General features: G+C 59.8%; 56 protein-coding genes and 1 pseudogene. 24 read left to right on the top strand and 33 right to left on the bottom strand.

The features are described from left to right. Positions 1 to 219 precede the first annotated feature (219 nt). Positions 220 to 660, top strand: coding sequence for a thiol-disulfide oxidoreductase DCC family protein (locus tag PseAD21_RS21045; RefSeq protein WP_102357564.1), 441 nt, complete (start codon positions 220 to 222; stop codon positions 658 to 660). A gap of 20 nt (positions 661 to 680) precedes the next feature. Here PseAD21_RS21045 and PseAD21_RS21040 read toward each other — a convergent pair whose 3' ends face one another. Both PseAD21_RS21040 and PseAD21_RS21035 read right to left on the bottom strand, forming a co-directional pair. Further along, positions 681 to 1172 (bottom strand): DUF2269 domain-containing protein, encoded by a 492-nt coding sequence (locus tag PseAD21_RS21040; RefSeq protein ID WP_102357562.1) that lies wholly within the window; start codon positions 1170 to 1172, stop codon positions 681 to 683. 2 nt (positions 1173 to 1174) lie between these two features. Further along, complete coding sequence (locus PseAD21_RS21035; protein WP_102357561.1) at positions 1175 to 2290, bottom strand: saccharopine dehydrogenase family protein; 1116 nt, start codon at positions 2288 to 2290, stop codon at positions 1175 to 1177. A 419-nt stretch (positions 2291 to 2709) separates the two neighbouring features. Between PseAD21_RS21035 and PseAD21_RS21030 the strand changes: the two genes are divergently transcribed. Further along, positions 2710 to 3222 carry a signal peptidase II gene (locus PseAD21_RS21030; RefSeq protein WP_256588206.1) on the top strand — a complete coding sequence of 171 codons (513 nt, stop codon included), beginning with the start codon at positions 2710 to 2712 and terminating at the stop codon, positions 3220 to 3222. A gap of 109 nt (positions 3223 to 3331) precedes the next feature. Here PseAD21_RS21030 and PseAD21_RS21025 read toward each other — a convergent pair whose 3' ends face one another. Beyond that, the gene (locus PseAD21_RS21025; RefSeq protein ID WP_102357559.1) at positions 3332 to 3877 is read right to left on the bottom strand and encodes a DinB family protein; all 546 of its coding nucleotides are present in this window, start codon (positions 3875 to 3877) and stop codon (positions 3332 to 3334) included. Positions 3878 to 4254: 377 nt separating this feature from the next. Here PseAD21_RS21025 and PseAD21_RS21015 point away from each other — a divergent pair, with 377 nt between their 5' ends. Further along, positions 4255 to 4710, top strand: coding sequence for a PaaI family thioesterase (locus tag PseAD21_RS21015; RefSeq protein ID WP_102357557.1), 456 nt, complete (start codon positions 4255 to 4257; stop codon positions 4708 to 4710). Between the two features lie 125 nt (positions 4711 to 4835). Here PseAD21_RS21015 and PseAD21_RS21010 read toward each other — a convergent pair whose 3' ends face one another. The 6 genes from PseAD21_RS21010 to PseAD21_RS20985 form a co-directional block, all read right to left on the bottom strand. Then, positions 4836 to 6158, bottom strand: coding sequence for a cytosine permease (locus tag PseAD21_RS21010; RefSeq protein ID WP_102357556.1), 1323 nt, complete (start codon positions 6156 to 6158; stop codon positions 4836 to 4838). Positions 6159 to 6269: 111 nt separating this feature from the next. Next, the gene (locus PseAD21_RS21005; protein WP_102357554.1) at positions 6270 to 7244 is read right to left on the bottom strand and encodes a biotin-dependent carboxyltransferase family protein; all 975 of its coding nucleotides are present in this window, start codon (positions 7242 to 7244) and stop codon (positions 6270 to 6272) included. Continuing rightward, entirely contained in the window at positions 7241 to 8113 is an 873-nt protein-coding gene (locus tag PseAD21_RS21000) for an allophanate hydrolase subunit 1 (protein ID WP_102357552.1), read from the bottom strand. Before PseAD21_RS21000 ends, PseAD21_RS21005 begins: the two co-directional genes overlap by 4 nt. Beyond that, positions 8110 to 9483 carry an acetyl-CoA carboxylase biotin carboxylase subunit gene (locus tag PseAD21_RS20995; RefSeq protein WP_102357551.1) on the bottom strand — a complete coding sequence of 458 codons (1374 nt, stop codon included), beginning with the start codon at positions 9481 to 9483 and terminating at the stop codon, positions 8110 to 8112. Before PseAD21_RS20995 ends, PseAD21_RS21000 begins: the two co-directional genes overlap by 4 nt. A 10-nt stretch (positions 9484 to 9493) precedes the next feature. Continuing rightward, positions 9494 to 9739 (bottom strand): acetyl-CoA carboxylase, encoded by a 246-nt coding sequence (locus tag PseAD21_RS20990; RefSeq protein WP_102357550.1) that lies wholly within the window; start codon positions 9737 to 9739, stop codon positions 9494 to 9496. Between the two features lie 93 nt (positions 9740 to 9832). After that, positions 9833 to 10591, bottom strand: a complete 759-nt coding sequence (locus PseAD21_RS20985) for a 5-oxoprolinase subunit PxpA (RefSeq protein WP_102357549.1) — start codon at positions 10589 to 10591, stop codon at positions 9833 to 9835. 143 nt (positions 10592 to 10734) lie between these two features. Here PseAD21_RS20985 and PseAD21_RS20980 point away from each other — a divergent pair, with 143 nt between their 5' ends. Further along, the gene (locus PseAD21_RS20980) at positions 10735 to 11652 is read left to right on the top strand and encodes a LysR family transcriptional regulator (RefSeq protein WP_102357548.1); all 918 of its coding nucleotides are present in this window, start codon (positions 10735 to 10737) and stop codon (positions 11650 to 11652) included. Positions 11653 to 11736: 84 nt separating this feature from the next. Next, a complete protein-coding gene (locus PseAD21_RS20975) occupies positions 11737 to 12255 on the top strand; it encodes a DUF1993 family protein (protein ID WP_102357546.1) in 519 nt (172 codons plus the stop codon). 20 nt (positions 12256 to 12275) lie between these two features. On the opposite strand, the gene PseAD21_RS20970 is transcribed toward PseAD21_RS20975, so the two are convergent. Continuing rightward, complete coding sequence (locus PseAD21_RS20970) at positions 12276 to 12710, bottom strand: GFA family protein (protein WP_102357545.1); 435 nt, start codon at positions 12708 to 12710, stop codon at positions 12276 to 12278. A gap of 89 nt (positions 12711 to 12799) precedes the next feature. On the opposite strand from PseAD21_RS20970, the gene PseAD21_RS20965 reads away from it, so the two are divergent. Beyond that, on the top strand, positions 12800 to 13222 hold the full coding sequence (locus PseAD21_RS20965; protein WP_102357568.1) for an SgcJ/EcaC family oxidoreductase: 423 nt from the start codon (positions 12800 to 12802) through the stop codon (positions 13220 to 13222). 60 nt (positions 13223 to 13282) lie between these two features. Here PseAD21_RS20965 and PseAD21_RS20960 read toward each other — a convergent pair whose 3' ends face one another. Both PseAD21_RS20960 and PseAD21_RS20955 read right to left on the bottom strand, forming a co-directional pair. Next, entirely contained in the window at positions 13283 to 14515 is a 1233-nt protein-coding gene (locus tag PseAD21_RS20960; RefSeq protein WP_102357543.1) for an NADH:flavin oxidoreductase/NADH oxidase family protein, read from the bottom strand. Between the two features lie 84 nt (positions 14516 to 14599). Next, positions 14600 to 15043 carry a MerR family transcriptional regulator gene (locus PseAD21_RS20955; RefSeq protein WP_102357542.1) on the bottom strand — a complete coding sequence of 148 codons (444 nt, stop codon included), beginning with the start codon at positions 15041 to 15043 and terminating at the stop codon, positions 14600 to 14602. A gap of 180 nt (positions 15044 to 15223) precedes the next feature. Between PseAD21_RS20955 and PseAD21_RS20950 the strand changes: the two genes are divergently transcribed. Continuing rightward, entirely contained in the window at positions 15224 to 15760 is a 537-nt protein-coding gene (locus PseAD21_RS20950) for an AAA family ATPase (protein WP_102357540.1), read from the top strand. A gap of 81 nt (positions 15761 to 15841) precedes the next feature. Continuing rightward, positions 15842 to 16843, top strand: coding sequence for an alpha/beta hydrolase (locus PseAD21_RS20945; RefSeq protein WP_256588205.1), 1002 nt, complete (start codon positions 15842 to 15844; stop codon positions 16841 to 16843). Here the strand turns inward: PseAD21_RS20945 and PseAD21_RS20940 are convergent. Continuing rightward, positions 16824 to 17519: a tRNA (adenine(22)-N(1))-methyltransferase TrmK gene (locus PseAD21_RS20940; protein WP_102357539.1), complete on the bottom strand. Its 696-nt coding sequence runs from the start codon at positions 17517 to 17519 to the stop codon at positions 16824 to 16826. The two genes, PseAD21_RS20945 and PseAD21_RS20940, sit on opposite strands and share 20 nt — an antisense overlap. Before the next feature lie 247 nt (positions 17520 to 17766). Here PseAD21_RS20940 and PseAD21_RS20935 point away from each other — a divergent pair, with 247 nt between their 5' ends. The 3 genes from PseAD21_RS20935 (at position 17767) to PseAD21_RS20925 (ending at position 19847) form a co-directional block, all read left to right on the top strand. After that, positions 17767 to 18339 carry a hypothetical protein gene (locus PseAD21_RS20935; protein WP_102357537.1) on the top strand — a complete coding sequence of 191 codons (573 nt, stop codon included), beginning with the start codon at positions 17767 to 17769 and terminating at the stop codon, positions 18337 to 18339. Between the two features lie 72 nt (positions 18340 to 18411). Further along, a complete protein-coding gene (locus PseAD21_RS20930; protein WP_102357535.1) occupies positions 18412 to 19443 on the top strand; it encodes an alpha/beta fold hydrolase in 1032 nt (343 codons plus the stop codon). Further along, on the top strand, positions 19440 to 19847 hold the full coding sequence (locus PseAD21_RS20925) for a phytanoyl-CoA dioxygenase family protein (RefSeq protein WP_102357534.1): 408 nt from the start codon (positions 19440 to 19442) through the stop codon (positions 19845 to 19847). Before PseAD21_RS20930 ends, PseAD21_RS20925 begins: the two co-directional genes overlap by 4 nt. A 72-nt stretch (positions 19848 to 19919) precedes the next feature. On the opposite strand, the gene PseAD21_RS20920 is transcribed toward PseAD21_RS20925, so the two are convergent. The 5 genes from PseAD21_RS20920 to PseAD21_RS20900 all read right to left on the bottom strand — a co-directional run bounded on the left by PseAD21_RS20920 (position 19920) and on the right by PseAD21_RS20900 (position 26362). Next, on the bottom strand, positions 19920 to 20270 hold the full coding sequence (locus PseAD21_RS20920) for a copper-binding protein (RefSeq protein WP_102357532.1): 351 nt from the start codon (positions 20268 to 20270) through the stop codon (positions 19920 to 19922). Then, positions 20267 to 23425 (bottom strand): efflux RND transporter permease subunit, encoded by a 3159-nt coding sequence (locus PseAD21_RS20915; RefSeq protein ID WP_102357531.1) that lies wholly within the window; start codon positions 23423 to 23425, stop codon positions 20267 to 20269. The genes PseAD21_RS20920 and PseAD21_RS20915 overlap by 4 nt, the downstream gene beginning before the upstream one ends. Beyond that, a complete protein-coding gene (locus PseAD21_RS20910) occupies positions 23422 to 24669 on the bottom strand; it encodes an efflux RND transporter periplasmic adaptor subunit (RefSeq protein ID WP_102357529.1) in 1248 nt (415 codons plus the stop codon). Before PseAD21_RS20910 ends, PseAD21_RS20915 begins: the two co-directional genes overlap by 4 nt. Further along, positions 24666 to 25922 (bottom strand): TolC family protein, encoded by a 1257-nt coding sequence (locus PseAD21_RS20905; protein ID WP_102357527.1) that lies wholly within the window; start codon positions 25920 to 25922, stop codon positions 24666 to 24668. The genes PseAD21_RS20910 and PseAD21_RS20905 overlap by 4 nt, the downstream gene beginning before the upstream one ends. A gap of 98 nt (positions 25923 to 26020) precedes the next feature. Continuing rightward, on the bottom strand, positions 26021 to 26362 hold the full coding sequence (locus tag PseAD21_RS20900) for a hypothetical protein (protein WP_102357526.1): 342 nt from the start codon (positions 26360 to 26362) through the stop codon (positions 26021 to 26023). 288 nt (positions 26363 to 26650) lie between these two features. On the opposite strand from PseAD21_RS20900, the gene PseAD21_RS20895 reads away from it, so the two are divergent. Next, complete coding sequence (locus tag PseAD21_RS20895) at positions 26651 to 26809, top strand: DUF2986 domain-containing protein (RefSeq protein WP_081794930.1); 159 nt, start codon at positions 26651 to 26653, stop codon at positions 26807 to 26809. A 15-nt stretch (positions 26810 to 26824) separates the two neighbouring features. Here the strand turns inward: PseAD21_RS20895 and PseAD21_RS20890 are convergent, their stop codons facing one another. Further along, a complete protein-coding gene (locus PseAD21_RS20890; protein WP_102357524.1) occupies positions 26825 to 27421 on the bottom strand; it encodes a DJ-1/PfpI family protein in 597 nt (198 codons plus the stop codon). Between the two features lie 172 nt (positions 27422 to 27593). Between PseAD21_RS20890 and PseAD21_RS20885 the strand changes: the two genes are divergently transcribed. The 3 genes from PseAD21_RS20885 (at position 27594) to PseAD21_RS20875 (ending at position 29880) form a co-directional block, all read left to right on the top strand. Next, positions 27594 to 28517 carry a LysR family transcriptional regulator gene (locus PseAD21_RS20885; RefSeq protein ID WP_102357523.1) on the top strand — a complete coding sequence of 308 codons (924 nt, stop codon included), beginning with the start codon at positions 27594 to 27596 and terminating at the stop codon, positions 28515 to 28517. Between the two features lie 104 nt (positions 28518 to 28621). Further along, entirely contained in the window at positions 28622 to 29347 is a 726-nt protein-coding gene (locus PseAD21_RS20880; protein WP_102357521.1) for an alpha/beta fold hydrolase, read from the top strand. Positions 29348 to 29610: 263 nt separating this feature from the next. Then, on the top strand, positions 29611 to 29880 hold the full coding sequence (locus tag PseAD21_RS20875) for a hypothetical protein (protein ID WP_102357519.1): 270 nt from the start codon (positions 29611 to 29613) through the stop codon (positions 29878 to 29880). A gap of 194 nt (positions 29881 to 30074) precedes the next feature. On the opposite strand, the gene PseAD21_RS20870 is transcribed toward PseAD21_RS20875, so the two are convergent. Together PseAD21_RS20870 and PseAD21_RS20865 are read right to left on the bottom strand one after the other, a co-directional pair. After that, positions 30075 to 31289 carry an aldose 1-epimerase family protein gene (locus tag PseAD21_RS20870; RefSeq protein ID WP_102357518.1) on the bottom strand — a complete coding sequence of 405 codons (1215 nt, stop codon included), beginning with the start codon at positions 31287 to 31289 and terminating at the stop codon, positions 30075 to 30077. Positions 31290 to 31630: 341 nt separating this feature from the next. After that, positions 31631 to 31882: pseudogene (locus PseAD21_RS20865) on the bottom strand (integrase); the annotation flags it as partial. A gap of 126 nt (positions 31883 to 32008) precedes the next feature. Here PseAD21_RS20865 and PseAD21_RS20860 point away from each other — a divergent pair. Next, positions 32009 to 32578 (top strand): DJ-1/PfpI family protein, encoded by a 570-nt coding sequence (locus PseAD21_RS20860; protein WP_102357516.1) that lies wholly within the window; start codon positions 32009 to 32011, stop codon positions 32576 to 32578. A gap of 73 nt (positions 32579 to 32651) precedes the next feature. Here the strand turns inward: PseAD21_RS20860 and PseAD21_RS20855 are convergent, their stop codons facing one another. Next, complete coding sequence (locus tag PseAD21_RS20855; protein ID WP_102357514.1) at positions 32652 to 33062, bottom strand: hypothetical protein; 411 nt, start codon at positions 33060 to 33062, stop codon at positions 32652 to 32654. A gap of 229 nt (positions 33063 to 33291) precedes the next feature. Between PseAD21_RS20855 and PseAD21_RS20850 the strand changes: the two genes are divergently transcribed. Both PseAD21_RS20850 and PseAD21_RS20845 read left to right on the top strand, forming a co-directional pair. Further along, complete coding sequence (locus PseAD21_RS20850) at positions 33292 to 33612, top strand: isochorismate lyase (protein WP_102357513.1); 321 nt, start codon at positions 33292 to 33294, stop codon at positions 33610 to 33612. 248 nt (positions 33613 to 33860) lie between these two features. Continuing rightward, positions 33861 to 34298: a GNAT family N-acetyltransferase gene (locus PseAD21_RS20845; RefSeq protein ID WP_218244982.1), complete on the top strand. Its 438-nt coding sequence runs from the start codon at positions 33861 to 33863 to the stop codon at positions 34296 to 34298. A 164-nt stretch (positions 34299 to 34462) separates the two neighbouring features. Here PseAD21_RS20845 and PseAD21_RS20840 read toward each other — a convergent pair whose 3' ends face one another. Further along, positions 34463 to 34930 (bottom strand): hypothetical protein, encoded by a 468-nt coding sequence (locus PseAD21_RS20840; RefSeq protein WP_102357511.1) that lies wholly within the window; start codon positions 34928 to 34930, stop codon positions 34463 to 34465. A 198-nt stretch (positions 34931 to 35128) separates the two neighbouring features. After that, positions 35129 to 35494 (bottom strand): hypothetical protein, encoded by a 366-nt coding sequence (locus PseAD21_RS29575; RefSeq protein WP_146011304.1) that lies wholly within the window; start codon positions 35492 to 35494, stop codon positions 35129 to 35131. A gap of 425 nt (positions 35495 to 35919) precedes the next feature. Here PseAD21_RS29575 and PseAD21_RS20835 point away from each other — a divergent pair, with 425 nt between their 5' ends. The 3 genes from PseAD21_RS20835 to PseAD21_RS20825 all read left to right on the top strand — a co-directional run bounded on the left by PseAD21_RS20835 (position 35920) and on the right by PseAD21_RS20825 (position 38332). Beyond that, positions 35920 to 36138, top strand: a complete 219-nt coding sequence (locus PseAD21_RS20835; RefSeq protein WP_047227998.1) for a hypothetical protein — start codon at positions 35920 to 35922, stop codon at positions 36136 to 36138. Positions 36139 to 36280: 142 nt separating this feature from the next. After that, entirely contained in the window at positions 36281 to 37711 is a 1431-nt protein-coding gene (locus PseAD21_RS20830) for an IS1182 family transposase (RefSeq protein ID WP_102357510.1), read from the top strand. A gap of 276 nt (positions 37712 to 37987) precedes the next feature. After that, positions 37988 to 38332 carry a cupin domain-containing protein gene (locus PseAD21_RS20825; RefSeq protein ID WP_102357508.1) on the top strand — a complete coding sequence of 115 codons (345 nt, stop codon included), beginning with the start codon at positions 37988 to 37990 and terminating at the stop codon, positions 38330 to 38332. 30 nt (positions 38333 to 38362) lie between these two features. Here the strand turns inward: PseAD21_RS20825 and PseAD21_RS20820 are convergent, their stop codons facing one another. The 4 genes from PseAD21_RS20820 to PseAD21_RS20805 form a co-directional block, all read right to left on the bottom strand. After that, the gene (locus PseAD21_RS20820; RefSeq protein ID WP_102357507.1) at positions 38363 to 39715 is read right to left on the bottom strand and encodes an ATP-binding protein; all 1353 of its coding nucleotides are present in this window, start codon (positions 39713 to 39715) and stop codon (positions 38363 to 38365) included. After that, the gene (locus PseAD21_RS20815; protein WP_102357505.1) at positions 39691 to 40356 is read right to left on the bottom strand and encodes a response regulator; all 666 of its coding nucleotides are present in this window, start codon (positions 40354 to 40356) and stop codon (positions 39691 to 39693) included. The genes PseAD21_RS20820 and PseAD21_RS20815 overlap by 25 nt, the downstream gene beginning before the upstream one ends. 97 nt (positions 40357 to 40453) lie before the next feature. Next, positions 40454 to 40891, bottom strand: a complete 438-nt coding sequence (locus PseAD21_RS20810; protein WP_102357503.1) for a hypothetical protein — start codon at positions 40889 to 40891, stop codon at positions 40454 to 40456. A 27-nt stretch (positions 40892 to 40918) separates the two neighbouring features. Next, complete coding sequence (locus tag PseAD21_RS20805) at positions 40919 to 41683, bottom strand: hypothetical protein (protein ID WP_102357502.1); 765 nt, start codon at positions 41681 to 41683, stop codon at positions 40919 to 40921. A 273-nt stretch (positions 41684 to 41956) separates the two neighbouring features. Between PseAD21_RS20805 and PseAD21_RS20800 the strand changes: the two genes are divergently transcribed. Beyond that, complete coding sequence (locus PseAD21_RS20800; protein ID WP_102357500.1) at positions 41957 to 44338, top strand: DUF3772 domain-containing protein; 2382 nt, start codon at positions 41957 to 41959, stop codon at positions 44336 to 44338. A 245-nt stretch (positions 44339 to 44583) separates the two neighbouring features. On the opposite strand, the gene PseAD21_RS20790 is transcribed toward PseAD21_RS20800, so the two are convergent. The 5 genes from PseAD21_RS20790 to PseAD21_RS20770 all read right to left on the bottom strand — a co-directional run bounded on the left by PseAD21_RS20790 (position 44584) and on the right by PseAD21_RS20770 (position 49032). Next, positions 44584 to 45348, bottom strand: a complete 765-nt coding sequence (locus tag PseAD21_RS20790; protein WP_102357497.1) for an ABC transporter permease — start codon at positions 45346 to 45348, stop codon at positions 44584 to 44586. Further along, a complete protein-coding gene (locus PseAD21_RS20785; protein WP_102357496.1) occupies positions 45348 to 46547 on the bottom strand; it encodes an ABC transporter substrate-binding protein in 1200 nt (399 codons plus the stop codon). Before PseAD21_RS20785 ends, PseAD21_RS20790 begins: the two co-directional genes overlap by 1 nt. Beyond that, entirely contained in the window at positions 46513 to 47355 is an 843-nt protein-coding gene (locus tag PseAD21_RS20780) for an ABC transporter ATP-binding protein (RefSeq protein ID WP_102357494.1), read from the bottom strand. The genes PseAD21_RS20785 and PseAD21_RS20780 overlap by 35 nt, the downstream gene beginning before the upstream one ends. Then, positions 47352 to 48422 (bottom strand): acyl-CoA dehydrogenase family protein, encoded by a 1071-nt coding sequence (locus PseAD21_RS20775; protein ID WP_102357493.1) that lies wholly within the window; start codon positions 48420 to 48422, stop codon positions 47352 to 47354. The genes PseAD21_RS20780 and PseAD21_RS20775 overlap by 4 nt, the downstream gene beginning before the upstream one ends. A 64-nt stretch (positions 48423 to 48486) precedes the next feature. Continuing rightward, positions 48487 to 49032 carry a carboxymuconolactone decarboxylase family protein gene (locus tag PseAD21_RS20770; RefSeq protein WP_102357491.1) on the bottom strand — a complete coding sequence of 182 codons (546 nt, stop codon included), beginning with the start codon at positions 49030 to 49032 and terminating at the stop codon, positions 48487 to 48489. A 103-nt stretch (positions 49033 to 49135) separates the two neighbouring features. Here PseAD21_RS20770 and PseAD21_RS20765 point away from each other — a divergent pair, with 103 nt between their 5' ends. Together PseAD21_RS20765 and PseAD21_RS20760 are read left to right on the top strand one after the other, a co-directional pair. Further along, positions 49136 to 50047: an AraC family transcriptional regulator gene (locus PseAD21_RS20765; protein WP_102357490.1), complete on the top strand. Its 912-nt coding sequence runs from the start codon at positions 49136 to 49138 to the stop codon at positions 50045 to 50047. Positions 50048 to 50098: 51 nt separating this feature from the next. Continuing rightward, positions 50099 to 51580: a hypothetical protein gene (locus PseAD21_RS20760; protein ID WP_102357488.1), complete on the top strand. Its 1482-nt coding sequence runs from the start codon at positions 50099 to 50101 to the stop codon at positions 51578 to 51580. The last annotated feature ends 124 nt before the right edge of the window (positions 51581 to 51704 follow it).

The following is a 51704-nucleotide window of genomic DNA, read 5'->3' as shown; positions in this document are numbered from 1 at the left end:
AAGGAGTTTTCCGTTTCGACTGCGCCGGAAGTGGGGCGAATTATAGACACCTGAAATCTGCCGTCAACCGTTAATTTCAGTTTTCTATCGATACACCGAAAAAGCCTGCTTATATATAGACGCAACGACAGCGAATACGCAGTCTATTGCCCAACACCTGAAACAATAACCTTCGGATGATGCCTCGCAATGACTGACCAACCTCCTGGACCAGCCCCCATGCCCGACGCCCGAACTCGCCCAACCACTGCGCCCTTGCTCAATCCAGGCGAAACCGTGGTCCTGTTCGACGGTGTCTGCAAGTTGTGCAACGGCTGGGCGAGGTTCGTGATTCGCCACGACCGCCAGCACCGAGTACGTCTGGCGGCGGTGCAGTCGCCCGAAGGCCAGGCATTGCTGGCGTGGGCTGGTCTGCCGGTGGACCAGTTCGACACCATGGCGGTGATTCGCGCCCCGCATTACTGGGTGCGTTCGGATGCGTTCTTCGAAGTCATCGCGCAATTACCTGCCCGTTGGTGGCCGGTCAGGCTTCTGCGCATTTTCCCAAGGGCACTTCGGGACTGGGCCTATGACCGCGTGGCGCTGAATCGCTACTGGATCTTCGGCAAGTACGACTCTTGCCTGCTGCCCGACTCCGATCACGAACGACGCTTTCTATAGTCGCCAGTGTGACCGCGCGGCTACACCACCAGTGCGAACCATTGTCCCGGCGTCATCTTCGTCACCATCATCAAGACAATCACGAACATCCCCAGAAAGCCGCCAACCCCCATCCAGAACCACTGGCGATAAACGGCTCGGTAATCGTCATCAAGCCTCGCACCACGTTCGAACGCGCTCACCGCCATTCCCTGCAAACGCTTCTGCAACACCAACACCGGCAGCCAGAGCGAACCGACCATAAAGAAGATGATCAGCGACGTCAGCACCCACTCCGTGGTCAGCGGCAGTCCGCTGAGCCTCGTCAACAGATAGCCCGTCACGATCTGGATGAGGCCCGCCGGTGTAGTGATCCAGGCGTCGAAGCGCACGACCATTCTCGCCACATGGGCGATCACCTGCGAATTGGCCGTGCGACTGGCGGCGATCAAATAGAGATAGGAGCCCATGCCGAAACCGAACAGGAAAATCGCGGCGATGACATGCACGTACTTAAGGCCCAGGTACAGCATGCTCAACGCATCCCGTCACTGAAGTGCACGGACAGGCCCAGATTCTGTGCGTCATTGATTGCGGCCATGTACTCATCGACGCTGATCTCGCCGACGCAAGGACGGGCGCCGGACCCGGGCACGTAGCCCCGGGCAATTTTCACGGCCAGCGCGACAGCGGCACAACTCGGGATCTCCGGCCCCTTGTCATTCAGCGCAGTCAATTGCGCCGTCATCGACAGTGGCTGGTCATTCAGGCCAACGCCTCGCACATCGATGTACATCGCACTTTTGCCATCACCGAAACGCTCGAACCAGGTGCCCCACCGATGCAACCTGGCGGCCCATGGCGCATGGTCGCGTACCAGCCCCGTCCTCATCGCCAGAGCAAACAGATAATTAGCCACACCGCCAAGCTTGAGGCCGGCGCCGGCCTTGAAGCTCAGCGTGTGTGCGCCATAGCGACTGGCGAAGATGTCCATGTCCGGCACATCCACATTGGCCAACGCCCGAGTGCCGAGATCCTGCAGCTTGCGCAGACTCAGATCCTCCCACCCCATCACCTCATGCACCTGACCGTTGCGTAACTGACGGATCGGCTTGCCGGCATAAGCGAGCACGCCCTCGACCGTCGACAACCCCGGCATCTTGGCCGACGAGGAAATGCCGTGCTCGATCGAATCGATGCGCTTGAAGCGATGACGCTGCTCATCGATGATCGCTGACGAGAGCGTCGGCACCGAACTGCAACCACTGAGGATAGCGACCCCGGCCAGCCTGGCTCGGGCATCGAGCACGCCAATGCCATTGACGAACGTCCGGCAGTCCGCCAGGTCACAATAGTTGACGCCCGCCGCGATGCAGTTCTCGGCCACCGCATAGGACTGCCCCTGAAACGGGCCGCCGGTGTGAATCACCAGTTGAATGTTCATCGCGCGTAAAGCGGCGCAGAACCCGGCGCCCATAGCATCGCCGCACCAGCTCTCGCAGGTTGCGCCCAGTTCAGCGACCTTGCGCGCCAGCTTCTGCGGATCACGCCCCGAGATCGCCAGTTCGACGCCCGGCATGTCGATCAGGTGCCGACAAACGATACTGCCAAAGTTTCCATACCCGCCAACCACCAACACCCTGAGTGCCATCAACGCTTCCCTGAAGGATTCCAAAAAAGGCCCAAAACCGGGCTCGGCGCAGCTTCCCTGATATCACCGGGCCAGGCAAGTCTGCCGCCACAGGCCGGGATGGAGTACTGTCAGCGCATCGCCAATGGAGGTTGATGTGAGCAAACGAATCATCGTCATCGGCGCGGGAATCGTCGGCGCGTCACTGGCGTATCACCTCGCCGCGATAGCGCAACGTTGACCAGCAGCAGCTCGCCGCCCTCCACGCTCATCCCCAGTACGCCAACTGGCAATGCTGGTTAAGCGCTTCATCATTAGCCGATAGCGGAGATTGGCGAAGTCCGATTCTGAGCCGGCGATCAGTAGACCCGAAGTCAAGGTCGCGCTATCTTCGCGCCGCAGCCAAAAGCGAGCCATGCCTGCGTGCCCGGCATAAATGAATGAAAGGATTGATTGTGGAGCTCATGATGAGAAGTCGGTTGTTTGCGGTACTGATTGGCCTTGGATTTATCGCCCTGGATCAGTGGGTCAAGATGCAGGCGTTAGTGGTGCTGCAATCGAAAAGTTTCAAACTGGGCGTTGGTTCCGCTTGGCTGGATATCGCGCTGAGCCTGAACGCTGGAGCGTTCCTCAGCCTGGGCGCAGGGTTAGCAGCTGGCTTGAAACAACTGATTTTCATAGTGGGCGTAGCGGCGGTGGTGTGCTGGGCCACTTGGTGGTCCCTCGCACGCTGGACAAGCTCTCCACGGAGATCGGCAGCGGTATACCTCCTCGCGTTGGGTGGCGCCTCCAACTTGATTGATCGGGTGTTTCGTGAGGGGCACGTGGTCGACTATATGGTTCTCAACCTGGGGTCTGTTCACACTGGCGTGTTCAATATTGCAGATGTTGCAATCATGGTGGGTGCCGGCATGCTGCTCTATGTTGAATGGCGGAAAAAATCTGAAGCGTAAACGAGCTTATGGCCGACTGCTGTCACCTTGACTCCGCGCCTCCTGCAGGGCGGCACTGTTTAGCCGACCCGATCCAAGGTGACAAAACCCGACCCTGCACCAGGGTTTTCTAATGAGTGCCGGGCTCGGATGGAATGAGGTAAACCAGGTCCGTATTGCCCATATCGACACCTGCTTGTGAAAGCAAAGTAGTCACTTGCCCGCGGTGATGAGTCTGGTGGTTGAAGAAATGCATGACCAAACCATAAAAGCTCTTGTCCGAGGGCGCCCCGGCCATGCTTGTGTAACTGAGGGTGTGATCCAGATTTTCTTCTGTCATGGAACGAGACCACTCGACAATTACTCCATCGAGCCATAATCGATGAGCTGATAATTCGCGGATGTTCGAGAACGTCAACTGGTCGAGACTTTTGGGCGCAGGAAGCTGCCGAATCGGCTCCAGAGCCGAGTGGTTCGCCGGGTGCTCTGCGAATCGCTTCAGCCAGAGAACGTCCCCGACCACCAAGTGGTTCAGCGTCCCGAGAATAGAACCAAAGTACGCTTTTCTATTCACTGAAAGCTCTTCATCCGACAGGCTTTGGGCCGTGTCATAAATGTTTGCATTCATCCATTTGTTATATGTCGCCATCAAGCAGACATGGCCGGTGCGATTCATCGTGTTCGTCCTTTTAGTGAATTCAGCAGATTGGTCGCCAACCCTTGGCGGAAGATGCGCAACAACGGCATGGATGGCAGTGTTTCGCTGGTGGCCAGGGGGGATGCGTCGATGGCGCATGAGGGCCCCAGGCTTCTTATTGTCAAGGTCGCTTTGCGGGCGAGTCGTGGCAGTTTAACGAACGATACGTACGCTGGGGAGGCACCTTCACAAAGTGTTGAGGCTGCGCTTGTGCCCTCATTCAGGACTCACGGCTTATCACCGCAAATTCCGCACCCGAATAGTTCTTGCCCCCTTGCGCGATGACAAATAAACCCTCCAGTTGAATCGAAGTACTCAGGTCAACGACCGGTGAGTAGCCGGCACAAGGAGGAACCATGAACGCCACTGCAATTGCCGACGGATTCACCCCGTTCAGCCGCAGCAGCCCGTTGCTTGATTTGCTTGGCCCTATCTACGCGAGGGGCACCGGACTGCAATTGGAACTGGGACTGTTGACTGACTCACGACATGCCAATGGCCGCGGCACCTTGCATGGGGGTGTCTTGGCAACATTAGCCGATGTCGGCATGGGTTACGCCATGGCATTTTCCAGCGACCCTCCACAACCATTGATCACCGCCAGCATGACCCTGGATTATCTCGGCGCAGTACAAATCAATGAGTGGCTGGAAGTGCGTCTTGAGTACTCAAAAAAGGGACGTCAACTGGCGTTTGCCGCCGTCAGCCTGCATGTCGGTGAACGAACGGTTGCGCGCGCCAGTGCGGTGTTCGCTGTGCCAACCTCATCTGGTGAACCGAGCGACGGAAAGTCGAAAACCCCGTCTCGTTGAAAGCGGCTTGCCAAACCTGAAGAGATCGCTGCCGCCGTACTCTGGTTACACGGCAGCGTCTCCCCTGACATTGGCGGTGGCTTATCGCTAAATCAGCCGCACTGTTCGGCTGATTTTTCCTGCCCCTACTCCGCCGCCTGCAACACCCACCGCCCGCGCCGGGCCAGTCCCGCCTGCAAGGCAAACGCCACCACCACCGTCGCCGGCGCGGAAAAACTGCTCAATCCATCACCGGCGAACATCAACGCCAGTCCCAGCGCTGTCGCTCCGAACCACGCCGTCAACCCGACTGGATTGAATGCAGCCACCCGCTCAAGTGCCGCCACTTCATTGCGTCCGCAGAGAGTCTGCGCCAATGCCACGCCGACCCAGGCCACCACAAAAATCCCCTGATAGGCCAACGCCTTGAGAAGATAGGCGAACACGTCCGCCAGCATCAGCCCGTAGACAATTACCCCGACCACCAGCGCCCACATCAGGTACGAGCCGCGCACGCCAAAACGGCCAAAGAACGCCTGCATGTTCAACGTCGCCAGATAATAGTTGGCCGTGTTGATGCGGGTTTGCGTGGCCCAGACGAACAGCAATCCCCAAAGCCCCATCAACTGCAGGATCGCCATCACCACCGACACTTCGTTCAGGGCGCCGTCATGGGGAATGCTGCTGACCAGGTAGATCCCCGCCGCGCCGTTGAGCAAAAACGTTACCGCGTAAAATGGCATGCCGAAGTTCCAGCGACCGTGGTATTGGGCGTCCTCAGGCTTGCCGAAACGCGCGTAGTCGAAGGTGAACAGCATCAACACCCAGACGCCCATATAAGCGACGAAGCAGTGCCACCAGCCGAATGCGCTGGGCGTTGCCGGACCGAAATCCAGCCATTGCGGCTGGTAGCCATAACGACTGATCGACAGCCCCACCGCCACCAGCAGGCCGCCGAGGTACACCGGCAGCAACACGCCGTTGAGCTTGTCCAGCCAGTGCTGCACGCTGCCCAGAATCATCGGCACGCTGTAGAGCACCACCGCCAGTGCCGCCAGCGGATAGATCAGTTGCGGGTACAACTGATGGAGCGCTACGGCAATCACCGAGCCTTCGAATACCGCGTAATAGATCGCCGTGGAGAAGAAGATCAGCGTCGCCAGACACGCCCCGCTGCTGCCGAACAACAGCCGTGAAAACAGCGCCACCGACAAGCCGCTGCGGATGGCGAAACGGCTGAGCACACTGTTGACCAAGCCGTAGCTGATCACCGACAGCAGCATGCCGATCAGCGCATTGCGCGCACCGAACGACAGCGCCAGTGAAGCGCCAACCACGATGTAGAACATCGCGCTGCACACCGCCCACCAGGCCATGGTCAGCGACAGTCGCCCCATGCGCGCTTCGGTCGGTACGGGATGGTGGGCCGGGTCCTGCCCGGTTTGACTCGATTGCGATAAAGCAGCCATATGCGTGAACTCCAGAACCAGTCAAAGGTTGAAGCGCGGGCAGCCGCCACCGCACCGAAGTGCGGCGTTGGCTTACCGTTTGGCATGGCCCGCGCGATGCGGCGGGCAGAATCAGGAAGGGAACAGCTTGCTCAGGCAGCCGAGTTTTTTCTTATAGGAACGTCGCGCTTGCAGCGCCTCTTCGAGGGTCACCGCGACAAAGCGGGCCTTCTGGTTAGGTTGCATCTGGCCAATCAAGTCGAGGTCGGCGCTGATCACTGTGCCGATCATCGCGTAGCCACCACCGGACACTGCATCGCGGTGCAGGACGATCGGCTCAAGCCCGGCCGGCACCTGGATCGAACCGATCGGGTAGCAACTGTCGACGATGTTCGACGGATCGGAACCGGCGCCGAACGGTTGCTCGCGGGGCTGAAAGCTCATCGCACTGCCGCCCTTGAAGCGATAGCCGATACGGTCGGCTTCTGAACCGACGGTCCATGGCTCGGCGAAAAAGCTCTTCGCCGCAGATTCGCTCAGACGCTCGTAATACAGCCCCGGCACCACGCGCAGGGTAATTTCGCCGCCCAGCGATTGGCGTAACGCCATGGGCAGACTGGCCCCGGCGCGGCCCTTGCCACTGGCAGCGCCAATCGGCAACTCATCGCCCGCAACCAACCGCCGCCCCTGGAAACCGCCAAGCGCACCCAGCGCGTAGGTCGAACGACTGCCGAGCACCACCGGCACATCAATGCCCCCCGCCACCGCCAGATAAGCCCGGGCGCCGGCCTTCGGAAAGTCGAAGCGCAGCACTTGTCCGGCCTTCACCTCGAAAGCCGTGTCGTGGTGCATTTCCACACCATCGACACGCGGCGTCATGTGCGCACCGCAGACCGCTACCAAAGCGTCCTGCTGAAACGCCAGTTCCGGCCCGAGCAACGTGCATTCCAGCGCCGCCAGCCCTGCCGGGTTGCCGACCAGTTGATTGGCTGCACTCAAGGCATATTGATCAAGCGCACCCGAAGGCGGAATGCCCAGGTGGTAATAGCCTTCGCGCCCCAGATCCTGTACCGAGGTCGCCAGACCGGGTTTGAGTACCTTGATCATGCCAGCACCTCCTGCAACGACTTGGGATAACCGATCGGATCGGCGAGAAACGCGTCCAGCGAAAACTCCACCGGGCGAATCCGCAGATCAAAGCGCCCGGCGTCCACTTCAGCCACGGCATGGTCGTAGGCCTCACGATCGATCGGCTTGAACTGCACGATGTCGCCCGGACGGAAAAACACCATGTGTTCCTTGAGGTACGCGAGGTTTTGCTGCGGGTCGTAGATCGGTGCCGGCGTCACGCCGAACATCTGATAACCACCGGCACCGCGCACCGAGTAAATGCAGCCAAAGCAACCGCCATGACCGAGGGTCAATTTCGGTGTGTCAGTGCGTGGCCGCAGGTACTTTGGCACCTGCAACTGGCGTTCGCGCTCGACCATCTGGAACATGAACGGTAGCCCGGCGACGAAGCCGACCATCGAGACAAACCACGGTGCACCGCTGTGGGCGGCGATGAACGCATCGACGTCGGCCAGGCCGTTGATCCGTGCGGCGTATTCCAGGTCAGTGGCGCTGGGGTCCTGATGCCGGTCGCGAAAACGCATCAGGGTTTCGTGGGTCCACGGGTCGTTGTACAGCACCGGAATCTCGATGATCCGCGTCTGCAGCGTGCGCTCGGCAACCGCCTCGGCTTCGGCGCCTTTCACCGCTTCGAGCAAGGTGTGCGGGGCGATGCGGTCCGGATCGAAACGAATCTGGAACGAGGCATTGGCCAGACACACATCGAGCACCCCATCCAGTGCCAGCCGTTCCACCGCGCGGGTGACAGCCAGGCCCTTGAAAAACGCATCGAGGGACATGCTGTCGCTGACTTCGGCAAACAGATGCTCATCGGCGCCGAAGCTGTAACGGATTGGCGTACTCATGCTGCACCTCCGCTGCGGCGCGTGGCCAGCCAGGTTTCCAGGGTGCCAGTGTGAAAGTCGGCGCTGTGCAGCCACGCTTGCTCGAGCAATTCGCCGTGCAGCGTCAGCGTGCTGGCCATGCCGGACAGTGTGGTCTGCGCTACCGCTGCCTGCGCCCGGCGCAATGCTTGGGCGCGATCAGCGCCATGCACAATCAGCTTGGCCAGCAGCGAGTCATAGTACGGCGGCACGCGGTAGCCTTGATACAGATGAGTGTCGACACGAATGCCCTCGCCCTGCGGCCAGATCAGTTCCTCGACCAGCCCCGGACTTGGGAAAAAGTCGCGCTGCGGATCTTCGGCGTTCAGGCGCATTTGCAGCGCGGCGCCGTTGAGTTGAATGCCACTCTGGCGCAAGCCCAATGGTTCGCCGCCGGCAATGCGCAGCATGGCCTGGACCAGATCGATGCCAGTGATCAGCTCGCTGACCGGGTGCTCCACCTGGATCCGCGTGTTCATCTCGATAAAGAAGAACTCGCCGGTCGCATCGTCATACAGGTACTCCAGAGTGCCAGCGCCCTTGTAGCCCAAGGACTCGGTCAGGCGCACGGCACTGGCACAGAGGGTCTCGCGTTGCTGCTGACTGAGGACCGGCGACGGCGTTTCCTCGAAAATCTTCTGCCTGCGACGTTGCAGTGAGCACTCACGCTCAAACAAATGCACCGCGTGCTGACCATCGCCCAACACCTGCACTTCAATGTGCCGGGCCCGGCCGATAAACCGTTCCAGATACACCGCGCCGTTGCCGAAGGCAGCCTGGGCTTCGCGCTGGGAACGGGGAAACTCTTCCGCCAGTTGCGCAGCGTTTTCCGCCAGGCGAATACCGCGCCCACCGCCACCGGCCGAGGCTTTGATCAGCAGCGGGAAGCCAACGCTTTCAGCAGCCTTGAGTGCCGATTCAACGTCAAACAACTCACCCGGCGACCCCGGCACCACCGGCACCCCCGCCGCTTGCGCAGTGCGTCGGGCTTCGGCTTTATCGCCCATGCGCCGAATCGTCTCGGCGCTCGGCCCGACAAAAATCGCCCCGGCCGCCACCACCGCTTCGGCAAAATCTGCGTTCTCCGAGAGAAAGCCGTAACCGGGGTGCACTGCGTTGGCGCCCGTGGTTTTCAAGGCGCCGAGCAAGGCCTCAACGTTCAGATAACTTTTATCGGCACGTGCCGGGCCGAGTACGTGCACCTCATCGGCCATGCGCGCCGCGAGGGAATCGACATCCGCGTCACTACACGCGGCAACGGTGGGAATCCCCAGAGCCTTGGCGGCACGAATGATCCGCACCGCAATTTCGCCACGGTTGGCGATCAGTAATTTATGAATACCTTGGGTCATGATCGCGCCCTCACTCGACGTCGAGTGTTGCGATGACTTGACCCGGTTCCACCGGATCACCGTCTTCTACCAAAAATGCGCTGAGGCGACCGGCCGTCCCGGCGGTCAGTTCGGAAAACTGCTTCATGACCTCGATCAGGCCAATCACCGTGTCGGCGCCGACCTGCGCGCCCACCTCGACGTAGTTCGCCGACTCCGGTGTGGCTTTGCGGTAGAAGGTCCCCGGCAACGGGGTGATTACAGTGTGTTCGGCCATGTCTGTTCCTTTTGGAATAGTTGTAGAAAGGCAGGCAAAAAGTGCATCGTTGGGCAAACCCCGGCGTCTGTGGACCAGGTGTTTCGCCGGTCATCAGCGCGGGGCGCGCACCTTGATCCCGGCGTTGTCGAGCGCTGTACGTGTGGCCTCGACCAGCGCCAGCGCACCCGGGGTGTCGCTGTGCAGACAGATCGAATCGAACTCGATCGCCAGGTCTTCACCCTCGACCGTGCGCACCACACCTTGCTGACAGGCGCGCAGTACCCGCGCAGCAACCAGCGCCGGGTCGTAGGCGCGCACGTTGCGGGTGAAAACGATGGAACCACTGAGGTCATATTCGCGGTCGGCGTAGAACTCGCGGATCACTGGCTGGCCGAGCTCGGGGGCGACACGCCAGATCACCGAATCGGGCATGCAGTACAGCAGCAGCTCCGGTTCCAGTCGCTGCAGGTTTTCCACCAGCAGGCGGGCTGCCTCCTCGTCCCGCGCCAGGTGCATATAGAGCGCACCGTGAGGTTTGATGTGTTGCAGGGCCACACCCTGAACCCGGGCCAGTTCACGCAGGGCGCCCAACTGATAGAGCATGTCGTCGACCAGTTCCTGAGCCGGTGCGTTGATGTGCCGACGGCCAAAACCGACCAGATCACGAAACCCCGGATGCGCGCCGATGGCCACGCCCAGACGCTTGGCCTGTTCGACCGTGCGGCGCATGGTGCCGGGGTCGCCGGCATGGAAACCGGTGGCGATGTTGGCCGAACTGATGAAGCCCATCAGCTCACTGTCGACACCATCACCGATGGTCCATGGGCCGAAGCCTTCACCCATGTCCGAGTTGAAATCTACTGCTTGCATGACGCTTGCTCCTGACGCTTGTGACTTCATGCAGGCCAAGTTAGATTTCCGCTAACCCCTTGGGAAGATCTATTAACAGATAGGCCATCTTCTGAAAAACAGATAGCCTTGAAAAAATCGCTTCCTCGCTGACCGGAGTGTCCATGTCCCTGACCTTGCGCCAAGTGCGCTATTTCGTCGCCACCGCCGAGATCGGGCAGATCTCCCAGGCCGCGATTCATCTGAATATTTCGCAGTCGGCGGTGACCACCGCGATCAAGGAACTGGAAGGCATTCTCGGCACGCTGTTGTTCCAGCGCTCGGCGCAAGGCATGAGCCTGACCGATGCCGGGCGGCACTTTCTGAACCGGGCCTATGTGATTTTGCGCAGCGTCGATGACGCGCTGAACAGCCCGCTGCCGGACATCCGCGCCAGTGGCGTGTTACGCCTGGCGGCGAGCTATACGGTGTTCGGCTACTTCCTGCCGCACCATTTGCAGCGCCTGGAACACTGGCATCCCGACGTGACCATCGAAGTTCACGAACAGGAACGACAAGCCATCGAACAGGGGCTGCTCGAAGGTCGGTTCGACATGGCCGTGGTGCTCACCGCCAATCTCACTCACCCGGATATCGTCTCCGAGACACTCTTCAACTCTGAGCGCCGGTTATGGCTGCCCAGTCACCATCCGCTGTGCGAGCGTTCGGCGGTCAGCCTGGCCGATGTGGCAAAGGAGCCGTTCATCCTGCTGACCGTCGACGAGGCCGAACAAAGCGCCATGCGTTATTGGGAAAACGCCCGCCAGCAGCCGAACGTGCGGGTCCGCACCAGTTCCGTGGAAGCCGTGCGCAGCATGGTCGCCAACGGCAGTGGCGTGGCAATCCTTTCGGACCTGGTGCACCGCCCCTGGTCGCTGGAAGGCAAACGCATCGAAACTCTGACCATCACTGACAAGGTGACGCCGATGAGTGTCGGCCTGGCGTGGCACCGCGCACAGGAGTTCAGCCCGGCGATGCACGCGTTTCGCAATTATTTCCACGATGCCTTTCTGGCGCCCCAGCAGCATCTCGCGCGACGCTGAAAACAGGGTTACCCTCCGGAAAATGCGCGAGCGCTGCCTCATCGTTCCCCCGCCAAACCCCGAGACACTACGCAAGGAAAAACCATGTCGATCCATGCAGTGACCATTCCTCGTTTTGCCCAGATGCTGCGCGCCTTGTCAGCGCTGTTGTCCAAGGGCGAAGCTTGCGCCGTTGAGCGCGGCTACGACCCGCAGGTTCTGCTCGAAGCACGCCTGGCGCCGGACATGCACAACCTCGCCCGGCAAATTCAGTACACCTGCACTCAGGCGCAGGACGCCGTGCAACGGCTGACGCAACAGCCGCTGAGCGCGCTCACACCGCCAGAAAACATGGCGGCGGCCAAGGCATTGATCGAAAGCACACTGGAGAGGCTGGCAGCAGCGGATCCGGCGCAGATCGACGCCAGCGCGGACAGGAAAATCGCCATCGAACTGCCCAACGGCATCGCTTTCGACATGACCGGCAGCGAATATGCCGTGGACTGGGCCATGCCCCAGTTCTACTTCCACTTGATCACGGCGTACAACATCCTGCGGCACAACGGCGTGCCGCTGGGCAAGGCGGACTATGTGCAGCACATGTTTGCGTATCTGCGAAAATAATTGCAGGTCAGGCTCCGGCGTCAACCACCGTTGACCCGGAGCTCCTGTACCAGAAACGCCAACGACTCCACGGCGCCACAATGACTTTTGGCCGAGCGTTGCGCATCCCACGACATGGCATCGTCAACGCAAAAATCGCCCGCGCACTCCATGCTCAGATCGTCATCGAGCAGGCCGAGCGGAACCCACACGTAAGGCGATCCGCGAAGCGGGTTGGGCACGGTCGAACCGCATTGTGCGCAAAAGTCATTTCGGTAACCGCTGGGTTTGACCCAGCTTTTGATCGAGTCCTGCCCTGCTTCCCAGTGAAAGTCGCGAGCGTTGACCAGCGTGGCGAGGTTGTGGCCGACACCCGTTTGTTTGCGGCACAGGGTGCAGTGGCAGCGATAGAAAAAACCAGGCACAACCGAGAGGCTGAAGCGTACAGCGGTGCATAGACACTGCCCTGTTGTCATGAAAATCTCCTGTGGACGAGCGCTTGCACATCCATGCTGAAGTTTCTTATGTTCAAGGCCGCATTCTAACCATCGGCGAGCGTTCAGCCATGACTCAGATGAAAAACCCCGAAGACGTCCCCGGTGCATTCCAGACGGCCTGGAACACCCACGACATGCCCGCACTCGGCGCACTGTTCGATCCGCAGGCGACGTTCGTCAATCGCTTCGGCCACTTCGTTCGGGGCATCGAGGAAATTGTCGCGTTGCACGCGCCCATTCACCAGACAATCTACCGCGACTCCACCCTTGAAAACGCACTGATCGATGTCGATCACGTCGCTGACGGAGTGGCGATCGTTCATTTCTGGAGTCGTCTGTCGGCCGGTGCTGCACATCCGGCCGGGGCGCATGCGGTGGATACACTGATTCTCGCGGTGCTGACCCGACACAACGAGGCCTGGCGCATCAGGGCGCTGGAGAATGTGACGCTCACCAACCCGCGCACGGGTGAAGCCATCTTGCGCGAATAGCCAACGCGGGCGACGCCACAGGAATGTATTTCACCCTGCGCTGCATCCGTTTCAGTCGCCTCACGTCGAACGTTTTTCTACCCACCGCCGATACTGGCGCGTGCGAAATGCCATGCCGACCTGCTGCAGAATCAGCGCACGCAGCGGCGACACGCCCGGGTTGGGCTTTTTCGCCTGACTGAGTTTGTCCAGCTGAAACTTGACCACCGCCATGTTCGCCAGCGCGGCGATGGTTTTGTTTTTCCAAGTGATCGGCGGCAACTGTGGGGCGTTGTCCTTGCCCTGCAGCCAGTCACGCGGCAGATGCGGATCGATGGCCAACGCAGTGCCGATCCCCACCATGTCGACGCCACTCTGAACGACCTGTTCGGCCACCGGGCGGCGGCGAATCCCGCCGGTGACCATCACCGGCATTTTCGCGACAGTCTGAATGTCGTGGGCAAATTCGACGAAGTAAGCCTCGCGGGCCAGGGTCCGGCCATCGCGCGCCTCGCCCTGCATGGCAGGGACTTCGTAACTGCCGCCGGACAATTCCACCAGATCCACACCCAGATCGTTGAGCAGCTCAACCACCTTTTTCGCGTCGTCGGCGGTGAAGCCTCCGCGCTGAAAATCGGCAGAGTTGAGTTTGACCGCCACCGCAAAATCCGCCGCAACCACCGCCCTCACCGCTCTGACGATATCAAGCAACAGGCGCGCGCGGTTTTCCAGGGAGCCGCCCCACTCGTCCGTCCGCTGGTTGGTCAGCGGCGACAGGAACTGGCTCAACAGATAACCATGCGCGGCGTGGATTTCCACGCCAGTGAACCCGGCCTGTTCGCCAAGGCGTGCGGTGCGTGCAAAGCGCTGAATGACCTCCTCAATCACACTTGGAGTCATGGCATGGGGCGTAGCGAAGCGCTTGGACATGTTGCCCAGCTCCAGCGGCACGGCTGACGGCGCCCAGGTTTTTTGCCCAAGGTTGGCCTGCATCTGCCGGCCCGGGTGATTGATCTGCAACCAGAATTGCGCGCCGCCGGAGCGACCAATACTCGACCAGCGCCGGAACTTGGCGAGTTGCTGGTCGTCCTGCAGCACCACGCCGCCCGGGCCGGTCATGGCGCAGCCGTCGACCATCACGTTGCCGGTGATGATCAGCCCGGCCCCACCATCGGCCCAGGCTTGGTAGAGACGTATCAGCTCTTCGGAGGGCGCCTGGTCGGCGTCGGCCATGTTCTCTTCCATGGCGGCTTTGGCGATTCGGTTCTTGATGGTCGAACCGTTGGGAAGTAGCAGGGTGTCGAACACATTCATGGGGCAGTCCTCAACTGAGATGAGGCCACCATAAGATTAAAGCCAACTTTAAGGTCAATAGCTTTTTTAAAGGATATTCGATGTTCAGCGCGCCACATCACGGCGGTCTGAAGAACCCACCACGCCTTCTTCGCGCAAGCGATTCATCAGCATTTGCGCATTGTCCGCACAGGCCATGCCCTCAGGCTTGCCCTCGACACCCTTGATGACCAGCAGCAATTGCGCCTTGTTCCGGGCCAGCCGTTGCTGCAGGACTTCGATTTCCTCGACCTTTTGCTTGAGGCCACTGAGCAACGCTTCGTGCTGCCAGCCACTCGCATTCATCGGCATCAATTGACGGATCTCCTCCAATGAGAAACCCGCCGCCTGCGCACCGGTAATGAGCTCCAGAAGCCACTGGGTGTCGGGAGCGTAATCGCGATAGCCGTTGGCTTTGCGCCCGACCGAGGTGATCAGACCACTCGCTTCGTAGAAGCGGATGCGAGACGGCGCCAACCCGCTGATTTTCGCCAATTCACCGATTCTCATGTTCCACTCCGCAGACGCATTAACATTGAAGCTGACTTTAAACCTGAACTGATTCGGCGGCCAATCGGCGCAGAGGTTTTATCGCAGTCGACGACCAGCGCAATCCAGCCGCCTCCTCGAGCGTTGCTTACGCTCACGGAATCTGCACAATGGCCGGCTTTTCTCGACAGGAAGTCCCCCATGCAACGGATTGTGATTCTAGGCAATGCCGGTAGCGGCAAGTCCACCCTGGCCCGCGCCCTGGGTCAGCGCCTGAACCTGCCCGTCGTTCACCTCGACACCTTGTTCTGGGAGCCAGGCTGGGTCGAGCCAGATGCCGAGCAGTTCCGCACCCGAGTCAGCGCAGCGGTGGCAGCGGATGCCTGGGTGTGTGAAGGCAACTACGCGCGGCGAACCTTCGACCTGCGCCTGCCACGCGCCGACTTGATCATTTGGCTGGATACCCCTCGCCTCACCTGTTTCACCCGAGTGATCCAGCGCAGCGTGCTGAAGCGCCCTCGCGCTGACCAGCCAACAGGTTGCGAAGAGACGCTCGACCGGGCGTTTCTGGAATTTCTGAAGTTTGTCTGGACGTTTGATCGCGGCTACCGACCGGGGATTGAAAAAGTGCGCCTGGCCATCGGCCCGAACATTCCTGTGGTACACCTGCGAGACAAGCGGCAGATTGCTGCATTTGTCGATGAATTGACTGCTACGTCCACAACCTGTCTGGAGTGAACGTGCTTGCCGGCCATCTGTCGGATTGCACAAGTGCTTAGCGGTGTCGGCACGCCGCAGCGAACGTCATAGAGGACCAGCATGGACACCGAAAAACTCGAATTCGGCACAGATGAAATCGCGCAGATGCAGCGCTTCAACAAGACCCTCGCCTGGCTGCCGCGGTTTCGAGTCCGTAATCGCGTCGTGCCGCGACTGATCCAGACGCTGCTGCGCGTCAGTCAGAAGGCCGGCGCAGACAAGCTGCGCAAACACGGCCTTGAGGCCGAAGACATCGTGATTGATTCAAACGGCGTCCCGGTACCGCTGCGAATTATCAGGCCAAAAGGCCAAGCCCGAGGCGTGGTGCTGGATTTTCATGGCGGTAGCTGGGTCATCGGCAACCCGCAGATGAACGACGAGCTCAATGCGGGCATGGTCAATGCGTGCAACGTGGCGGTGGTCTCGGTGGATTATCGGCTGGCGGTCAACACGCCAGTGGAGGGGTTGCTGGCGGATTGTCTGGGTGCCGCTCGCTGGTTGCTCGGCTGCAACGAATTCGCTGATCTGCCGATAATCGTCGTTGGGGAATCGGCAGGCGGCCATCTGGCGGCGGCGACGTTGTTGGGGCTGCAATCGTCGCCAGAATTGCTGCAGCGCATCCAAGGTGCGCTGCTGTATTACGGCGTCTACGACCTGACCGGAACAGCCAGTGTTCGCGCTGCTACTGCCGACACCCTGCTGCTGGACGGCCCCGGCATGGTCGAGGCGCTACGCCAGTTGACCCCGGACCTGAGCGATGCGCAACGCCAACAGCCGCCGTTGTCACCGCTGTACGGCGACTTTGCCGGCATGCCACCGGCGCTGATGTTCGTCGGCGAACTGGACCCGCTGCGCGACGACACCCTGGAACTGGCTGCACGCTGGAAAGCGTCGGCAGTGGTTGAGGTGCACTTGCTGCCAGCTTGCGCCCATGGGTTTATCCATTTTCCGACGACCATGGCCGACAAGGTGCTGGCTCACAGCCGGGCATGGATCAACCATCGAAGCGCCGCGCAGGAGCCCGTGGATCGTTGCGCTCAGCTCACGCCAGCAACTCGGTAATCCACTGAATCTGCTGCGCGACCTCTTGCCGCTTTTCTTCGGGCACAGCCTGGCGCGCACGGGTGAAGCTGTTCAGGGTTTTCTGTTTCTGGCGCAACAGGTGCTGCCATTTGGCGAGAAATGCCGGGCTGCGCGCCAGCATCTGCAACGGGCCGAAGTACAGTTGTTCGGCGCTGTAGTCGACCGGGCCGGAGCGCTCGGCAACGATGATTTCGTAGAAGAAGCGGTTTTCCTGCAATAGCTCCTCGAGGAGGATGCGGTAGTCGTTGTCCATCAGCCATTGGCGCAGCGGTTGCTCGCCACCGTTGGGTTGCAGGATCAGCCGCTCCTGTCCGCTCAGGCGCGCCTTGCCGCGGTCGAGGATGTCACGGATGGTTTCGCCGCCCATGCCGCACAGGCTGATCGCGGTGATCCCGTCACTCGGCTCGATCGCCGCCAGGCCACTGGCCAGACGCACGGTGATGTGCGGCTGCAGATCGTTCTCGCGTACCGTGCGCACGGCCGCCTGAAACGGCGTCAACGCCACTTCACCGGCCACCGCCGCCGCGATGGCGCCACGGCGCATCAGGGCCACCGGCAGATAGCCGTGATCCGAGCCGATATCCGCCAGCCGCGCGCCCGCCGGCACCTGCGCCGCCACCCGCTCCAGGCGCATGGACAAAGTGTGTTCGTTCAACTGCCGCCCCTTTTCCCAGCAATAACCGGCACTGCGGGCCGGACAAGGGGCGCGACTCTAGCGGGCTGTGGCTGGCAATTCAAATCCGGGCGTGCCAAGCGCCCTATCCTGCGGCTACCTGTCAATCCGTAGCCGAGACCTCAGCACCAATAGCGTTCAACTTGTCATGCACGTGATGGCCCGATACCAGTACAGTATCCAGCCAGAAATGACAGTATTGGCTGTTCAATTCCATGATGGAGAGTAAATGAGGCTACACACCCTGAGATCATTGTTGACCTCTATGCGCGGTCACAGCTCGGATCGCAACGGCAAAATCGTTGCATGGTTCGTGATGATGGTGATTGCGCTTGCATCCGCTGTATACGCTTACAAGGGATACAAGTTGACCCGAGATGGCAGCGATCCCTTTGCGCAGACATGTGCAGCCGTCGTAGATGCACGATCTTCGTTTCTTGAAGTGGGGGCTGAAGCTATGTCACGCACAGAGCCAGGACGCTCCAAGTCCAGGGATCAGTTGGAGCATGATGTGCGAAAAGTCACGGAGTTCGCCAATCGTAGCGATGATCCGGTCATCAGAGTAGCGGCGACAAATATTCGCATCTCGCTCGCACGTGGGCTTAACTTGACGCCCGAACAGCCAGGGGATGACATTGCAAAAATGAAGCTTTGTCTTATTGAAAGGTTTTTCGATGAGTCAGAAGTCATCGCAAGCAAGTGCAGGGAAGAAGGCCTTCCTGCCACACCCAAACCCCTCAGAGGTTTCGGTGCCGGTCCCCTTCATTCGATCTGTGAAGATCTTTTTACGAGCGCAATGTAACAGTCGGATCTAACGTTGCGCCCGCGCAGAGCGCTGTAATCACATAGCGATTCAATCAAGGAAGAACCCCCATTGAAAACAGCATACGGCGCCCTGTTTCTGATCGGCCTGAGCACCCACACTCTCGCTGATGCCAACCCCATCGGCTTCCACAGCACAACCTTGGCGGACCCGCAGCGTCCGCTGGAAATGGTCGTCTGGTACCCCGCGACCACCACCGCGCCCGCACAATTGATCGACGACAGTCCGGTATTCCTCAGTGCGTCGGCGGTGCGCGATGCACCACCGACGGCCGGCGAACATCCGCTGGTGGTGCTCTCCCACGGTTACCGCGGCAACTGGAGCAACCAGATGTGGCTGGCGACTGCCCTGGTCGATCAGGGTTACATCGTCGCGGCGGTCAACCACCCCGGCAGCACCACCCACGACCGCAGCCCGCAAGCGGCGGCGCAGTTGTGGCAGCGACCGGTCGACCTGCGTCGGGCGATCGATGCGGTGCTGGCGCAGCCTGGGCAGTTTGGCGCGGTCGCGCCACAGCGCATTGCCGTTGTTGGCCATTCACTCGGTGGCTGGACGGCCCTGGAAATCGCCGGTGCACGTTTCGACCCCGAGCGTTTTGCCGAGGACTGCAAGGTCCATTCGAAGCTGGCCAGTTGCAGCGTCTACCAGAAAATGAATCCGGCCAGCACTTCACAAGCGAAGGCGGATCTGGCGGCTGACAGGCGCTACCCAGCGGTCACGGCCATCGTCTCGCTGGACCTGGGCCTGTCACGCGGCATGACGGACGCCAGCCTCGCGACGCTGGCCGTACCGTCGCTGGTGATTGCCGCCGGCGCCCCGTCCGAAGACCTGCCTGCGCAGCTGGAATCCGCCAATCTGGCTAAACGTCTGCCACCGGCAAGCACGCGCTATGTCGAGATCAGCGACGCCACTCACTTCAGCTTCACGTCGATCTGCAAACCGGGGGCGATCGAGATGCTCGAGGAAGACGCTCCAGGCGATGGCATCATTTGCCGCGATGGCGACAAGGCGCGCCCGCGTGAGGTCATCCAGCAGCAAGTGGTCGCGCTGATCAGCGATTTCCTGGCGACGCCGAAGCCTTGATCGACCGCGAGCAGCTTCATCGGGAGGGTTATGCGTTGCTGCGCCAGGCGATCCCTTTGGAGTGGCTCGCCGGGCTTCGCGCGGTGTTCGATGCGAATCTCAAACCGCCAGAACAATGGCCGGTTCCGCGCGGCATGGACTGGCGCCATGCGCAGCTGGAGTTCACTGACGAGAGCACTGCCGTGCAGCTGGCAGGCGCTGCGGGCGACATTCTGGTGTTTGATGTCGATCTGGTGCACGCGGGCAGTCGCAACGCAAGTGGCGCCCGCCGGCGTTCGATTCTGATCAGCTACTGCGCACAGACGTTGCAGGCGACGCATCTGGAAACTGCAGATCTGCGAGGTGTTCGCATGGACACCCGCGAGCAATTTGATCCTGCGCAGTTTCGCCAGGTCAGGCCATAGTCCGGCGCCGTGCGCAAGGTCGGCAGCAACCGGAACGCAACCCTGCGCGCCGGTTGCTGAGGGCCTCAGCCGTTATTTGCTGATCGACACGATCGTCGCTCTACTCCCCTCCATCCGGAAGGAAAACGTCACACGATCCCCCACCACCAGGCCGTTCAACTGAGCAGGCGTCACGGCAAAAGCCATCGTCATCGGCGGCCATTGCAACGCCGCAACAGCGCCATGCGCGAGGGTCACCGTGTGGCTTGCCGGATCAATCGCCTTGATCGTTCCCTCGGCACTGGCCAAAGGGGTTTGCTGCGTTTGCTGCTGCATGTCCATGCCCGGCATATCGTCCATTTTCATTGCGGATCGATTTTCTGCGTGGCTCGCAGACGCGAACAGGAAGAGACTGCCGGCCACTGCAACGAGTGTCAGTTTCATCGGGTTTTTCCTTCAAGGGTGGAGGGTTCAACATCGAGGGTACGACGGCGCATCAGGCGATACGCCGCCGGGATGACAAACAGCGAAAGCAACGGCGCCGTGAGCATGCCGCCGACCATGGGCGCAGCGATCCGGCTCATGACTTCGCTACCGGCGCCGCTGCCCAGCAGAATCGGCAACAGGCCAGCGATGATGACGGCCACGGTCATGGCTTTTGGGCGAACCCGTTGCACAGCGCCTTCACCAATCGCCGCAAGCAAACTTCGATCAGAGTGCTCGCCAAGGTCATTGCGTGCAGCCCATGCCTGCTTCAGGTACAGCAACATGATGACCCCAAACTCGGCGGAAACGCCGGCCAGTGCGATAAAACCGACGCCCGTGGCCACCGACAGGTTGTACCCCAGCCAATAGAGAAACCATGCGCCCCCCGTCAACGCGAACGGCAACGTGGCCATGATCAGTGCCGCCTCATCGAAACGCTTGAAGGTCAGGTACAGCAGCACAAAAATGATCGCCAGCGTCGCCGGCACGACTATTTTGAGTCGCGCATTGGCCCGTTCGAGAAACTCGAACTGCCCCGAGTAACTCAGGCTCATACCCGGCAGCAGCTTGACCTGCGCATTGACTGCCTCGCGCAGGTCAGCGACCACCGCCGCAATGTCCCTGCCGCGCACATCGATGTACACCCAGCCTGACAACCGCGCATTCTCGCTCTTGAGCATCGGCGGTCCCTGCGTGATGCTGATTTTCGCCACGGTGCCGAGGGTGATCTGGCTGCCGTTCGCGGTGTAGATCGGCAGCTGCGCCAAGGCCTGCGGCGAATCGCGCCACTCACGCGGATAACGCAGATTGATCGGAAAGCGCGCCAGCCCTTCGACGGTCTCCCCGACATTTTCGCCACCAATGGCGCCACTGACGATCGACGGCACATCGGCGATGTTCAAGCCATAACGGGCAGCGGCCTGACGGTCGATATCGACATCGATGTAGCGGCCTCCGGTCAGCCGTTCCGCCAGCGCCGAACTGACGCCGGGCACGTCCCTGGCGACCCGTTCGACCGCCTGGGTCACCGCGTCGATGTCCGCGAGGCGACTGCCGGCGACTTTTACGCCGACCGGGCTTTTGATACCGGTGGCGAGCATATCGATGCGATTGCGAATCGGCGGAATCCAGATGTTGGTCAGGCCAGGTACACGCACCACGCGATCGAGCTCCTCCACCAGTTTTTCCTGGGTCATTCCCGGGCGCCACTGGTCGTGAGGCTTGAATGCAATGGTGGTCTCGAACATTTCCAGGGGCGCCGGATCCGTCGCCGTTTCAGCACGGCCCGCCTTGCCAAAGACGTGTTCGACCTCCGGAACGGTCTTGATCAGGCGGTCCGTGAGTTGCAGCAGTTGCGCGGCTTTCTGCGCCGACAACCCCGGCAACGCTGACGGCATATAGAGCAGGTCGCCCTCGTCCAGCGGCGGAAGAAATTCACCCCCCAAACGCGACAGTGGCCATAACGCACTGGCCATCACCAGCAACGCCACCAGCAGGGTCAGCCTCGGCCACCGCAATACCGCATCCAGCGCGGGCTGGTACAGCCCGATCAGCCAACGATTCAACGGATTCTGCCGCTCACCGGGGATGCGCCCGCGAATCCAGTACCCCATCAACACCGGAACCAGCGTCACCGACAATCCGGCCGCTGCCGCCATGGCCCAGGTTTTGGTAAAGGCCAGTGGAGCGAACAGTCGCCCCTCCTGGGCTTGTAACGTGAACACCGGAATGAACGACAGCGTGATGATCAGCAGACAGAAAAACAGCGCCGGCCCGACTTCCTGCGCCGCGTCCGTAATGACCCGCCAACGCGGCTCACCTTCCAACGCCTGACCGGGATTGGCCGCATGCCACGCTTCGATCTTTTTGTGGGCATTTTCGATCATCACTACGGCGGCATCGACCATGGCACCAATAGCGATGGCGATGCCACCGAGCGACATGATGTTGGCGTTGATCCCCTGATAATGCATGACGATGAAGGCCATCAGCACACCCACCGGCAGGGAAATGATCGCCACCAGCGATGAGCGCACATGCCACAGGAAAATCCCGCAGACCAACGCGACGACGATGAATTCCTCGAGCAGTTTGTGGCTGAGGTTTTCCACGGCATGATCAATCAGGGTGCTGCGATCGTAGGTCGTGACGATTTCCACGCCGGGCGGCAGACTGCTTTTCAGCTCATCGAGTTTGCGCTTGACCGCCGCAATGGTCTGGCGAGCGTTCTTGCCGCTGCGCAACACCACCACGCCGCCAACCGTCTCGCCCTCGCCATCGAGTTCACTGATACCACGGCGCATTTCCGGGCCCAGTTGAATCGTCGCCACATCACCCAGGGTCACCGGGGCACCGCCGGAACCCAGTTTGAGCGGGATCGCCCGGAAGTCATCCAGCGTCTTCAGGTAGCCTGATGCGCGCACAATGAACTCGGTCTCCGCCATCTCCAGCACCGCCCCGCCCGTCTCCTGATTGGCCTTGCCGATCGCCTCGCCGACCTGTGCCTGGGTGATGCCGGAAGCGGCCAGTTTGAGCGGATCGAGCTGCACCTGATACTGCTTGACCATGCCGCCCACCGTGGCCACTTCGGCGACGTTGGGCAGGGTCTTGAGTTCGAACTTGAGGAACCAGTCCTGCAGTGCGCGCAGCTGTGCCAGATCATGTCCTGCGGTGCGATCCACCAAGGCGTACTGGAAGATCCAGCCGACGCCTGTCGCGTCGGGGCCCAGCGCCGGTCTGGCAGCAGCTGGCAAGCGGCTCTGGATCTGGCTCAGGTACTCCAGCACTCGCGAGCGTGCCCAGTACGGGTCGGTGCCATCTTCGAACAGCACGTAAACGAAGCTGTCACCAAAGAACGAATAACCGCGCACGGTCTTCGCCCCCGGCACCGAGAGCATGGTCGTGGCCAGCGGGTAAGTGACTTGATTCTCGACAATCTGCGGCGCCTGCCCCGCAAAAGGCGTGCGAATGATCACTTGCACGTCGGACAGATCCGGCAGTGCATCAATCGACGTGTTCTGTACCGACCACACGCCCCATGCACTGACAAACAGTGTCGCCAGCAGGACGAGCAAGCGATTGGCCACGGACCAGCGAATAAGCGCGGCGATCATGGCCGGGCCTCCATGCTGTCCGTGCCATCACCTGCAACGATGCCCTTGAGGCTGGCCTGCGAATCGAGCAGGAACTGGCCCGACGTCACCACTTGCTGGCCTTCCTCCAGGCCCTTCAAGATCACCGTTTTGCCCGCGCTTTCCTCGCCGATTTGCACGTGCACCGGCCGGTAATGCCCGGCGGCTTCGGCCAGCATCACCAGATCCCGGCGCCCCGTGCGAATCACCGCTTCGCTTGGCACCCACAAGACGCTGGCGGTGCCTGTCTGCTGCAGGCTGACCTGCGCGGTCATGCCTGGCCGCAGGCGTTCATCTGGATTGGGCAGCTCAACCCGCACACGCAAGGTCCGACTGTCTGCATTGGCCTGCGGCAAGATGGCGTCTACACGGCCCTTGAGCGTGGCGCCCGGGAACGCCGGCAGACGGGCTTCGACGGCTTGCCCCACGGAGAGTGCTGCGCCTTCGGATTCGGGGACGGCCACCGCCAGCCAGACACGGCTCAAGCCGTTGACCCGCGCCAGTGTTTCGCCTGTCGCGACGGTCATGCCCACACGAACATTCAGCTCCTGCAACACACCCGCCCGCGGGCTGGTGAGCGTCAGATAAGGCGCAACCTTGCCCTGCCGCTCAACCCGGGCAATCAGCGTATCGGGCATTCCTGTGAGGCGCAGTCGCTGACGGGCAGCCCGCAACAAACCGGCATCACCGCTGCGTTTCATGGCCAGAAACTCGGTCTGGGCCGCCGCCCACTCAGGCACAAGAATGTCCGCCAGCGCCGCGTTGGCCTTGAGCACATCGCCGGGCGCATGGTCATAGACGCGCTCGACAAAACCCGGCGTGCGCGCCTGAACCACTGCAACGTCACGCTCGTTGAACCCCACAATCGCACTGACATCAAGGCTGGAACTGAAGACCCCGCGCCTGACCGGTGCCGAACGCATGCCGAGATTTTGCGCCACTGCCGGATCGATATTCACCGTCGCGCGGTCATCCGCCCCGCTGGCGTACTGCGGCACCAACTGCATGTCCATGAAGGGTGACTTGCCCGGTTTATCGAACTTTTGCTGCGGGTACATCGGGTCGTACCAATACAGCGCCTTGCGTTCGGCCGGGGCATTGACACTCTGCGCAGCTGCCATTTCAGTTGACTCGTTCATCTGCAAGTGCGCCGCCCGGTAACCACCGACGCCGCCCAGCAACAGCAAAATGCCCGCCAACACCCACCTGTTCCCCTTGAGGTTCATTGGCCGCTCTCCCCGTAAGCAAAATAAAGCCGCGCATTGCTCAGCGCTCGTTGCGCTTGCACATCGACCTGTTTCAGGCGCGCCTGGATCAGCTCGCGCCGGGCCGCCACCACCGCATTCAAATCGCCCTTGCCGGCGCGATAGCTCGCCATGCTCAACTCGACCTTCTCCCGGGCCAGCGGCAAGAGGCTGTCCTCGCTGCGGTGCATCGCCCGATCGAGCTGTTCATAGTCGGCCAGTTCACTTTCCAGTTGCTGGGTGTGCTCGCGCGACAAGGCATCGCGCTCAGCCTCCAGCTGGTCGAGTTGCGCTTGCCTGGCGGCGATTACCGGGTTCTGTCGAGTCTCGGGGAACAACGGCAAGTCCCAGGACAACTGCACGCTGACCATGTCGCCGAACTGGCGGTCACGGTGCTGATAGTCCAGCTCCCAGCTCCAGTCGGACTTTTTCTGCGCCTGGGCCTCGTTGACTCTGGCCTGCGCCTCGCGAGTCATTGGCGCAAACGCCGCCAATTCTGGGTGGTGCTGCAGGTTGTGGGCGATGCCCGAGGTGTCCACCGGCCATTCGGGCAGTCGGCCCTGAGGTGTGGCATCCGCCACCGGACCAATCCAGCGCTTGAGCGCTGCCTGTGCCTGAGCACGCTGGCGAATCAAATCGTCCTGCTGCTCCGCCAGTTGTGCCGCCTCTTGCCGAGGCGTTACCGCATCCGCCGGTTGCGCACGACCACCGGCAATCTGCGCATTGACGGTTTCGGCGAGCAGGCGGTTTTCTTTGTAGAAGTCCTGGAACAATGCATTTTTGCGCTCCACCGCATAGCTGCTGATCCACGCCAATGCCGTGGACTGGCGCACATTCAGACGCTCGATCCGGCGTTCGGCTGCCGCACGGTCAACAGCAGCACTGGCCACTTCGACACGCGCCTTGCGTTTGGCTTCGTTGGGCATTTCCTGACGGATTCCGACCATTTGCATGGTCATGAAATCAGCGTCGAGACTGCCGCGATTCGGGCCGCTGACGGGGTAGTTCTGCACCCCTAACAGCAGTTTCGGATCAGGTAATTCCCCGGCGGGAATGGCCGCGCTGCTGGCAGCGTGGATTTTTGCGTCTTGCGCGATCAGCGAAGGCGCCGTGTTTTCTGCCAGCCGCAAGGCTTCGTCGAGTGTCAACGCACTGGCGAAACCCGGCCACGCCAACACGCTTGCCACAAGGCCTGCCACAAGCGGCCGCCCGGTGCAAAAGCACTTGGAGTTCATGTTTACGATTCCTGTAATGAGCCACTGCCCGCGTGAACGACACGCGCACAGCCAAGCCATCCCGATGGACCGGGATGAGGTTCAAATTGCGACAGGAATCAAACGCGTGGCGGTCGCCAGACCCCGGACGGGGTCGAGACAGGGAAAGAGTCGCCCGAAGGCATCAGTACGACGGGGCTGAACAACGTCACGGCGGGCTTGATGATCGAGACCTCAAGCATGCCCCCAGTCTTGCACTCCTGCCCGGGCTTGCAGGGTTTACCGTGCTCGACCGGGCTTTTCATATCATTGCAGCAGTCCATGCCCATGCCATCCATCATCGCCATGCCCATGGCTTGCATCGGGCACGGTTCGCTCGGCACCTGAGTACCCGCCATCCCACTGAGGGGAAGCGCCAGGCTGATGACGAATATGAGCAATAACCGCAATTGGCGTTTCATGGTGTTGGAGTGTAGTCCGCGGATCGTCGGCTGCCTATGAGGTGCGCGAGATATCAACGGGTCAGGATTAAGGCAACGTTACTGGGTAGCCCGTTGCTCGATGATGACAAACTGGCCTCGATTGACGTTCACGCTTACCATACTCACCGCTCGTATGACCGCTTCTTGCTGGATCAATCATGACCAGTCTCCAGTTCGTCTGCAGCCGCACCCGGTGGCGCCGCCGACCTGGCTTTAATCCCCCACGTCCCGGCCCCTTCTCAAGAACGCTCACGCCGAGTAGAAAACATGAACCGTCAAAAGAAACTGCAGCAGTTGTTCAAGGAAAAGGCCAAGAAGGCCAGCGCCAAACTGGCGCCGAAAAAGCCCAAGTACATCAGCAAGGCTGATCGTTTGAAAATCGCTGCCGAAGCGGCGTTGGAGCCGGTCGAAACCACAGAGGGCTGATCCGCTCCACGCGCCTTATAAATACGGCGAAATATTTGCCAGCGCCCGCGTGATGTAGAGGTCTTTCTCGCCAACCGGGACCACGTAGTGCAGCGCATTGCGGGCGGCCTCCTCACCGGCAAGACGGGTGATAAACCAGGTCGCCAGATACTGTGAGGCCAGGCACCCGCCGGCAGTGGCGACATTGCCCTTGGCCACGAACGGTTGATTGAGCACCGCCACGCCAGCCTCCTCCACCCACGGTTTGGTGATCAGATCCGTACACGCCGCAACCTCATTCAACAAGCCGAGCTTGGCCAGAATCAGCGTGCCCGAGCACTGCGCACCCAGCAGCTGCCGCGCCGGATCGAGCCGCAGACGCGACATCAGTTGGGCATTCGCCACGATGTCCCGGGTCAGGCTCCCGCTGCCGACCAATACCGCGTCCGCGTCGCTGGCCTCCTCCAGCGAGACCTGTGCCTCGACCACCAGGCCGTTCATTGATCGCACCTTTTGCGTGGGGCCGGCGATCGACACACGCCAATCAGGCTGCTTGACCCGGTTGAGAATGCTGTAGGCGATGAACGAATCCAGTTCGTTGAAACCTTCAAAAGTCAGGATCGCGACGTGCATGATGAGCCTCGGGTCAGATTGCCGGTGACGCATCGTAAAATCGGCCGATCAATACAATCAAAAAATTGTCATGACTACATTCTCGGCAGACATCGACAGGCACGGTAGCTTTCAGCCAAAAGCTATAGGACAGTGGCGTGCATCGACTGGTGAATGAAAAGGCCAATACCCCATGAAGCCCCTAGATCTGACGCGTTTCGACCTCAATCTTCTGGTGGTGCTTGAGGCACTTTGGGCTGAAAGACACGTCGGTCGCGCCGCGCAAAAACTGCATTTGTCGCAATCGGCCACCAGCCACGCCCTGTCACGGTTACGCACGGCTTTTGACGATCAACTGTTCATTCGCAACCCGCGCGGGATGGCGCCGACGCCGCTGGCGGTCGAGTTGATGCCCAGAGTCGCGGCAGTGCTCGAATCGGTGCGACTGGTTGCCAGCCCTCGTGGGCCTTTTGATCCGGCACGTTTGCAGGCGACGCTCTCGGTGGCGGCTACCGACCACGCGGTGCTGACCGTCATAGCCCCGGCGCTGGCGCACATTCAGGCAGCAGCACCGGGTGTGGTGCTCAAGCTCGGGTCGGCGGATGGCGAATCGGCGATGCGTCAGCTGGACGCCGGTGAGATCGACCTTGTGCTGGGTTCGGGCTCGTTTGCTCAGGTCCCGCAGCGCTTCGATTGCCAATTGGCACACAAGGAGCGCTTCGTCGGCATTGCACGCAAGGGCCACCCGGCGCTGGTCAAGCGTGGCAAGAAACTGCACATGGAACTGGATGACTTTACCCGTCTGCCGCACATTCTGGTTTCGCCTCGCGGCGATAGTCGGGGCGCTGTCGATGATGCGCTGGAGCTGCTCGGCCACAGCCGCCAGGTCAGCGTCACCTGCCCCAGCTTTCTGGCGGTGCCGTTCCTGGTCGGCGCTTCACAATCGATCGCCGTGTTGGCCGAACGGGTCGCCTTGCAGATGCAGGACACCGCGCAACTGAGCCTCTTCGAATTGCCGCTGGCGCTGCCCACCTGGGAGGTATTCGTTATCCGCGCACGGGGGCGCGCCAACGAGCCCGCCGTCGAATGGCTCACCCAAATGTTGATCGCCGACTGACGATCAATCTCGTGCATCGAGATGCTGCGCCAATGCCATTGGATCGCAAGCCTCGGTCCTCCTAGAGTGCGGGTGTCGTTCATCCCGCCCGCCCGGAGTACCGCATGCAAACCCAACCCACGCTGGTCATGATCCCTTGCTTCGCAGGGGCACCATGGCACCTCGAACAAATGACCCACTTGCAGGGCCGCTTCATGCGCACCCTTCGCTTGCCCGACGACGTGCGCGACCTGGAAACAATGGCCAACTTCATCGTTGATCAGGTGAAGGATCTGCAGAGCTATGTGCTGGTCGGCGATTCCTACGGTGCGGTTGCCTCGATCGCGGTTGCAACACGCCAACCCAAAGGCCTCAAGGGACTGGTGCTGTCCGGCGGGTTTGCCAAAAGCCCGATCACCTCGCCCCTGCTCAAGACCCTCGCCGCGCTGGCACCGTTCTTCCCCGGGCCGTTTTACCGCCAGACAACCCTGCGCTTCCACGCCGCGCAACTCGCTTCATCGTTCGACCAGGAAGGAGAAATCCCCTGGTCAACCGCCAAGAGCCGCGCCTTCTTCATCAAGGAAACGCCGCACAAAGCCTACGTCAATCGCGTGCGCTCGATCGAGACAGTCGACTACACGCCCCTGCTGAAGAAGATCGACGTGCCGACGCTGATCCTGACCCCGGAAGAAGACAAGCTGATCGGCAAAGCGGCTGCGGGGATCCTGCTGAAGGGCATCAAGGGTTCGCAGGAAGTCATCCTGCCGCGCACCGGCCACATGTTCAGGTTCTCGCATCCGGGGGCGTATTCGCTGGAGGTCAGGAAGTTTCTGGAACGGGTGGCGCTTTGAACGAGTATCTGCGGGTGTTTACCTGTCTGTGCTCGTCTGCCGAGGAATCGTCAAACTTGAACGCTTGGGCCGCTCTCGCGATGTAAAAAACCGGACTTTTAACAGCTTGTCAATAGTACGGTTGAGCGACTGTGCGGGAGGTAGCGCGGTAGTAGGCTTTCATGGCGTCACACGACGCGAGTGCCCGATCTGTTCAGATTATTGATAAAGGCAGGTCAGGCCTTTGTTTAAGCCGCATGTCAGATAACTGAAAGGATTCGAACATGAAAAAGTCCATTACTGCTCTGGCCGTATCCGCGACGCTCGCTTTCACCGCAACTGTCGCGAACGCCTCCGTGCATCCGACCACCCTCAAGGCTCCCCACCCCGTCAATCAGGTGACCGCCTCTATTGACACTACATTCGGAACCCATAAAACAGCGCGCACAATCCAGATGGCCAGCCTGGCCAGAAGTTGCTCCGATGATCGATATTCCTGGTGGGAATACAGCGGTTGGGAAATCGTCGCTTGTCTCGGAAGCGGCCAGTGGTAACTATTCAGGCGAGCCTGGTGCGTGACGTGTGTGGGCACGCACCAGAGCCTGTTGCTCGATGCATAAACGCTGTGACGCTTTGCGGGCGTACATGAAGTCAAAGCACGAAGCCCGGGTATCCGGCAGCGAGTAAACCAGAACCCGGGCCTTCGATGAGCCGGGAAACTACGAGGCGACGTCAAGGTGCGCCCGTGTCATCCCTTGGTCAGATCAACCAACGGCGTCTGCCGCACCTCAGTCTCGCGCCCAGCCTGAATCTCGCTCACCTGCTTCAAGGCCTTATCCACAGCGGCCTTATCCGCCAACAAGCTGTAGCTGATGCGGAACTGCTTGTGTTCCTTCGGCCCGATTGTGGGCACCAGGTTCAATGGCCGCTGATAACGGCGGTTGTAGGAAAAACTTGTCCCCGGCTCCAGCCCCGTGACATAACCCTGGCCTTGGGTATCGGTGTTTTTCCACAGGGAAAACACCGGCAATGTCTGAGTATTGAAGCCGACCGAAACGCCCAGGCTGCCGGCCTTGTCATGCAACACGGTCAACGTATCGCCCTTGGCATCGGCATACGGCACCACGTTGTAAACCGTTTCGTCATAGTCCTTGGTCGGTGCGCGATAGGTTTGCCATTCGGGCAGATCGCCCTTGGCCTTGTCGTTGAACGGCGACACCTGTTTCACCGGCGCGGCGAAACGAGCGCCCTGCTCCAGGAACGGGGTGCTGAAGTTACTGTGATACAGCGCCTGGTATTCCTTCGGATAGTCGCCGTTGTTGGTCAGGGTGTCGTTCAGGGCGAACACGACGCTGCCGGGTTCGGTGACCAGTTCAGTCGCGACGGAGAAGTCGACCTTCTTGAACGCCTGCTCTTTCAGTTCGCCGCGCAGGGTGATGGCGTACGGTGGTATTTCATCGATGTGCAGGGTGACTTTGTTCGCAGGAATGTTGGCGGCCCGACCGTGCAGAGTCAGCAGTTCGCCGTTATCGACGCCGGGGTGCCCGACCCATTCATATCCGCAGCGGGTGACCAGCTCATTGAAACCTTCCAGCCAGCCCAGACCACCGCGGCCATTGAGTTCGATAAAGGACGGATTGACCACTTCCTTGACCGGCGAATCCCAGCCCATGCGCACATTGCCGACCGAGGCCTGCAAGACGTTCATTCCCCGTGTCGGCACTACCGAGAGTTTCATCGTGCCGTTATCGATGTCGACGATGCTGACGCCCTCCTGCCGACCGCCATGCAAGGTGCGCAGGGTAACGCTGAAGGGTTTCTCGGTTTTTACGCCGAGTTGCTGGCTGGTGATCTGCCAGTTCTGGGCGGCTTTGTCGGTATCGAGCAGAACGTAGTCCCAGGCCATGGCGTGGGAGGCAGCGGACAGTGCGCTGAGGGCAACAACGAGTTTGAGCGGGGTCATGGCAGCAGCCTTTCTTGGAGTTGTGCGCTTTTTATAAACGTGATGAAACGTTTCAGCAAGCTTAAAAAGTGACACAACACCAGTCAATACCAAGAAAGATCTGGGACAAACCGGAAAAACGAGTCGATGCCATTGCGGGCTGGCTCGAGCTCCCACATTAGATCGAAGGTGAACACCGGTTTTGTGCACATTCGAGATCAACTGCAGGAGCGAACCTGCTCGCGATGGCAATCTCGGTAACGACTCAGGGAAACCAATCAACCCCATGCCGCAAATCCACCGCGAGTTTCTCCAGCGCTTTGGCTGTCACCGTCATTGGCGGATCCGGAGGCACGCTCAAGGCGCTGCATCACGACGGCCCGTGACGACACATGTTCTCCATGGGCGGTATCTCGCACTCGCAGCTGGGTTAAGGCACAGGCACGCAGTTTGCTGTCGATAGCCAAGTTGAAGAGTGCCAAATCCTGTGTTTTCTCCGCTAGCTGGAGTCTGACCCGAATGGCCCAGATATCTCTGACTTGAAGCGGTGCTTTCTGCCCGACAATTTTTCCCTTGTTCCAAGGCTGATGGCTGTGTGCGGCATTAGTGTTCATGGCTGATCCTCCACGTTGAGGGAGGATCAGTCACGGTGAGTGAGGGGCGCAATCCGACCCAAAGCAGTCCTTGATGTATGTTCGTTGTCGCCATATGTTACTGGCATTCAAGGAGGATTCTGACTGATGGCACGCGTGGGATTGATACTGACACCCGGTTTTGCGGACTGGGAATATGCTTTCATTGCTGGAACTGCGTCCCCGTATTACGGGATCGACGTCAGGTTTTTCGCTTCTGCTACGGGGCAGTTCCGCTCGCAGGGTGGATTGGATGTAACTGTCGATAGCAGTTTGCAACAATGTCTGGACTGGAAACCGGACGTTGTCGTCGTCATTGGAGGAATGGTCTGGGAACGTGCAGAAGCACCGGATATTCGAGACTTTCTTCATGCTAGTCGTTCAAGTGGAGCAACAATTGCCGGTATATGTGGGGGAACGCTGGCACTTGCGAGGGCCGGGCTTCTCGACACGGTTCCTCATACCTCGAACAGCTCTGACTTCTTACAACAAAATGCCGTAGGTTATGAAGGGCGCACGCTTTATCGAAGCAGTCCAGTAGCGGTGGTTGCAGACCGCATCATAACCGCTCCAGGCACTGCACCCGTTAATTTCACCTGCGCAGTGTTCGAAGGAGCCGGGCTATCTTCAGAGATCATTTCTCAGTTCAGGTCAATGTTGGCAGCGGAACATCGGTGACCGCCACGTCCGACAAAACAGCCGATCAGGTGATGTATTCGAGTCGCTACTTTTGACCGAAAGCAGGCGGGTACTACCTTGTTTCAGCTGCGTCAGGAGGCCAGTCCTCATAGAAAGAGCCGCCTACAGGGATCGGGTGGCCATCCATATGGTACGCAGCCCATGCCAATAGGTGTGCCATGCGTTCTGCAGCAACTGGCGACAGTCCGCAAGACTCTCTGACTTCGTCTAGCCGCACTCGGCAAACATCGAGGAGGCGTCGAACGCCTGAAAATCCACCGAGATAGAGATAGAACTCGTCGAGAACGATACCCACGCCTGAAACACCATAGGTGCCGGCGACACCTGGCGCCTCCTCATATATGGCCTTCACATTATGACCTTCCAAGGTCGCGACAGCGGTTAGTACCTCGCAAAAAGTATCTTTCATGCTGTTGCTGACCCAGAGGTCATAGCTGTTGCCGATGATGATGGGCGCGCCCATGAGTCTTACCCTGATTTCGATAATGGAATGCTATGAAGAAGAGACGGATTCAGCCATGTAGCCAGTTTTGAATAGGCCGTCTCGGCTCCGATTATTACCGTTTTTGGCTGGAAAAGGCCATGCGTGGGCGGCCACTCTTGGCCGGAAGGAGTCAGCCACGCACGGCCGCTTCTGGTCGGAACCGGACGGTGAAGTCCCAAGATTTTTTTAACAAACGGAGTCTCCCTACATGGAAGTCATCAATAATTTGCAGCCCGAAGCGTGTGCAGGCATGGAGGAAATCCGGCGCGAGATCGATGCCCTTGATCAGGCTGTCATCCAGCTGTTGGGCAAGCGCTTTCACTACGTACTCGCGGCCTCGAAGTTCAAGACCTCGGCGACTTCAGTGCGTGCGCCAGAGCGGTTCAAGGCCATGCTGGTAACTCGACGCGAATGGGCAGAGGCGGAGGGCCTGAATCCGGATGCAATCGAGAAAATGTACAGCGACCTGGTGAATCACTTCATTGCAGAAGAGATGAAGCACTGGGCTGCTCATCAAGCTGACACTTGATACCAGTGGCCGGGCTGTCTGCCGTGAGAAATCGATTTCGGCAGTGATGACAGGCAGCAATCGGCCAAAAGCAGACCATCGACACGCAGCTAATACATCAGTAATGTGCAAAGTAATATTTCGCTTCCCCCCTTCTGGATGTCGCGTTTACAGACTCGATTTTTTGATTGCTCAAGGGATTATGCATGAACATGGAATGTATGCAAAAAGCGGTTCGCCCCTAAAAGTTGAATTTAAGGAGCAATAAAGTGGAAATCAGGATTGATATATTGGGTTCTCCAACAGAAAAGGATAAAGGAGTTCTGAATAATAGGTTTTCAGAATATCTTCGAATTCAATATCCAAATCTACCACCAGAATCGGAAGATAAGATATTTATGGTGGTTGCACACGATGAAGTAGGTGACTACATCGGTGCAATAAGCTGTAATTGTTACTGGGATGGCTTAGAAATTGACACTTTTTGGATTAAGGAATCTCATCGCGGTAAAAAAGTAGGTTCAATGCTTCTGAAGAAAGCAGAAGCCATTGGTGTCGACAATGGGGCAGTAGTTGCATTCTTAAAAACCGTTGATGCGAAACAGTTCTATGAGCGGCATGGGTATGAGATTTATGGTGTTCTTGAGGATCGCCCAATCGGGACTAACCTGTACCATTTAAAGAAACGGCTAGTAAAACATGCATAGCAACTGGTTCAAACCGTTCGCTTCGCTCATTGGGACTGGCTAGCCCGCCCCTTAGCCAAATTCTGGTCATCGTCTGCATTGGGTCGAAAACGGACATTTACGAATGACTGCTTATGGCCAATTGCGGTCATTCAGGAAGGCAGCAATTGACCCTTAGCCGCCGCTCATGAAGTCGTGTCCCAATAGAAATGGATGTACTCGTCTTCATACTCCGCGAACAGCGAAACGATGAACTCTGTCTTCATTGAGTACATCAATAACGCTCCGACGAAACCGGTCGACTCATGCAGCGGTTGTTTGAGCGGAGCGATCAATTCAAAAGCCTGATCCGCAACCATCTGATTGAAAACAGCTTCCGAGATCTCCTCAAACTGAGCGTCAGAAACGTAGCCTGGGAAATAACCTTCTCCTCCAGGCCGCCAATCCATCCATTCCGCGTGAAGCCAGAAGTTTAATCCGTTTTCGCCTTGCCGTTTGGGGGCGCGGGTTATCCTGATGATCTGCTGAGAGGCAGGGCATCGAAAGGCGATTCCTGGATAAGTGACGTAATAGAGACCGGGACAATCATTGTGTGCTCTCCAAAAAGTCAGTTGCTCACTGGAGAGTTGATCAAAGTCGCTTCTGTCGAACATGAAGAACCTAAGTTTACGTCGCGCTAATGGGCAAGAGCGCCCGATAGTAGCAAATTGCTTTCAATGATGTTTTTTTCGGGAGCCGTCCGCTTCTGGCCGATCGCTGCCGGTGGCGACTGGCAGCGATCGGTCAAAAACGGACGCTCATAAAGAAGTGCTATCGACAACCTCCTAACAGGAGCGTCTATGCCAGTCCATTCATTCAGCCCCCGAGCTGGTGACAGAAGCCATTGCTCGCTGCTCTGAAATCGGCAAAAGCACTGGGTTTTCATCCTCGACATGCACATAGACAAACCAGCGATCCGGTGGACTGTAAAGGATCCTGTGGACATCAAACGATCGTTTCCCGCCTCTGCGACGGGCCCCTAGCACTGTATGTTCCTGTTTGATTTGCACATTTTGAATGCAGTGTTGCGCCATGGTTTGACGAAACTCTTCGTCAATTCGTTTTTTGTTGCCGCGCTGGTACGTCAAGTGTGCTCGGCACATCACCAAGCCGAAAAATACAATGAACACCATTAATGTGAGTTCGAGCCCGAATCTGCTCCACAAAGAATTGACCATGCTGAGTAGCCCTGATGATTGCCCTTGGTGTATTGGCCACGCTCTATTTGTCAAAATTTTCATACTGCTAATAAGTGACTACCGGCAGCTTCGTTCAACCTCAGCCACGGATGATGCTTGTTGCCCTCCTTCCTGAGCAGTGATGTCGGAACGTGAGATTGCGCGCTACAGGCGAGATCCGACGGCCGGTCAGGTAACTATAGATCACGGCACGAAACCCAAAACGACCAAGAATAGCGAGTTGCTACTGCATCCCTTGCAATAAAGCCCTGTCTACACAGGTTTCTGGGAGGCAACTTCTGGCCCAGAGTGTGTAAAAACTCCAAAGCCAGCTCGGATGATTAAAAATCGCCCCCAAACGCGCATTGCCGCATCTGTCCGGCGTCAGTAGGATTCGGTCATCGCTGACATAAATGGATGTGTATATGGAAAGCATGCCGAGACTGGAAATTGAGCGCGTTGCGTATCAAGAGTTTTTAACTCTTTGGGAACGCGGAACATTCGATAATCAGCGCTTAGGCCAAGCGTTCTATAACCATTTTCGGCTTCATCGTCTGAGCGACCAAACGCGCCTGTTCGGTCTCTATGAAACTGACGGAGACAAGGCCATGACCGCGATCTCCCGCCTGTTCCAAATCAGATAACTCCGACCCCGCGTTTCGCGAGAGCAGGGTCAGCCTTGGGTCAATATTCGCCTCTCATAAGAGACTGCGTTGGCTCAGAGTGTGTAAACGCTTTTGCGAACCCTTGCTATGATTTCTGAGGATTTCATCGCAGGGATCGCCCATGAAGCGCTTTATCCAAGGTGAACATCGAGGCCAAGGCACCTTACTTCCGGCTAGCCTCGACGACTACGTCAGCGATACCAATCCGGTGCGCGTAGTCGACGTCTTCGTCGACGAACTAGACTTGGTCAATCTGGGTTTTGAAGGTGCGATCCCAGCCGATACTGGCCGGCCTGCTTACCACCCTGCAATCCTGCTGAAGATCTACATCTACGGCTATCTCAACCGCATCCAGTCGAGCCGACGTTTGGAGCGAGAAGCCCAACGCAACGTCGAACTGATGTGGTTGACCGGGCGCTTGATGCCGGACTTCAAGACCATCGCCAACTTCCGAAAAGACAACAGCAAAGCCATCCGAGGCGTCTGCCGCCAGTTCGTCGTGTTGTGTCAGCAGTTGGGACTGTTCGGAGAACATCTGGTCGCCATCGATGGCAGCAAATTTAAAGCCGTCAACAACCGCGACCGCAATTTCACCAGCGCCAAACTGAAGCGGCGAATGGAAGAAATTGAATCGAGCATCAACCGTTACCTGACGGCACTCGATGCTGCTGATCGGCAAGAACCAACAGCTACCGAGCCCAGCGCCGTGCGACTGGAAGAGAAAATCGCCAAGCTCAAAATTCAAATGAAAGAGCTTCAGGCGATCGAAATTCAGCTCAATGAATCACCGGATAAACAGGTCTCACTGACCGATCCAGACAGCCGATCCATGATGACGCGCGGCACGGGAATTGTTGGCTATAACGTGCAGACAGCGGTCGATACGCAGCACCATTTGATCGTTGCGCATGAGGTGACCAACGTTGGTTCCGACCGCGATCAACTCAGCTCGATGGCTAAGCAAGCCCGCGAGGCGATGGCGTCAGATGTGTTGTCGGTAGTGGCTGACCGAGGTTACTTCAAAAGCGAGCAAATCCTGGCTTGTCACGATGCAGGCATCACCGCCTATGTACCCAAGCCGATGACCTCTGGAGCCAAGGCTGACGGGCGTTTCAATAACGATGCCTTCATCTATGACGCGGCAAAGAACGAATACATTTGCCCGGCTGGAGAGGCGCTGATCTGGCACTATTCCTACGTTGAAAAAGGCCTGAAGCTGCATCGTTACTGGAGTTCGAAATGCCAGGGCTGCGCGTTGAAATTGCAGTGCACACCGAGCACGGAACGACGAGTTCGACGCTGGGAGCATGAAGCCATATTGGAGGAGATGCAGCTTCGGCTGAGCAAAGCACCGGAGATGATGCGAGTCCGAAAACGGACTGTTGAGCATCCCTTCGGGACGCTCAAACAATGGATGGGTGCGACGCACTTCCTGACCCGAAAGCTGGCCGGGGTGAGCGCGGAGATGAGTTTGAATGTGCTCGCCTACAACTTGAAACGGGTCATGAAAATCATTGGTGCTAACGGTTTAATGAAGGCGCTGTCGGCATAAAAAAGGCTGGTTTTGGCCCATCCCAGAGGCTGTAAAAACAGCGTTACGTGTTCCAGGTCGCGACCGATGCGACTCGAAGCATTGACCGTGCGATCGCTCAGCCAACGAACGTCAATGGCTCAAGACGATCAGGTTATGAGCGTTTTTACACACTCTGGGCCGTTTGCTGCCATCCAATAGAGCCCTGCAACCGACCCTTTGTCGCCTCTGCGCCCACCCCGCCTTTTTCGGTCTGTACTTCTGGTTAAACCCTGTCGCTAAAACGAGGTGCATGCGATGAACAACGACCAGATGGCACCCGAGACAAAAGGCGTTTCGGTGCAGTTGCTGGCAACAGTTGAGCTTGGCCCGGAAATCGAAGGCATGGCCGGGCGCCAACTCAGGATGCGTAAGGTGACCATCGAGCCTGGCGGCGTCTTTGGCCCGATTCATAACCATGTAGACAGGCCCGGCACCGTCTACATTCTGCAAGGCACCATCACAGATCATCGCGATGGCGTCGCCAGGGATTACGGGCCGGGAGTGGGCTGGCCCGAGGACAGGAACACCACCCACTGGCTGGAGAACAGAGGAACGATTGCGGCAGTGGAGATCTCGGTCGATATTGTCCGGCAGGAGTGAGCGCTGGCCGTATTCGGACGCAGCGATCCCTCACAACCGGCCTTTCAACCACAGCGAAACTCGCAGGCCACGCTGTCCCACCTCATCCACAAACCCCAGGCCCACCCGCGCCCCGGTTCGCTCGGCGATTGCCGTGACGATCGACAGCCCCAAGCCAGACCCCGCCTCCCCCGTGCCCAGGCTGCGGTAAAACGGGTCGAACACCAGCGATTGCTCTTCAACGCTGATACCCGGCCCGGAGTCCCTGATCTCGATGAGCACGCCCTGCTCCGCTGGCTCGACACTCAAGTCGACCCGGCCGCCCTCCGGGGTGTAGCGGATGGCGTTGTCCACCAGGTTCTTGATCAGGATGAACAGGTCCAGTTCGTTGATCACGACCTGCACGTCCTCGACGCTTTCCACGCCGATATCGATGCCCTTGTTCTCGGCCAGTGGCAGCAGGTCTTCCAGCACCCGGCGAAACACGGCATGCACCGAAACCGCCGTCTCGGCTCGTTGCGTAACTGATTGCGCGGCGGCCAGGGCCAGCAGTTGCTCGATGAGTTTGCGGCTGCGCTCGATGCCTTGGGCCAAAGGCATAAAGTTTTGCCGGGTTGCCTCGGACATGGGCGTGGACGCCAATCGCTCTGCCTGCAGCGACAGTGCGGTCATTGGCGAACGCAGTTCATGGGCGGCATCGGCGATAAACCGCCGTTGCGTTTCCATGGCCTGCGCAACGCGTTTGAGCAACCGATTGATCGCCACGACAAAAGGCCGGATTTCGCTCGGCAAGTGCTGTTCATCGACAGGGTGCAGCGCCTGCTGGTCGCGCTGATCAATCTCTGCCGAGAGCGTCGCGATGGGCCGGAACAGTTTGCGCACCAAGTCCCCGACCACCAACAGCAGCACCGGGAACAGAATGAGAAACGGCAGCAGGCTGCGCCACGCGCTTTCCCGCGCCTCCTTGTCGCGCACGTCGGCCTCTTGCGCGACCACAATGCGTTCGCCTGTCGAGGTGGTCCTGACCAGAACGCGAAAGTTTTCACCGGCGATGTTCAGCGTCGACAAGCCATCGGCCAATGTCACCGGAAACGGCAACGGAATGCTGGCGTCGTCGTTGCCGGTCGCTTTGGTGCTATCGGCCAGGTACTGCACGATGATCCGCGACTCTTCGTCATCGCCGACGATCCGTTCGGCACCGGGATAGCGCAGGGTCATGTGCTGGCGATCGAACAACACCGCCACCTGGTGCAAGCTTTCGTCCTGCATCTCGTGCGCTTCTTTGAGGGCGGAGATGAACGCGAACGCCCCGGCCAGCACGGCGACGATGAGAATCGCCAATGACAGCGTGACGGAAAGCCGCAACTGCACCGAGTCGCTCAGACGCCTTTTGAAACCATCCATCCCATCCCCCTGACGTTCTTGATGACATGGTTCCCCAGTTTTCGCCGCAACGCGTGGATCAAAAACTCCACCGCGTTGCTTTCCACTTCGTTGCCCCAGCCGTAAATCCGGTCCTCCAGTTCACTGCGCGAAAGAATGGCCCCGGGGCGAATCAACAGCGCCTGCAACAGTGCGAACTCGCGACTGGAAAGTTGCACCTCGGCGAAGTCAGCGGTGGAGGCCTGTTTGGAAACCAGATTCAATGAAACCTCGCCGTTATCCAGCAGCGATTGCGCGCTGCCACCGCGACGGCGCAGTACCGCGCGCATGCGCGCCAGCAATTCGGCCATGGCGAAGGGTTTGAGCAGGAAGTCATCAGCGCCGCCATCGAGCCCGCGCAGGCGGTCATCCAGGCCATCGCGGGCGGTGATGATCAGCAGCGGCACCGGGTTGTTGCGTGCACGAATGGCATCCAGCACATCGAGCCCGTCCTTGCCCGGCAGGCCGAGGTCGAGCAGCACCAGGTCGTACGTCTGCGTGTCCAGCGCCGCCAACGCGGTGAGGCCGTTTTTTACCCAGTCGGTGGCGTAGCTCGCGTCCTTGAGCGCACCTTCGATGGCATCCCCAATCATCGGGTCATCTTCGACCAGCAGAATCCGCATGCACCGCTCCGACAGAAAAAGGCGCGACGGTGATTCCCGTCGCGCCTGTATTGAAGCACTTGAACCGGCGTTTGTCCGCCGCCGGTTCCGTGCCGACTTACTGCTGGCCTTTCATCGCATCGAAAGCCTTGAGCAAGTCGTCCATGGCCGACTTGCAGTCAGCCTGCTTTGGCGTACTGGCGCGCAGGGCATCAAGCGCACGGTCAATGGCTTTGTCCAGTACATGCCAGTCAGCGGCGGCCCGAGGCTTGATGCCGGCTTCGGCGGAGTCCCAGGTTGTTTCCAGATCCTTGATACGGGTCTTGGCACCGGGCAGGTCGTTTTTATCGACCAGAGCACTGACGTCGGCGGCGATGCTGCGGAACTCGCTCAGGTCGCCCAGTTTCGAGCCGGACTGCGCCGGGGCGCTCATCGAGCTGGTCGACGCGCCAGCAGCGGGTTTGTCGGCGGGTTTCGAGCAACCGGCGAGACTGCCGAGCAGTACCAGAGACGAGATGATCGCAACGTGACGAATAGTCGTTTGAAAGGCGCGCATGTGGTTTCCTTGATAGATGTCTGAACGTTATTGAATGGCGGTTTTACGGTTGCCGAGGCTGATTTGCGCGACGGCCACCAACAGCACGATGACGGTCAGGAAGATCGCGCTGGTCCAGGCGGCGCCCATACCGAGGCCACCATAGGTCTTGGCCTGAGTCAGCAGGTCGCCGAGGGAGGCGCCGAACGGACGGGTGAGGATGTAGGCGATCCAGAACGTCAGCACCACGTTGGCCCCCAGGCGCCACGCCAGCAGCGTCGCCGCAATCAGCGCGCCGAAAATCACCGCACCCACGGTGAAGCCCAGGCCCAGCGCTTCGGTCGCCAGATCGCCGGCAGCGGTGCCCAGGGCAAAGGTGCAGAGCACGGTGGACCAGTAGAAAAGTTCGCGACGCGGCGTGTTGATTTCGCGAATCGACAGGTTGCGCTCCAGGCTGAACCAGAGCAGGAAATTCAACGCCAGCAGCACCGAGAACACCGCCGTGCTGACGTACAGGCTGATGTCGAGCATGTCGGTCATGATGTCGGTGATCTGCGTGCCGACGATGCTCACCAGCACCACGGTCAACCAGTAGATCCACGGCGAGTAGGCGGTTTTGCGCATTTGCAGGAACAGCGCGCCGCCCAGCAGCAACGCCATGCCGATGCTGGTCCAGCCAGCGCCGAAACCCGCATCCACGGCCAGGAAGTCGGCGCCGGTTTCACCCACCGTCGTCGATAGAATCTTGATCACCCAGAAGGCCAGTGTCACTTCGGGGACTTTGTTCAGCCATCCGGTTTTAGCGGAATTCATGTGCGGGTAACCTCTCCTGAGCAGCGTCGAACTTGCGCTGAACGAACGATACGGCCCGATACTTAGCTGAGACTGAGGGTGTTCAAATCGTTAGTCCGATCCCCGGTTGAGACCCGGAAGTCCTTTCCAGCAATCCTGTATTCCATCCTGGCCGGGCGCACACAAGCCGTAGCTGAAGCACCGCCCCGCCCTACTCACCGGAAATTTTTCTCGGCAGCCGGTTCGATCACCTAACCTCATAGATTGTGTGATCAACGAGAACCGGCCCTACCCATGCGCAATGCCTTGAAGTCATTGTTTTTTGTGACGCTGATCCTGCTCGCCCCGGGCGGTTCGACGCTGTGGGCGGCGGACTTACTGACGCCATCGATGACCACCACGATACCGTTGGTGGAAGTCTCGCAAAGTGATCTGCAAGCCCTGCAATTGCGCCTCGACGGGTTGAAGCAGCAGATTTCCGCGGCCAACAATTACAATCAGCTCGAAGGCCCGCAGGACCGGGTACAGGCATTCATCCTGGATGTCGATCGCTTGTCCGCGTCGTTGTTGCCGCAGCAGGCGCAACTGGCCGTTCAATTGGGAGTGCTCGGCGCGGCACCGGATACGCAGATCGCCGCCGAACAAGTCGACATCGCCGCGCAACGGGCGACGCTCAGTGAGCAAAAGACCAGGGTCGATACCACGCTCAAGAGCCTCGCTGCGCTCAAACAAAGCGCTGCCGACCTGATCACGCAAATTGCCGGCATCCGGCGCACGCTGCTCGAAAGCGAACTGACACTGCGCACCGACAGTATTCTGAGTCCGGACTTCTGGTCGCCTTTGGTTTCGCCGGCGCCCGACGACCGGCAGCGGCTGATTTTTTTCATCGATCAGGTAAACAGCACCTGGGCCACGGTCTGGGCACCCGGGCAGCGGCTTTTCACTTGCGTGCTGGTGCTGTTGGCGGCGGTGTTCTGGACCGCCGGACGTCGCCTGGCCGAACGCGGGCTGACCTGGCTGTGCATTCACCGTATGCCGGAGGGACGTCTGCGCCGCAGCGCGCTGGCGTTCGCCTCGGCACTGGCGACGTTGGGCACCACCGCCATCGCCCTGCACCTGCTGTTCTATGCCTGCACTCGTCACGCGCCATTGACCCCGGTGCTGTCGACGTTTTCCGAAGAATTCGAAAAAGCCGTGTACGCCTGCGTCCTGATCACCGCCCTGAGCCGCGCGCTACTGTCGACGCAACATCCGTCGTGGCGGCTGCCAGCGATCGCCGATGCCGTGGCACTGGCGCTGAAACCCTATCCGCGGATTCTCGCCGCCACCCTGTTGGTGCTGGTGACGCTGGTGCAGGTCAGCAACGCCACTGGCATGAGCAGCCAGATCGTGATTGCCGAGCGCGGGGTGATCGCCATTGTAGTGATCGCAATTCTGGTGCCGATGCTGATGCGCACCGGCAGGGTTCGCAAGGCGTTGATCACCGCCAATGACCCGGCGGCGGGCAGCACGTTTGCCGGGGTGATCTACAGCATCGCCACGGTGTCGATGTGCGTGTCGGCGCTGGCCCTGCTGACCGGCTATGTGTCGCTGGCCCGGTTCATCACCTATGAACTGGTGTGGGCCTATATCGTGCTGTCGGGGTTCTATTTGCTGATCGAAGTGGTCAGGGACGCCTGCGAATACCTGTTCTCTCCGCGCTACTCCGCCGGCAAAACCATCAAGCAGACACTGGGCATGGGCGATCGACGACTCGAGCAAATCTCGACAGTACTGTCTGGCGTCAGCCGCGCCGGGCTGTTGTTGCTGGCGATTATCGCGCTGTTCGTCGGCGGCATCGGTACCACGCTCGGCCAGTTGACCACCAACATCATGGGCATCCTCGGCGGCGCCGGGTTACGCAAGCTGAACATCGTGCCCGGCCATCTGATCAATGCGGTGCTGGCGCTGCTGATTGGCATCTACCTGATCCGTGCCCTGCGCCGTTGGCTCGACAACGAGTTCCTGCCCAAGACCGACATGGACCCGGGCATGTGCGCGTCACTCAGCACACTGTTTTCCAACATCGGTTATGCCGCAGTCATCCTGCTGACCCTGTCGTCACTGGGTGTGCGCTGGACCAACCTCGCGTGGATCGTCAGTGCGCTGTCGGTGGGGATCGGCTTCGGCCTGCAGGAGATCGTCAAGAACTTCGTGTCCGGGCTGATCCTGCTGACCGAGCGCCCGGTAAAGGTCGGCGACCTGATCAGCATCAGCGGCGTCGAGGGCGACATCCGCCGGATCAATGTGCGGGCCACGGAAATCCAGCTCAGCGACCGCTCCATCGTGATCGTGCCCAACTCACAGCTGATCTCGCAAAACCTGCGCAACGTCACCCTCGGCGGCAGTGCCCAGGGGGTAGCGAGCCTGGAACTGATGTTCCCGCTGGACATCGACCCCGAGCAGGTCAAGGAACTGCTGCTCAATACCTACCGGGAAAACGAGAACATCCTGGATAAGCCGGCGTCGTACGTGCGTTTCAGCAAACTCTCGCCGGAGGGCATCACCCTGACGGTGACGGGCTATGTCGGCAGCCCGCGGATAGTTGGCGGGACCAAGAGTGATCTGCTGTTCGAGATTCTCAAGCGCCTGGGGGATGCCGGTATTGCGCTGGCGAAACCTGCGTCGAGTCCCTGACAGACCATCAAAACCTGTGGGAGCAGGCTCACTCCTATAGGGTTCTGTGCTGAACACGAATTTGGCGACTGGCCAAGATCATTGTGGGAGCGGGCTTGCTCGCGAATGCGCCGGGTCAGGCAAAGGGGTGTTGACTGACACAGCCTCTTCACGAGCAGGCTCACTCCTACAGGGGGTACCTGCTAACCACAGGATCGATGGCTGGCAGAAATCCCTTGTGTGAGCGAGCCTGCTCGCGAATGGGTTCAGGCCGGCGCCCAGCGCCGGTGCAGCCACCGCGCAAACGCGTCCAGCGCAAAACCCAGCACGCCGATCAGCAGCACCATCGCCATCAGTTCCGAATACGCCAAGCGGTCCCGCGTGTCGAGAATGAAGTAACCCAACCCAGCGCTGACCCCAAGCATTTCGCACGGCACCAGCACGATCCACAGAATGCCGATCGACAGCCGCACGCCGGTCAGCACATGGCCGAGCACCCCAGGCAAAATCACCTTGCGCAGGGTTTCCCAGCGGGTGGCGCTGAGGCTGCGACTGAGCTGCAGCCAGCGCGGATCGAGTTGGCGCACGCCGGCCACGGTGTTGAGCAGAATCGGCCACACCGCAGCGAAGGTCAGCAGAAAGTAGATCGGCTGATCGCCAACCCCCATCAGCATCACCACCACCGGCATCCACGACAGCGGCGAGATCATCCGCAGAAACTGAAACGCCGGCGTGGTCGCCGCTTCCAGATGCCGGTAGCTGCCGATCATCAGCCCCAGCGGTACACCAATCAGCAACGCCAGCAGCAGCCCGAGCAGAATCCGCTTCAGGCTGACCAACACATGCGCGTACAGCTCCGGGCGCAGCAGCAACTCACCGAGACTGGCCAGCGTCGCCTCCGGGGAAAAACGCAACGCCAGGCTGTCGTTGCCGCCGAGCAGATGCACGCCCAGCCACCACAACAGCAACAGGCACAACAGCCCGGCGACGCCCAGCGCGCCGTGCAAGGTCGAGGAAGATCGCTGACGCATCAGAGGCTGAACTCCTCGCTGCGCTCGAAGCTTTCCGGCAAGCCGAATGCCTTCATCCCGCCGACTGCAGCAATGGCATTACGCACGAAGCGATCGTCCACCAGATCCCTGGCGGACTGCTGCGGATCAAGGCTGGCGAGAAAACCCTTGTCGCCTTCGATCAAAGTGTCCTTCAGGCGCTTGACCAGTTCCTCGGTGTAGCTGGGGAACGGGTACGGCTGGAAATCGATGCGCTGCTCGTCCCAATGGCTGTGCTGGATCGCCCCGCTGCTCAGGTACAACTCACGGTCGCTGGCGGCCGGCGACAGCACCCGGTCGAGCACTGGTTGCGCGTGGGGCGTGTAGCGATTGGCGCCGTCCTTGGACAGCAGTTTGGCCGCCTCGGCGCGGTTGTCGCGGGTCCAGACCTGCGCCTTGACGATGGCGTTGACCACTTTCTGCGACCACTCGGGGCGGTTGTTCAGGTCCTGCTCGTGCATGAACACCACACAGCAGGCGTGATTGCGCCAGACGTCGCCGGTAAAGCGCTGCACGCGACCGACCTTGAGTTCCTCGGCCAGCGCGTTGAACGGCTCGGCGACGATGTAGCCGGCAATCCGTTTGGTCGCCAGGGCCGGCGGCATGTCCGACGGCGGCAGCACCAGCAGGTTGACCTCGTTCGGCGCCAACGCGGCGCTGGCCGGCTTGCTCACCGGCACCAGGCCGTGATCGCGCAACAGCTGCTGCACTACCACGTTATGGATCGAATACCAGAACGGAATCGCTACCGACTGCCCGCCCAGTTGCTTGACCTCGGTGATGCCCGGCGCCACGGTCAGGCCCGAGCCGCCGACGTGGTTCCACGCCACGACCTTGGCCGGCACCTTACTGCCGTAGCGCGCCCACACGGTCATCGGCGACAGCAGGTGAATCACGTTGACCTGCCCGGAAATGAACGCCTCGATCACCTGCGCCCAACTGCGCAACAGCACCGGGCGCTCGGCCTTAATCCCTTCGGCCTCGAACAGGCCATTGTTGTGCGCGACCAGCAACGGCGTGGCGTCGGTGATCGGCAGATAACCGATGCGCACCGGCGCGTTCGGCTCGGATGCAGCGCGGGCGTTCAGGCTGTTGAGCAGCGGCAACGCGCCGCCAGCGGTCAGCAAGGCGCTGAGTTTGAGGAAGTCACGACGTGTGTGAGTGAAGTCGTCCAGGCACATGGTCAATCTCCGACGTAGCGGGCACAGGTTGAGTGAGAGGATTGCGGCTCGCCCGCCGAAGGGTTTTGAGAATGTCGATACGCAGTGCACCCAGTTCCTCGACCAGCTCGGCCCGCGGCTGAGGCAAGTCGATGCGCCATTCGCCGAGGATGTGCGCCGGGCTGTTACCCAGTAGCAGAATCCGCTCGGAGAGCAGCAGGGCTTCGTCAATATCGTGGGTAATCAAGACGGCTGCGGTGTGGTGTTCGGCAATCAGTTGCAGGAGCAACTGCTGCATGTCGGCGCGGGTGATTTCATCCAGGGCGCCGAACGGTTCATCCAGCAACAATACCTGCGGCTGACGCGCCAGACAGCGGGCCAACGCGGTGCGCTGAGCCATCCCGCCAGACAGCTGCGCCGGGTGCTGCAACCGCGCGTGTTCGAGGCCGACAGCAGTAATCGCGTGGTCGATCCGCGCCTTGCGTTGCTCGGCCGTCAGGTGCGGCTGACGGGCGAAATCAAGACCGAAGGCGACGTTCTTTTCCAGGGTCAGCCACGGCAACAGGCTCGGGTCCTGAAACGCCACTGCCACCCGTGGGTGCGCACCAGTCAGCGGTTCTCCGAGCAGGCTCACCCGGCCCTGTTGCGGCGCCTGCAAACCGGCGAGCACGCGCAGCAGACTGGACTTGCCGACGCCGCTGGGCCCGAGGATGGTCACCACTTCGCCAGGCTGCAGTTGCAGATCGAAGTGTTCCAGCACGGTGTGCCAGCCCTTCTCTCGTGGGTAGCCGAGGCTGATGCCCTGCGCCTCCAGCAACGCTGCAGTCATGCCGTCGCTTCCCGTTGCTGCCGCTGCAATTGGGCGCGCAGTTGCACCAGGCTCGGGGTGACGATCGGCACGAACGCCGACTCGCGCCAGCGCCGGGCAAAACCACTGCCGTGCGCGGTCAGATACGCCTTGCCGCCGCTGGCCTGCAATTCCAGTTGCACGGCGTTGGCGGCGGATTCGGCCAGCGCAATGCGCACCTGGAACAAGGCACCCGGCTGGGTCAGGAAACGCCCATCCTGCAAGCCTTGCTTGAGCTCGCTGACGGTCTGCGCCAGTTGCTCGCGTTGCTCATGTAGCGGCTCCAGCAGAATCGAACGACCATCCTGCAAATGCCCTTCGACCTCTGCCAGCGCACGCCGCGCCAGACCGATCGCCATGCCGCACTGCAAGCCGAGAAACGCCGGGCGTACCGCCGGCAGAAACTGGCGCGCATCCTCGTGCAGCAGCCATTCACGACCAACCGCCACTTGGGCAAAATCGATGGCCGCGGTGTTGCTCGATTGCAGCCCCATCAGTTGCAGATCGGCCGAGCGCTGCACGCCGGCGGCGCCATCAGGGATCGCCAGCACGAACGGCGCACCGCCCTCCTCGTGCTCGATCGCCGCCGCCACGACAAACCCGCCTTGGCGCAGATTGGTCACCCAGTGCAGGCGCCCGTTCAAGGTCCAGCCGTCAGTGGCACTGGCCGCGCGCACTTGCAGCGCTTCGATGCCGGACAGGAACTTCATCGCGTTGGACAAACCAGTGGCCCCGGCCAGCTCGCCGCTGAGCAGCGACGGCAGCAGTCTGTCCCGGAGCGCGGTGTTGGGGCTGTGCAGCAGGTATTCGATAAAGGCGCGTTGGCCCCAGAACACAAACGCCGCCGCCAATGAATGGCTGGCAACGGCCGCCAGCGTTTCCACGGCATCACTGACGTGACCACCGCTGCCGCCCTGCGCCGGGCTGATCCCCACGCGCAGCACCCCGGCCTGCGCCAGTTGCGTCAGCACCTGCTGCGGATCGCCGTCGCCCGCATCCAGGGCCTGGGCGTTGTGTTCCAGCCATTCAATCAATGCCGGATTGAGCATGTCGTTTCTCTCCTTGTACGCAGCCGCATCAACCATAGACGATGCGGCCTGAAGCGCTCGCCGATTACGCGCGATACGCGGCCAGCTCAGGGTTGAGCGGCGTGTCGGCAAACACGTTGGCGAAGTTGCACAGGGTCGCCAGGCTGACACCGAGGATCACCTCCAGCGCGTTACCTTCGGTGTAGCCGGCGGCCTTGAATTGATTGAAGGTCCGATCACTGACCTTGCCTCGGGTGGCAATCACTTCGCGGGCAAACGCGGCCAGGGTTTCCAGTTTTTCCACGGGTACGCTGGCTTTCTCACGCAGCGCACTGACCACTTCCGGCGGCAGTTTTGCCTTATTCAGCGCAACCGCGGTATGACCTGCGACACAGAAATCGCAACCATGGTTGGTCGCAGCAATCAGCTGCACCACTTCGCGCTCGGCGAGGCTGAGTTCGGCTTTGCCATTGAGCGCCGATACCGTAACGTAGGTTTCCAGCGCGGCCGGGGCGTTAGCCAATACGGCCAGCAGATTGGGAATGAACCCGGAGTTCTTCTGCGCATTCTCCAGGAATGGTTTGGCGGCTTCGGGAGCGCTTTGCACAGTGTGTAGAGTGACGCGCGACATGGAGTGGACTCCTGCTGTTGAGTGTCCGGCCAGTCTGTTGGTTATAAAAATTCCGATCCATATTCTAAAGTAGCGATTACTTGCTCCTGAGTGTTTCCATTAGATGATTTCGTCCAGCCCACTGGTTGATTGGTTATTAGAAAGCCTTGAACTCGATGCCAGCCTGTTCCACATCGGCCGCTATTGCGGTGCCTGGCACGCCAGCACGCACGGGCTGGCGCGCGCCAGTTTTCACCTGATCGTGCAGGGCCATTGCTGGTTGCACATCGACGGTCATCCGGCGGCATTGCGTCTGGACAGCGGCGACGCGGTATTTCTGCTGCGCGACCTCAACTACCGGCTCTCCAACACTGAAAATCCGGCCATCGCTCAAACGCTGCCGCGCATGGCCATGACTGCGCTCGACAGCCAGGCACAGGACGGTGTCGGTCTGGTCTGCGGCTTCTTCCACTTCAAGTCCGGGTTGTCATCGCTGATCATCGAAGGCTTGCCGGACTGGATCATCCTGCGTGCCGGCGACCCGGGTTCCAGTGCGGCGCGGGCCTTGTTCGAGTTGATCCTGCAAGAATGCGAACGCCTGCCGGCGCCCTCCTCGGCACTGCTCGAGCGCTTGAGTCATCTGCTGTTTCTCTACGTGCTGCGCCAGCAAATGGCCGACAACCAGCGACTCGGCGGCCTCGTGGCACTGGCGCGCAATCCGCAGTTCGCACCGCTGCTGGATCAATTGATCGAGCAGCCGCAATTGCGGTGGTCACTGGAAAGCATGGCGGCGCGCATCGGCCTGTCGCGCTCGGCGTTCTTCAAACGCTTCAACGAACTCGCCGGGCAATCACCAGGGCAAGTGCTGTTGGCGCTGCGCATCCGTCACGCCTGCCAGTTGCTGCGCGCCAATCACACGGTGGAGCAGGTGTGTGCGGCGGTGGGGTATCAGTCGATTGCCGCGTTTACCCGGGCGTTCGCCAAGTCGGTGGGGGTGCAACCGGGGGCGTATCGCAAGCAGCATGAGGGACGCTGAGCGACATGTTAATATGCCATCACTTTTTTGTCTTGATGGTATGTCCCCCGCATGGATGCTTTGATTCGGCGTTTCAGTGGTTTGTCGTTGATCACCCTTGCCTTGGCGCTTGGCGGATGCCAAAGCCCTGCAAAAAAACAGACCGCGGCCGACTTTGACGCCATGGGCCGGGAGGAGCTCAACGCGGCTCTGGCCCTTCAGCCGCAATCAAATTCCATCGTGCGTGAGGGTGATTACGTCACCTATGTGGTGATGGAACTCGACGGCCACAACACTCGCCATCTCGTGCGCTTTGATGCCGACTGTCACTTGCCGGACGCTCAAATGGCTCACCTGACCAGCGGAGGAATGCTCCAATTCGCGGTTGATCGCAAAAGTGCAACGGCAGAAGGCAGACAGATGCCTGGCGCAGAGAAACAGCTGTTTTTGCAAAGCGCCCAACTCAAGCAGGTGTGTGCCCAGACTCCGGTACCTCAATGGCGTGTCATTGCCGCGCCGCAGCAGCAGGATTGGCAGTTGCTCGACCGCGCCAGCCTGATTCAAAAGGACGGCCAGACGTTGTTCTGGTCGGCCCGGGTTCCCGCTGCCGAGGCGCTGATGCCACGGCTCAAGGGGCTGTACTCGCAAGTACGACAACGCTGGAGCGCCGATTGTGCCCAGCAACGATTGACGTCTCTCAGCACGTTTTACCTGGACAAGAACAACCGCGTGATCGGCGGCGCGATGGTCCAGCAACCGACGGCGTTGCAAACGCTGGATGCCGATGCGCGTCAACTGCTGATACTGGCCTGCGGCACGCAGCAGGCGCTGGATCAATACAAACCCTTCCCCGGCCGAGCGCAAACCGCCTTTGTGTTGCCTGATCCAGAGCTGCCTGCCTCGGTTGTGAAATCCATTGAGGCATTGAAACTGCCAGCACCGGAAAAAGACATTACGCAACTGCGCATTTCCTTCAAGGACTTCAACGAAGCACATGAGCAAGCGCTCGAAAAAAAACTGGACCTGTCGATTCTCAAGAGCGCCAGACGCCGTGAGCTAGGGCGCCTGGGGCGTGACACTCGCTATCAGCCCTACGAGCCCGGCAAACAACTGATCGAACGTTACGATGGGCAAACACGGCAAGCGGTCAAGGTCAGTTTTCGTGGATTGATCAAACTTGCCAGCGTTGACTACACCAACGACCATTACGGAATCAGAGTCAGTAATGACGGCATCTCCGATCTCCGATTCGAAGGTGACTGGATGAACATGCCGGTCGGTGCGCACTTGGCCTACACCGTGCAATGGTCCTTTGCACCATACAAAAAAGATGCGCCGCAAAGGCTGGATGCGAAATTTGCATGCCAGGTGGAATCGCTGAAACCTGCCAGCGAGTTTTATCCATCGTTGAGCGGTACTGCCAAGGTCATCACTTGCACCGACGAGAACGAAACCGCCATGTATGCCTATCTGCAAACATACGGATTATTTGTGCCGGTCGACGCCGGGAGCAAGTTTGGCTACGGTCAGTTCAAGATCGAAGCGGCGGAGTGAGGCGCCCGTAAAGCGAGAGAATCACGCAAAACCTGTGGGAGCGGGCTTGCTCGCGAAAGCGCTGGGTCAGTCACTGAAGATATCGACTGGGCTGCCCTCTTCGCGAGTCAGCCCCACCGTTTTA

This window comes from Pseudomonas sp. AD21, from assembly GCF_002878485.1.
Lineage (GTDB): Bacteria > Pseudomonadota > Gammaproteobacteria > Pseudomonadales > Pseudomonadaceae > Aquipseudomonas.
Note: the sequence above shows the minus strand (reverse complement) of the source record. Positions and strands in the feature narration are given on the sequence as shown.

Excerpts from the sequence above, each read along its gene's own strand:
- PseAD21_RS21045 (WP_102357564.1), top strand. The coding sequence starts at position 220 with ATGCCCGACGCCCGAACTCGCCCAACCACTGCGCCCTTGCTCAATCCA.
- PseAD21_RS21040 (WP_102357562.1), bottom strand. The coding sequence starts at position 1,172 with ATGCTGTACCTGGGCCTTAAGTACGTGCATGTCATCGCCGCGATTTTC.
- PseAD21_RS21035 (WP_102357561.1), bottom strand. The coding sequence starts at position 2,290 with ATGGCACTCAGGGTGTTGGTGGTTGGCGGGTATGGAAACTTTGGCAGT.
- PseAD21_RS21030 (WP_256588206.1), top strand. The coding sequence starts at position 2,710 with ATGAAAGGATTGATTGTGGAGCTCATGATGAGAAGTCGGTTGTTTGCG.
- PseAD21_RS21025 (WP_102357559.1), bottom strand. The coding sequence starts at position 3,877 with ATGAATCGCACCGGCCATGTCTGCTTGATGGCGACATATAACAAATGG.
- PseAD21_RS21015 (WP_102357557.1), top strand. The coding sequence starts at position 4,255 with ATGAACGCCACTGCAATTGCCGACGGATTCACCCCGTTCAGCCGCAGC.
- PseAD21_RS21010 (WP_102357556.1), bottom strand. The coding sequence starts at position 6,158 with ATGGCTGCTTTATCGCAATCGAGTCAAACCGGGCAGGACCCGGCCCAC.
- PseAD21_RS21005 (WP_102357554.1), bottom strand. The coding sequence starts at position 7,244 with ATGATCAAGGTACTCAAACCCGGTCTGGCGACCTCGGTACAGGATCTG.
- PseAD21_RS21000 (WP_102357552.1), bottom strand. The coding sequence starts at position 8,113 with ATGAGTACGCCAATCCGTTACAGCTTCGGCGCCGATGAGCATCTGTTT.
- PseAD21_RS20995 (WP_102357551.1), bottom strand. The coding sequence starts at position 9,483 with ATGACCCAAGGTATTCATAAATTACTGATCGCCAACCGTGGCGAAATT.
- PseAD21_RS20990 (WP_102357550.1), bottom strand. The coding sequence starts at position 9,739 with ATGGCCGAACACACTGTAATCACCCCGTTGCCGGGGACCTTCTACCGC.
- PseAD21_RS20985 (WP_102357549.1), bottom strand. The coding sequence starts at position 10,591 with ATGCAAGCAGTAGATTTCAACTCGGACATGGGTGAAGGCTTCGGCCCA.
- PseAD21_RS20980 (WP_102357548.1), top strand. The coding sequence starts at position 10,735 with ATGTCCCTGACCTTGCGCCAAGTGCGCTATTTCGTCGCCACCGCCGAG.
- PseAD21_RS20975 (WP_102357546.1), top strand. The coding sequence starts at position 11,737 with ATGTCGATCCATGCAGTGACCATTCCTCGTTTTGCCCAGATGCTGCGC.
- PseAD21_RS20970 (WP_102357545.1), bottom strand. The coding sequence starts at position 12,710 with ATGACAACAGGGCAGTGTCTATGCACCGCTGTACGCTTCAGCCTCTCG.
- PseAD21_RS20965 (WP_102357568.1), top strand. The coding sequence starts at position 12,800 with ATGACTCAGATGAAAAACCCCGAAGACGTCCCCGGTGCATTCCAGACG.
- PseAD21_RS20960 (WP_102357543.1), bottom strand. The coding sequence starts at position 14,515 with ATGAATGTGTTCGACACCCTGCTACTTCCCAACGGTTCGACCATCAAG.
- PseAD21_RS20955 (WP_102357542.1), bottom strand. The coding sequence starts at position 15,043 with ATGAGAATCGGTGAATTGGCGAAAATCAGCGGGTTGGCGCCGTCTCGC.
- PseAD21_RS20950 (WP_102357540.1), top strand. The coding sequence starts at position 15,224 with ATGCAACGGATTGTGATTCTAGGCAATGCCGGTAGCGGCAAGTCCACC.
- PseAD21_RS20945 (WP_256588205.1), top strand. The coding sequence starts at position 15,842 with ATGGACACCGAAAAACTCGAATTCGGCACAGATGAAATCGCGCAGATG.
- PseAD21_RS20935 (WP_102357537.1), top strand. The coding sequence starts at position 17,767 with ATGAGGCTACACACCCTGAGATCATTGTTGACCTCTATGCGCGGTCAC.
- PseAD21_RS20920 (WP_102357532.1), bottom strand. The coding sequence starts at position 20,270 with ATGAAACTGACACTCGTTGCAGTGGCCGGCAGTCTCTTCCTGTTCGCG.
- PseAD21_RS20915 (WP_102357531.1), bottom strand. The coding sequence starts at position 23,425 with ATGATCGCCGCGCTTATTCGCTGGTCCGTGGCCAATCGCTTGCTCGTC.
- PseAD21_RS20910 (WP_102357529.1), bottom strand. The coding sequence starts at position 24,669 with ATGAACCTCAAGGGGAACAGGTGGGTGTTGGCGGGCATTTTGCTGTTG.
- PseAD21_RS20905 (WP_102357527.1), bottom strand. The coding sequence starts at position 25,922 with ATGAACTCCAAGTGCTTTTGCACCGGGCGGCCGCTTGTGGCAGGCCTT.
- PseAD21_RS20900 (WP_102357526.1), bottom strand. The coding sequence starts at position 26,362 with ATGAAACGCCAATTGCGGTTATTGCTCATATTCGTCATCAGCCTGGCG.
- PseAD21_RS20895 (WP_081794930.1), top strand. The coding sequence starts at position 26,651 with ATGAACCGTCAAAAGAAACTGCAGCAGTTGTTCAAGGAAAAGGCCAAG.
- PseAD21_RS20890 (WP_102357524.1), bottom strand. The coding sequence starts at position 27,421 with ATGCACGTCGCGATCCTGACTTTTGAAGGTTTCAACGAACTGGATTCG.
- PseAD21_RS20885 (WP_102357523.1), top strand. The coding sequence starts at position 27,594 with ATGAAGCCCCTAGATCTGACGCGTTTCGACCTCAATCTTCTGGTGGTG.
- PseAD21_RS20880 (WP_102357521.1), top strand. The coding sequence starts at position 28,622 with ATGCAAACCCAACCCACGCTGGTCATGATCCCTTGCTTCGCAGGGGCA.
- PseAD21_RS20875 (WP_102357519.1), top strand. The coding sequence starts at position 29,611 with ATGAAAAAGTCCATTACTGCTCTGGCCGTATCCGCGACGCTCGCTTTC.
- PseAD21_RS20870 (WP_102357518.1), bottom strand. The coding sequence starts at position 31,289 with ATGACCCCGCTCAAACTCGTTGTTGCCCTCAGCGCACTGTCCGCTGCC.
- PseAD21_RS20860 (WP_102357516.1), top strand. The coding sequence starts at position 32,009 with ATGGCACGCGTGGGATTGATACTGACACCCGGTTTTGCGGACTGGGAA.
- PseAD21_RS20855 (WP_102357514.1), bottom strand. The coding sequence starts at position 33,062 with ATGGGCGCGCCCATCATCATCGGCAACAGCTATGACCTCTGGGTCAGC.
- PseAD21_RS20850 (WP_102357513.1), top strand. The coding sequence starts at position 33,292 with ATGGAAGTCATCAATAATTTGCAGCCCGAAGCGTGTGCAGGCATGGAG.
- PseAD21_RS20840 (WP_102357511.1), bottom strand. The coding sequence starts at position 34,930 with ATGTTCGACAGAAGCGACTTTGATCAACTCTCCAGTGAGCAACTGACT.
- PseAD21_RS29575 (WP_146011304.1), bottom strand. The coding sequence starts at position 35,494 with ATGGTCAATTCTTTGTGGAGCAGATTCGGGCTCGAACTCACATTAATG.
- PseAD21_RS20835 (WP_047227998.1), top strand. The coding sequence starts at position 35,920 with ATGGAAAGCATGCCGAGACTGGAAATTGAGCGCGTTGCGTATCAAGAG.
- PseAD21_RS20830 (WP_102357510.1), top strand. The coding sequence starts at position 36,281 with ATGAAGCGCTTTATCCAAGGTGAACATCGAGGCCAAGGCACCTTACTT.
- PseAD21_RS20825 (WP_102357508.1), top strand. The coding sequence starts at position 37,988 with ATGAACAACGACCAGATGGCACCCGAGACAAAAGGCGTTTCGGTGCAG.
- PseAD21_RS20820 (WP_102357507.1), bottom strand. The coding sequence starts at position 39,715 with ATGGATGGTTTCAAAAGGCGTCTGAGCGACTCGGTGCAGTTGCGGCTT.
- PseAD21_RS20815 (WP_102357505.1), bottom strand. The coding sequence starts at position 40,356 with ATGCGGATTCTGCTGGTCGAAGATGACCCGATGATTGGGGATGCCATC.
- PseAD21_RS20810 (WP_102357503.1), bottom strand. The coding sequence starts at position 40,891 with ATGCGCGCCTTTCAAACGACTATTCGTCACGTTGCGATCATCTCGTCT.
- PseAD21_RS20805 (WP_102357502.1), bottom strand. The coding sequence starts at position 41,683 with ATGAATTCCGCTAAAACCGGATGGCTGAACAAAGTCCCCGAAGTGACA.
- PseAD21_RS20800 (WP_102357500.1), top strand. The coding sequence starts at position 41,957 with ATGCGCAATGCCTTGAAGTCATTGTTTTTTGTGACGCTGATCCTGCTC.
- PseAD21_RS20790 (WP_102357497.1), bottom strand. The coding sequence starts at position 45,348 with ATGCGTCAGCGATCTTCCTCGACCTTGCACGGCGCGCTGGGCGTCGCC.
- PseAD21_RS20785 (WP_102357496.1), bottom strand. The coding sequence starts at position 46,547 with ATGTGCCTGGACGACTTCACTCACACACGTCGTGACTTCCTCAAACTC.
- PseAD21_RS20780 (WP_102357494.1), bottom strand. The coding sequence starts at position 47,355 with ATGACTGCAGCGTTGCTGGAGGCGCAGGGCATCAGCCTCGGCTACCCA.
- PseAD21_RS20775 (WP_102357493.1), bottom strand. The coding sequence starts at position 48,422 with ATGCTCAATCCGGCATTGATTGAATGGCTGGAACACAACGCCCAGGCC.
- PseAD21_RS20770 (WP_102357491.1), bottom strand. The coding sequence starts at position 49,032 with ATGTCGCGCGTCACTCTACACACTGTGCAAAGCGCTCCCGAAGCCGCC.
- PseAD21_RS20765 (WP_102357490.1), top strand. The coding sequence starts at position 49,136 with ATGATTTCGTCCAGCCCACTGGTTGATTGGTTATTAGAAAGCCTTGAA.
- PseAD21_RS20760 (WP_102357488.1), top strand. The coding sequence starts at position 50,099 with ATGGATGCTTTGATTCGGCGTTTCAGTGGTTTGTCGTTGATCACCCTT.